This window comes from Stenotrophomonas sp. RS-48, from assembly GCF_030053245.1.
In the GTDB taxonomy this organism is placed as follows: domain Bacteria; phylum Pseudomonadota; class Gammaproteobacteria; order Xanthomonadales; family Xanthomonadaceae; genus Stenotrophomonas; species Stenotrophomonas maltophilia_P.
Genome location: NZ_JASGBV010000023.1, coordinates 1 through 40,702, shown reverse-complemented (window position 1 = coordinate 40,702; position 40,702 = coordinate 1). Strand labels below are relative to the sequence as shown.

Below are 40,702 nucleotides of genomic sequence, written 5' to 3'. Positions count from 1 at the left end.
CGATCGGCTGGTGCCGTTGGCCGACCTGGTCGGTCTGGTCGAGGGGCTGGGTCCGCGCGGCAGCCTGCGCGTGCTGCGCTCCCCATACGGCCACGACGCCTTCCTCAAAGAAACCGATCGCATCGACGCGATCCTCGCTACCGCCTTCCGCACTTCTGGAGAGACCGCATGAGCCTGCACGCCGCCGAGCCGTCCTGTTGTCGCACCACTGCCGCCGTCCGCGCCGGCATCGATCGTGACACCGCCCATGGCGCGGTCACTCCACCGATCGTGCTGTCGTCGAACTTCAGCTTCGAAGGCTTCGGCAACAAGCGCCAGTACGACTACACGCGCAGTGGCAACCCGACGCGCGACCTGCTGGGCGAAGCACTGGCCGAACTGGAAGGCGGAGCCGGTGGCGTGGTCACCGCTACCGGCATGGGCGCCATCAACCTGGTGCTGAATGCCCTGCTGCAGCCGGGCGACACGCTGGTGGTACCGCACGATGCCTACGGCGGCAGCTGGCGCCTGTTCAACGCGTTGGCGAAGAAGGGGCATTTCGAACTGGTCACCGCCGACCTCACCGACCCGCGCACGCTGGCGCAGGCCCTGGCCACCCAGCCACGGCTGGTGCTGGTGGAAACCCCGTCCAACCCGCTGCTGCGCATCACCGACCTGCGCTTCGTCATCGAGGCGGCGCACAAGGCCGGGGCGCTGGTGGCGGTCGACAATACGTTCCTGTCGCCGGCGCTGCAGCAGCCGCTCTCCTTCGGTGCCGACCTGGTGCTGCATTCGACCACCAAGTACATCAACGGCCACAGCGATGTCGTCGGCGGTGCGGTGATCGCACGTGATCCCGCGCTGCACGAACAGCTGGTGTGGTGGGGCAACGCACTCGGGCTGACCGGCTCTCCCTTCGATGCTTTCCTGACTCTGCGCGGCCTGCGCACGCTGGATGCACGCCTGCGTGTGCACCAGGAGAACACGGCCTCGATCGTCGCGCTGCTGGACGCGCACCCCGCCGTGGCCCGGGTGTATTACCCCGGCCTGGCCGACCATCCCGGTCATGCCATCGCCGCACGCCAGCAGAGCGGCTTCGGCGCGATGCTGTCGTTCGAGCTGGCCGACTGCGCCGGCGAGGATCCGCACGCTGCCGTGCGCGCGTTTGTCGATGGACTGCGCTGCTTCACCCTGGCCGAATCGCTGGGCGGCGTGGAAAGCCTGGTCGCGCATCCGGCGACCATGACCCACGCAGCGATGAGTGTTGAGGCGCGTGCTGCCGCCGGCATCAGCGAAGGGCTGCTGCGCCTGTCGGTCGGCATCGAGGCCGAGCGCGACCTGCTGGCCGATCTGGGTGCGGCGCTGGCCCGCGCCGAAGCGGTGATCGACGCTGCCGCACGTCGCAAACAGGTGGTGGACGCATGAGCGCGCTGGCTGCCGAGATTCCGGCGCTGGGCGGCGGTCGCCTGGCACTGCTGGGCACCGGGACGGTGGGCTCTGCATTCGTGCAGCGCTACCAGGCCCTGCAGGCGCGCGGCCTGGAACTGCCCAGCGTGCAGTGGCTGGCCAACTCGCGCACTGCGCTGGCCATCGACCGCGATCTGGCCCTGCCGCTGGAACTTGCGCGGCGCGCACCGCGTGGCGGCCAGAGCGCGCCACCGTGGGCCGGTGCCGAAGGGCTGGAGCGTGGCGATGTGGTGGTTGATGCCACCGCCAGCGAAGACGTGGCCGCCCGCCATGCGCAGTGGCTGGCGCGCGGGGTGCATGTAGTGACGGCCAACAAGCTGGGCCGGGGCGGGCAGCTGTCACGCGCGAAGGCCATCGCCGAGAGCTGCGCCGACAGCGGCGCCCGGTACGGCGACAGTGCCACCGTGGGGGCGGGACTGCCGCTGTTGAGCAGCCTGCGCGCGCTGGTGGCCGGGGGGGATCACATCCACGCGATCGAGGGGGTGTTGTCCGGTTCCCTGGCCTGGTTGTTCCATCGCTATGACCGCCGTTCGCCGTTCTCGGCTGCAGTGCGCGAGGCGCTGGCCGCGGGTTACACCGAACCGGATCCGCGCCTGGATCTGTCCGGCGAGGATGTGCGGCGCAAGCTGCTGATTCTGGCGCGCAGCAGCGGACTGGCGCTGGATGCCGCACAGGTGCACGTGGATTCACTGGTGCCTTCGGCGTTGGCTGCGCTGCCGCTGGACGACGCATTGGCCGAACTGGAGCAGCTGGACGCACCGCTGCAGGCGCGCTGGCAGCAGGCGACGGACAGCGGCCGTGTTCTGCGCTTCGTCGGCCGGGTCGACGCTGACGGCGCACAGGTGGGGCTGCGTGAACTGCCGGCCGATCATCCACTGGCGCAGGGGGCGGGCACCGACAACCGCGTCGCGATCCACAGCGACCGCTATCGCACCCAGCCGTTGCTGATCCAGGGACCGGGAGCGGGCGCGGAAGTCACTGCTGCCGCACTGCTGGATGACGTACTGCGCATCGTGGGATGAGCAGGGTCCCGCTGCGCCCGCCGGGCATGGCCCGGCGCTACCTGCAATGTCGTGTCCGTCCCGGTAGTGCCGGGCCATGCCCGGCGGATACGCAGTTTCAGCGCCCTTTCAACACCTTCAGCAGCGCGGCATTGAACTGCCTGGGGTCCTGTACCTGCGGCGAATGGCCCAGTTCGGCGAATTCGACCAGCGTCGCGCCGGCAATCGCCGCAGCGGCCGATTTGCCCAGCGCCGGATAGTTGCCCAACCGTGCCTTCACTTCTGCCGGTGCCAGGTCACGACCGATCGCGGTGCGGTCCTTCTGGCCGATGAACAGCGCGGTCGGCACCTTCAGATTCTTCAGCTCGTATACCACCGGCTGGTTGAACACCATGTCCGAGGCAAGTGCCTGGCTCCAGGCCACCGCCTGCCTGCCGTCGCCCTCGTACATGCCCGCTTGCATGCGTGCCCAGGTTTCATAGGCAGGCTTCCAGGTGCCGTCGTAGTACACGTCCATCTGGTAGCGGCGGATGCTCTCGTAACTGGTTTTCAGCTCGCCGGCATACCAGGCATCGACGCTCCGCCACGGCACGCCCAGTGCCTTCCAGTCCTCCAGGCCGATCGGATTGACCAGCGACAGGCTGCGCAGGTCCTGCGGATAGGTCAGTGCATAGCGCACCGCCAGCATGCCCCCCATCGAATGGCCGACCAGGTGCACGGGCAGGCCGCCGAGCTGCAGCTGCTGCAGCAGTGCATGGGTGTTGGCGGCGAGCTGGCCGAATGAATACTGGTAGCGCTCGGGCTTGCTGGATTTGCAGAAGCCCACCTGGTCAGGTGCGATCACGCGGTAACCGGCGGCGAGCAGGGGAGGGATGGTTTCCTTCCAGGTCGCCGCGCAGAAATTCTTGCCATGCAGGAGCACCACCACGCCGATCGGCGCGGTCGTCGGCGCGATGTCCAGATAGGCCATCTGCAGCGGTTGCTGCTGCGATTCCAGGGTGAAGGTCTGTACCGGATGGCCGTAATCGAAGCCCTCCAGCCGCGGCCCATAGGCGGGAGCGGCAGCGGCGGTGAGGGGCAGGCAGGCCAGCAGTGCGGCGGCGATCACGCGCATGGGACATTCCGTGACAGGGGACGCCCGAGCCTAACCGGAATGCGGTGACGGTGTCGTCCGGCAGATGCCCGTCATCAGCACTCGATGACATTCACCGCGAGGCCGCCGCGGCTGGTTTCCTTGTACTTGTCCTGCATGTCGCGGCCGGTGTCGCGCATGGTCTTGATGACCTTGTCCAGCGACACCTTGTGCTTGCCATCGCCGCGCATCGCCATGCGCGAGGCATTGATCGCCTTCACCGCGCCCATCGCGTTGCGCTCGATGCAGGGAATCTGCACCAGCCCACCGATCGGGTCGCAGGTCAGGCCGAGGTTGTGTTCCATGCCGATTTCCGCGGCATTCTCGATCTGGCTTGGATTGCCACCCAGCGCCGCAACCAGGCCGCCGGCCGCCATCGAGCAGGCCACGCCCACTTCGCCCTGGCAGCCTACTTCGGCACCGGAAATCGAAGCATTCTCCTTGTAGAGGATGCCGATCGCCGCCGAGGTCAGCAGGAAGTCGAACACGCGCTGCTCGTTCGCGCCCGGGCAGAACCGGTCGAAGTAATGCAGCACCGCGGGCAGCACGCCGGCCGCACCGTTGGTCGGCGCGGTCACCACGCGGCCACCGGCGGCGTTTTCCTCGTTCACGGCCAGCGCGTACAGATTGACCCAGTCCAGCGTGGTCAGCGGATCGCGCATCGCCGCTTCCGGCTTCGACGACAGCTCGCGGTACAGCGCCGGCGCGCGACGGCCGACCTTCAGGCCGCCCGGCAGCACGCCTTCCTCGCGGATGCCGCGCGTCACGCACGACTGCATCGCGCTCCAGATCTCGCGCAGCTGGGCGCGGATCTCGTCCTCGCTGCGCCAGCACTTCTCGTTCTCGAACATCAGCTGCGCGATGCTCAGGCCGCTGCGCGCGGTCTGCGCGAGCAGCTCGTCGCCGCTCTTGAACGGATAGGGCAGCGGGGTTTCGTCGGGCACGATGCGGTCATCGGCCGCGTCATCCTGGTTGACCACGAAGCCACCGCCAACGGAGTAATAGTCGCGCGTGGCGATCACTTCATCGTCGGCGTTGTACGCGGTGAAGCGCATGCCGTTGGTGTGGTACGGCAGCTTCTGCCGCTTGTTCATGCCGAGGTCGCGCTTCTCGTCGAAGGCGATCTCATGCTGGCCCATCAGCTGGATGCGCTTGCTGCTGCGGATGCGATCCAGCGTGGACGGAATGATGTCCGGATCGATCAGGTTGGGGCGCTGGCCTTCCAGGCCAAGCAGGATCGCCTTGTCGGTGCCATGGCCGCGACCGGTCAGCGCCAGCGAACCGTAGACGTCGGCGCGGATGCGTGCGACCTCGTGCAGGCGGCCGGGGTCGAGCAGCCAGCGATGGATGAACCGCTCGGCGGCCTTCATCGGTCCGACGGTGTGGGAAGAGCTCGGGCCAATGCCGATCTTGAAGACGTCGAACGTGCTGACAGCCATGGATGCCAAACTGCGGGTACCGGACAAGCGGCTATTCTAGCGGCTTGCCGGGCCCTCCGATGGCTGCGGCGCAGCATTTCCGCCAAGCGAGGCAAGCCGGTGTTGACCCTGTTCCAGCGTGACGACTGCCACCTGTGCGATATGGCCCTGGCCGAACTGGCCAAGGCACGCGCGCCCGAGTTCGAATCGGTGTTCCTGGATGACCATCCAGCGCTGGAGGCGCACTACGGCGCGCGGGTACCGGTGCTGCGCGACGAGGCGGGCGGCCGCGAACTGGACTGGCCCTTCGATGCGGCGCGGGTGCGGGCCTGGCTGGCTGCGGGGTGAAGCCGCCGGGCATGGCCCGGCGCCACCCTGTATCACCGTTCCAAGGTGGAGCCGGGCATGGCCCGTGGCTTACTTCGCGTCGAACTTCACGATCGTGCTGATCGCGGTTTCGTCGGGGATGGTCTTGGTGTCGGCCCAATCGCCGGCGCCGACGCTGAAGTCCAGGCGCTTGACGGTGGCCTTGCCGGTCAGCACCGGCTGCGTGCCCGGCTTCCAGGTGAAGGTGAGCGTCACCGGCTTGCTGACACCACGCAGCTCGAGCGTGCCATCGGCGGCGAACTGGTCATTGCCGATGGCGCGGAAGCCCTTCGCGGTGTAACGCGCGGTGGCGAACTTGCCGACATTGAAGAAGTCCGCGCTCTGCAGCGTCGAGTCACGATCGCTGTTGCCGCTCCTGGCGCCGGCCAGCGGAATCACGACGTCGAGTGAGCCGGCCGCCGGATTGGCGGGATCGAAGCTGAGCTTGGTGGCGAAGCCCGGGAAGCTGCCGGTGAACACTTCGCCGTCGTACTTGCTGGCAAATACCAGGATCGAGCCCGCGCCGGGAGCCTGTGCATAGTCCGCGGCCAACGCCGGGGCAGTGGCCAGCATGCCGGCCAGGGCAGCGGCCACGGCCGCCGGGGTGGTCAGTTTCAGATTCATCGGTCAGTCCTTCTGGGGAGAGGCAAGCCAGCCACGCGGCAGCATGCGGCTCAACGTCGCGTCGCGCTGGAACAGGTGGTGGTAAAGGGCAGCGCCGGCATGGGCCAGCACCACAGCGATCAGCAGCCAGAAGCCGTACTCATGGATCGCATGCGACACGGCGACGACCTGCGGATCCGGTCCGCTGAGCTTGGGCACATCGACCAGGCCGAACCAGCGGAAGGGCCGCAGCCCGCTGGCAGAGTCGTACAGCCAGCCCGAAAGCGGAATGGCGAACATCAGCACGTACAGCAGCACGTGGGTAGCGCTGGCGATGCGCTCCTGCCAGCTGGGCACACCCGGCACCGGCTTGGGCGCACCGGCGTAGAGTCGCCAGACCAGGCGCAGCAGCACCAGGGCCAGCACGGTGATGCCGATCGACTTGTGCGCGGTGTAGACCCAGAAGTATTTGGGCGTCCTGGGCAGTTCGCCCATGGTCAGGCCGACCACGCCAAGGGCGAGGATCAGTAGTGCGATCAACCAGTGCAGGGTCTGGCTGACACTGCCCCAGGCGGCAGGGGAGTTCTTGGCGGTCATGCGGGGTCCTTGGGGGCCGTCTTGCTGTCGGAGTGGGGAACCGGGGCAGGAGTTCCCGGCCTGTCGCTGCGGTCGAGGAAGGCCTCGGCCTCGATCCGTACCTGTACCGCGTCGCCGATCACCCCGGGCCAGGCGGTGATGCCGAACGCGCGGCGGCTCAACGTGGTGCTGGCGGAAAAACCGGCGGTGCGGCGGAACGGCGGCAACGGATAGCGTTTGATGGCATTGAGGGTCACATCCAGCGCGACCTCCTGGCTGACCCCGCGCAGGGTCAGCGTGCCGAACACACGGGCGTGGTTCGCATCGATCGGTTCGACCCGCGACGATACGAACCGGGCGCTGGGAAACCGCTCGCCATCAAGCAGGCTGCGGGCCAGCGTGGCCTGGTTCCATTTGGCATCTCCCAGATCCAGCCGGGCGACCGGCACATTGACCTGCAGGGTTGCCTCGCGCCAGTTGTCGGGATCGAACTGAAGGTGGCCCTCACTGCCCGATACCGTCCCCATGGCCTGCGAGTAGCCGGCATGATCGATCGTGAACAGCACCCGCGTGTGCACCGGATCCAGCCGGTAGGTATCGAGCTGTGCCCAGGCGGGCGCAGCGGCGAGCAGCAACGGCAGCAGGAGCAGGCGGGGTCGCATCGATGGCGGGCTCCGGGAGGGGACGCTGCGATCATACGCACAGCCCCCTGACAACGCTGCGTGCATGGCTGCAACAGTTCGTGGTGGCGATGCCACTGGAAACGGGCTGTTGCAGTCGTGAAGCCTGGGCTGTGTGACAATCGCGGCTGGATCGGGGGTTCAGGATGACGAGTGGCTGGCGTCTGTGGTGCCGAGGCATCGCAGTAACGGGTCTGCTGCTGCTGGCAAGCGCCACGGTGGCCGCGACTCTGGACATGGCTGGGGAGACACCACGACTGCGCCGCTTCGGCGCCGCCGAGGGCTTGCCGTCGCGCATGGTCGTGGCCCTGGCCGAGGACCGCCAGGGGTACATCTGGGCGGCCACCGATGGTGGGCTGGCCCGCTACGACGGCACGACGCTGCGGGTCTGGCAGCATGAACCGGAGCGGCCAGGTTCGCTGCCGGGCAACGAGATCGAGACCCTGCTGGTGGATCCGCTGGACCGGGTGTGGGTCGGCATCAACGGCAAGGGCATCGCCCGGCTGGACGCGGATCGCGAGCGTTTCTCCAGCTTCGCCGCGGTGAACAATGAATGCCAGAGCCAGTTCTGGACACTGGCCTATGCGGACGATGCGCTGTGGATCGGCACCAGCGGCCATGGCGTGTGCCGCTTCGGCGAGGATGGCAGCCTGCGCTTCTTCCAGCATGATCCGCAGCGCCCCGGCGGCTTGCCCAGCAACACCATCTTCAGCAGCCTGGTCGACGCGCAGGGCCGCCTGTGGGTCGGTACCGAGGCCGGTGTCGCCCGCTGGAACGGCAACAGCTTCGAGGCCATCGCGCCGCGCGAGCTGGGCAGGGTCAGCGTGCTGCGTCTCAGCCGCGACCCCGATGGATCGATCTGGGTCGGCAGCCAGAACGAAGGCCTGTTCCGCATCGATGCCCAGGACCGCGTCAGCCGTCCACGCTGGTCCGGCAGTGATCGCTTTCGCTCGGCACTGGTGCTGGCGGATCGGCAGGGAGGCTACTGGGCAGGTACCTCGGATGGGCTGCTGCGCGGTGATGCGCAGACACTGTGGCGCCTGGAGGGCGATCGCGGCAGCGGCTTCCTGACCGCCCACAGCGGCGTGCTCGATCTGCTGCAGGACCACGAAGGCGGGGTCTGGGTGGCCCTGCTGAGCCAGGGGTTGGCCTATCTGCCGCCGGACTGGCGCCGCTTCTCCACCTGGAACCAGCTCGACGGCAAACCGCTGGACAGCCAGTACCTGCTCAGCGCGGCCACCGATGGCCGGAATTACTACGTGAGTTCGGCACACGGCGTGTACCGGATCGATGCGCAGGGCGTGCTGAGTCTGCTTGCCAGTGATCGCGAGCTGGGCAGTGGCGCGGTCTGGTCGGTATTGCCGCGGCCGGACGGCCGCCTCTGGCTGGGCCGCGCCGGGCGCATCACCGTCTATGACCCGGCCACCCGCGCAACCCGGGAGTGGCGCATCGACGGCGGCTCCGACCTGCGCCAGCGCATCGACCTGATGCGGCCGGCGCCGGATGGCACCGCCTGGGTGTCGGTGATGAACGTCGGCGTGCAGCAGCGTCTGGACGATGGCCGGGTGCTGCGCAGCTTCCCCGTCGAGGGATTCCGCGGCCTGGGCGATGCGCCGATCGAGCAGATTCGATTCGATCCGCGCGGGCAGGCCTGGGTGATGGGGGACATGGGCCTCTGGCGCCAGCAGGGTGAGCGCTTCGAGGCGGTTCCTGGCGTCTCGCGGGGATCGATCTACGACCTGGTGTGGATCGATCCGCAGCAGCTGTGGCTCGCCCGCCAGGGCGCCTTCGAGCGCTACCAGTGGGATGGCATGAGCCTGCGCCTGGTGCAGCGCGTCGATGCTGCCGCCGGCGTGCCACCCCTGAGCATGGGTGGGCTGGCCTTGGCCGACGATGGCCGCCTGTGGGCCACCACGCCGCGCGGTCTGCTGCGCTGGGATCCGAAAACGAAGCGGCTGAGGCAGTTCACCGAGCGCGACGGACTGCCCGATGCCGAATTCACCGGCCGGCCGCCTGCGGTGAACGCCGATGGCCGCGTGCTCGCGGTGACCCAGACCGGCGCGGTCGGTTTCGACGTCAATGCCGCCGACACCCCGCTGCCATCCTCCGCGCTGGTGATCGCGCAGGTGCGCGTACGTCGCGACGATGCGCGCGGCTGGCAACCCCTGCCGACCACCGGGGTGCTGCTGCTGGGTCCGGATGACCGTGATCTGCAGATCGACGCGCGGCTGCTCTCGTACGGCAACCCGCAGGGCAACCGCTATCGGTTCCGGGTGCAGGGCTATGACCAGAACTGGGTGGAGCAGGGTGGCGACGGCCAGCGCACGCTGTCGCGCCTCGCGCCCGGTGCCTACGTGATCGAAGTACAGGCGGCCACCGACAGTGGTCCGTGGACGCCGTCGCAGCAACTGCAGGTGAAGGTATTGCCGCCCTGGTGGCGCAGCGGCATGGCGATCTTCGGCTACCTGCTGCTGGGCTCGTTGCTGCTGCTGGTGCTGGCATGGGCGATCCGCAGCCGTCTGAGAAGGCGCCAGCAGTGGCAGCTGACCGTGCACAAGCAGCAGCTCGCCGAGCAGGCCTCGCAGGCCAAGAGCCACTTCCTGGCCACGCTGGGTCATGAGGTGCGCACGCCGATGACCGGCGTACTGGGCATGAGCGAACTGCTGCTGGCCACATCACTGGATCCGGTACAGCGCAGCTATGCCGGATCGATCCAGCAGGCGGGCAGCCATCTGCTGCGTCTGGTCAACGATGCCCTGGACCTGGCCCGGATCGAAGCCGGGCGACTGGAGCTGGACCTGCGTCCGTTCGATCTTGCCGCGCTGCTGGACCAGGTGCAGATGCTGATGCGGCCGATGGCGCAGCAGCGCCAGCTCGATTTTGTACGCGAGGATGCCTTGCCCGGCCCGATCAGCGTCAGTGGCGATGAAATGCGCATCCGCCAGATCCTGCTGAACCTGCTCGGCAATGCCATCAAGTTCACCGAGCGCGGCCAGGTCGGCCTGGGCGTGCGGCTGCAGGAGGATGGCGGCGGGGTGTGCTTCGAGGTGTTCGATACCGGCCCCGGCATCAATGCCGAACAGCAGCAGCGTCTGTTTCATCGCTTCGAGCAGGCCGATGGCCCGCGGACAGCATCGCGCTATGGCGGCAGCGGGCTGGGCCTGGCGATCTGCCAGGAACTGGCCGTGGCGATGGGTGGGCGCATCGATGTCGACAGCCAGCCGGGCAGGGGCGCACGGTTCCGCGTGCAGCTGCCGCTGCCGTGGAACCGCCAGGCTGCCCACAGTGGTTCCGACAGGGCGTCGCCACCGCCGCTGCCGCCGCTGCGCATCCTGCTGGTCGAAGATGACGCCACGGTAGCGGACGTCATCGCCGGCCTGCTGCGCGGTCGTGGCCACGACGTAGTGCACGTGCTGCACGGCCTGGGGGCCTTGTCGGAGATCGCGACCGAGGGGTTCGATGTCGGTCTGCTCGACCTGGATCTGCCGGCCCTGGACGGAACGGCGATCGCCCGTCAGCTGCGCGCCATGGGCTATGAGCTGCCACTGGTGGCGGTGACCGCGCGGTCCGATGCCTATGCGGAGGCGCAGGTGCTGGCCGCCGGTTTCGACGGCTTCCTGCGCAAGCCGGTCACGGGCGACATGCTGGTGGCGGCCATCGTGCAGGCTCGCAGCAAGCGCCAGGGTGAGGGCTGATTGCGCCGGCGCCGGGCGTGAACGGCGCGGCTTTCGGTTTACCATGCCGACGCCCGCACGACGGGCACCATCTGGGAACGCGTGAGGAGGCGATCAGTGGCGTATCTGCGGGCGGCGATGCTGCTGATGCTTCTGCTGTGCTGCCTGGCGCCCGCTGCCGCACAGCCGGTACCGCCCACGCCCCGGCAGGTGACGGTGTTCGATGGCCTGCCGTCCAACACCGTCAACCGCATGGCGGAGGACCGCTACGGCTACCTGTGGATCGCCACCAATGACGGGCTGGCACGATACGACGGCCGCAACTACCGGGTCTGGCGCTCCGAGGATGGCCTGCGCGACAACCGCATCTGGACCGTGCTGGTCGATACCCGCAACCGCTTGTGGATCGGCACCGAGAATGCCGGCCTGGTAAGGATGTCGGCCGACCGCCGGCAGCTGCGGTTCTTCGACCGCAGCAGCCAGCCGCTGATGAGCACCAATACGATCTGGAGCCTGGCCGCCACCCCCGATGGCTCGATCTGGTTCGGTACCCACGAAGGCGGGCTGTACCGGGTGGATGGCAATGATCGCGTGCAGCGCTTCCTGCCCGAGGCGAACAATCCGCGCAGCCTGCCGGCCGCTGCGGTGCCCTATCTGGCCACGCTGGCCGACGGCAGCCTGTGGGTGGGCACCAAGCATGGCGTGGCGCGTTGGACCGGCAGCGATTTCGAGCGGGTCGGCGACGAGCAGGTGCCCGGCCAGCTGATCAACGGTTTGACCGCCGAGCCTGACGGCAGCCTGTGGATCAGCACGCTGGCCGGCGCATTCGTGCGCCGGCCGGATGGTCGCTTCGAGCGGCAACCCTGGTCGGTGCCGGCCGGCGACGAGGTGCTGGGCATGATGCTGCGCGATGAGCAGGGGGGCTACTGGCTGGACACCCGCAGCGGACTCGGTCGCGCGGTCGATGGCCAGTACCAGACGGTGCCGCTGTACAGCGCGATCGCGCGCGGCCAGGTGCGGCCGAACTGGACCGGCGCCTACGAGGATCGCGAGGGCGGCATCTGGCTGGCCAGCACCAATGCCGGTCTCTGGCATTTGTTGCCACGGTGGTGGCAGTTCTCGGTGTTCTCGCGTCTGGAGGACGATGCATCGTCACTGCGCAACGCCTACGTACTCGGCACCAGTGCGTCCAGCAACGGAGGTGTCTGGACGGTCGGCAGCCACGGCGCGCTGGATCGCTTCAATCCCCGTACCGGCCGGATTGAGCAGTTCCGGCGCGGCGTCAATGGCATCCACTGGCTGACCTCGGTTCGCGAGGACCGCCATGGCCGGGTCTGGATCGGTTCGTCCGGAGCGCTGCTGCGCTATGACCCGGCACGCGACGAGCTGCGCCGCTGGGGACGCGACGCGCCTGCCGATGCCGCGATGGAGGGCGATGTCGACGCACTGATGATCTGCGACAGCAACAGCCTGTGGTTGATGATGCCCGCCGGCCTGCAGCAGCGCGATCTGGAAGGTCGGCTGCTGCTCGAACTGGACAATGGCCAGAATGGACTGCAGACCGGCCAGCTGAACCAGGATCTGGTATGCGGTCCGCAGAACCAGCTGTGGCTGGCCAGCAGCCGCGGGCTGCTGCAGTGGCAGCCTGAGCAGCAGCGCTTCCAGCCGGTGCCCGGCGCGCCGGCAACGGCACTGTACGCGGCGTATACCGGCAGCGACGGCCAGGTGTGGCTGTCCGAGGACGGCCGGTTGTCGCGCTATCGATGGAGCCAGGGGCGTCTGGAGCGGCAGGGGGTCATTGGTGCCGAACAGGGATATCCGGCGGTTTCCGCCACCGGTCTGGTGGTCGATGCGCAGGGTGTGGCCTGGGCCACCAGCGCACGCGGCCTGGTGCGGGTCGGCGCGGACGGCCAGAGCGTGCGCCTGTATGGCGTGCACGATGGCCTGCCCAGCCAGGAGTTCCGCGCGCATACCTTGATCGCGACGTCTTCGGGACGGCTGGTGGCAGGAACCCCGGCCGGCGTGGTGGTGTTCGATCCGGAACAGGTGCGGCCTTCGGTGCGCCGCGCACCGCTGGTGATCGAGCGGGTGGAGGTGCGCCGCAACGAGCAGGTGCTGGACCTGACCCACGACGCACCGTTGCTGATCGCCGACGGCGACCGCGATCTGCGCATCGTGGCGCGCCTGCTGTCCTTCGCCGATTCGGCCTCCAATTCGTATCGCTACCGCCTGGCCGGCTATGACCCGGACTGGGTCGAGGTCGGGCCCGCCGGTGAACGCCTGTTCTCGCGGCTGCCGCCGGGCAGCTATCGGCTGGAAGTGCAGGCGCGCTCGGCCGACCACGTCTGGTCGCGGGTGCAGACCCTGGAGTTCCGCGTGCAGCCGCCGTGGTGGCGCAGCCTGTCGGGCCTGCTGGTGCTGACGTCGATCGCGTTGCTGCTGACCAGCTGGTTTGCATGGCTGTACCGTCGCCGCCTGCAGCGTCGCCACGCCTACCAGCTGGCGTTGCACAAGCAGGAACTGGCCGAGCAGGCTTCGGCGGCCAAGACGCGCTTCCTGGCCAATCTGGGCCATGAGATCCGCACGCCGATGACCGGTGTGATGGGCATGAGCGAGCTGCTGTTGTCCTCGCCGCTGGATCCTCAGCAGCGCGGCTACACCCAGTCCATCCGCCAGGCGGGCGAGCATCTGCTGCATCTGGTCAACGATGCGCTGGACCTGGCGCGGATCGAATCCGGGCGCCTGGAACTGCAGTCCCGGCCGTTCGCGCTCCATTGCCTGCTGCAGGACCTGGCCGCGCTGATGGGGCCGCTGGCCGCGCAGAAGGGACTGCGTTTCGTCCTGGACAATCGCTTGCCGCCCGGCCTGCAGGCCACCGGCGATGCGATCCGGGTGCGGCAGATCCTGCTGAACCTGCTGTCCAACGCGGTGAAGTTCACCAGCCGTGGCACCATCACCCTGCATGCCCGGTGCGATGAGGCGATGCGCGCACTCCAGTTCGAAGTGCGTGACACCGGGCCGGGCATCAGCCAGGAACAGCAGCTGCGCCTGTTCCGCCGGTTCGAGCAGGCTGACGGTGCACGTACCGCGGCGCAGTATGGTGGCAGTGGCCTGGGGCTGGCGATCTGCCGCGAGCTGGCGCAGGCGATGCAGGGCCGGATCCAGGTCGAAAGCCAGTTGGGGCGCGGAACCTGCTTTGGAGTGATGCTGCCCCTGCCGCTGGAAGTGGACGCCGACGCCGATGCGGACAGCGCCGCGCGGAGCGAGGATGCAGTAGCGAACATGCCCCCCCTGCGCGTGCTGCTGGTGGAAGATGACGCGACGGTGGCCGATGTCGTGCAGGGTCTTCTGAGTGCGCGCGGCCATGAGGTGGTGCATGCCGGGCATGCGTTGGCGGCGCTGCGCGAGATCAGCGGGAGTGATTTCGATGTGGCCCTGCTTGACCTGGACCTGCCGGGCCTCAGCGGCTTCGAGCTGGCCGAGCATCTGCGCAACCAGGGGTACACGCTGCCGTTGCTGGCGGTGACCGCGCGCACGGACCCGGACCTGCAGAAGCAGGTGGAAGCGGCCGGGATCGGCGGTTTCCTGCGCAAGCCGGTCACGGGCGAGCTGCTGGTGGAGGCCATCGCCAAGGTGTTGGGGCGCTGAGGCCGGGCACAGTCCGGCAGGCTACTCCGCGACGTGTTCGACCTGGCGGGGTTCGGGCTTGGTGTCCGGCAACTGCCAGAAGATCATCGTCGAAGTCAGTGTGATCGCGCCCACGCACAGGAACGTGGCGTGCAACGCCGCCGTTGCGCCGTGGCCCTCCAGGTGCGTGCCGAAGGCGGCCAGCAGGCTGCCCGCCGCCGCCGCGCCGAAGCCGGCAGCCAGCATCATCACCATCGACAGCAGACTGTTGCCCGAACTGGCGAACTCCCGATCCAGATCGCGCAGGGTCACGGTGTTCATCACGGTGAACTGCAGCGAATTGACCGCACCGAAGAAGGCCAGCTGCAGCAGGCGCCAGCCCAGGTGCTGGCCCGGCGTCATCAGGATGAAGCTGGCCATGGCCAGGCCCACCAGCACGGTGTTGGTCATCAGCACGCGCCGATAGCCGTAGCGTTCGACCAGCTTCACCGCCAGCCGCTTGGAGACCATGCCGGCCGCGGCCACCGGCACCATCATCAGTCCGGCGTTCATCGGTCCCAGGCCAAGGCCCACCTGCAGCAGCAGCGGAATCAGCATCGGCATGGCGCTGCTGCCGATGCGTGAGAACAGGTTGCCGAGGATGCCGATGCGATAGCTGGGCACACGGAACAGCGCCAGCGAGAACAACGGCGCGGTCGAGTTGGCCGCGTGCAGCCAATAGCCCACCAGTGCGGCCAGCCCCGCCACGGTCATCAGCATCACCAGCGCGTGCGGCGTACCCAGCCCGGAGATGCCGTCCAGCGCCAGCGACAGCACCACCATCGCAAAGGCCAGCATGATGTAGCCGCGCAGGTCGAAGCGGGTGCGGTGGCTGGCGTAATGGTCCGGCATGATCTTCATCGCAGCGATGAAGCCGATCACGCCGATCGGAAGGTTGATCAGGAACACCCAGTGCCAGGAGGCGATCTCGACCAGCCAGCCGCCCAGCGTCGGGCCGATCAAGGGGCCGATCAGGGCGGGGATGGCGATGAAGCTCATCGCACGCAGGAAGTCCTCGCGCGGCACCGAACGCATCACCGCCAGGCGGCCGACCGGCAGCAGCATCGCACCGCCGATGCCCTGCAGCACGCGGGCACCCACCAGCTGATGCAGGTGCTGGGCCAGCGCGCAGGCCAGCGAGCCGAGGGTGAACAGGATGATCGCCACCAGGAAGGTGCGCCGGGTGCCGTAGCGGTCAGCGATCCAGCCGGAGGCGGGAATGAACGTGGCGACCGCCAGTGCATAGCTGAACACCACCGACTGCATCTGCAGCGGACTCTCGCCCAGGCTGGCCGCCATCGCCGGCAGCGCTGTGTTGACGATGGTCGAGTCCAGCATCTGCATGAAGATCGCCAGGGACACCAGCCACAGCAGGGGGCGCTGGCGGTTGTAGGTCGATGGCGATGTGGACATGGGTTGTGGCCGGTGCAACGTGGGGGCGCCATGATCGCGCACTGCGGGTCACGGCGCGATCAACACCGCGCCGCAACCGCATGCGCACTGCTCAGCGCTGGCTGTGCGCGTGCACCGCGTCGACCAGTACCTGCACGTGGGCCGGGTCCATGTCCGGTGACATGCCATGGCCCAGGTTGAACACGTGGCCCTCGCGCGACCCGCCATTGCCGGCGGCGTAGGTATCGAGCACGCGCGCGGCAGCGGTGGCGATCGCATCGGGCGAAGCGTACAGCGTGGTGGGGTCGAGGTTGCCCTGCAGGGCAACGCGACCACCGGTGCGGCGCAGCGCTTCGTCCAGGTCCAGCGTCCAGTCCAGGCCCAGTGCATCCGCACCGGTCTGCGACAGTGCTTCCAGGTGCAGGCCGGTGCCCTTGCCGAACAGGATCAGCGGCGTACGTTCGCTGGCTTCGCCACGGTCCAGGCCCTGGGCAATCCGCTGCAGGTAGCGCAGCGAGAATTCGCGGTACATCGCCGGCGACAGCACGCCGCCCCAGGTGTCGAAAACCTGCAGGGCCTGTGCGCCCGCGGCGCGTTGCGCGCCCAGGTAGGCGATGACCGCGTCGGTGGTGACCTCCAGCAGGCGGTGCAGCGCCTGCGGGTGGTTCAGCGCCATGGCCTTGATGCGCGAGAAATCCTTGCTGCCGCCGCCTTCCACCATGTAGCAGGCCAGTGTCCATGGGCTGCCGGAGAAACCGATCAGCGGCACCTGGCCATCCAGCTCGCGGCGGATCAGGCGCACCGCATCCATCACGTAGCCCAGGTCCTGCTCCATGTCCGGCACCGCCAGCTTGGCGATGGCGGCTTCCTCACGCACCGGGTGGCGGAACTTGGGGCCTTCGCCTTCGACGAAGTACAACTCCAGCCCCATCGCGTCGGGGATGGTGAGGATGTCCGAGAACAGGATGGCGGCATCGAGCGGGAAACGCCGCAGCGGCTGCAGGGTGACTTCGCAGGCGATCTCCGGGTTCTTGGCCATCGCCAGGAAGCTGCCGGCCTTGGCCCGGGTCGCGCGGTACTCCGGCAGGTAGCGGCCGGCCTGGCGCATCAGCCAGACGGGCGTGCAATCCACCGGTTCGCGGCGCAGAGCGCGTAGCAGGCGATCGTTGCGGAGAGGGCTGGTCACGTTGAACGTTCCTTGGATCAAAGGTGGGCAGCGGCGTCAGTCGCCGTGCGAAAGGATCTGGAAGCCACGATGCAGTTCGGCATCGCGCGCCTTCTCGAAGGCGTGGCGGGCTTCGTCGGCCTGCAGGAACAGCTCGCGGCGCAGCTGCGAGCGGCCACCGACGCGGCCGCTTTCGCGCAGCAGCTCCCAGCCGCCGAAAAGATCCGGCTGCAGGCTCAGGCGCAGGAACCGCGGTGCCTGCGCACCGGCCTCGGGATGTTGCAGGTAGACATGCATGGCCCGATTGTAGCGGGGCCAGGGTGACCCCGGCCGCAACGCGGTAGCGCCGGGCCATGCCCGGCGGACGCCCAGGAAACCCGGGTAGCGCCGGGCCATGCCCGGCGAACGCGGAAGCGATCAACCCTGGCCCAGCACCTTCAATACCGCTGCTTCATCCACGTCCGGCACCACCTCGGCCCGACCCATGCCGCGCCAGAGCACCAGGCGCAGTCGACCGGCCACGTTCTTCTTGTCCAGCCGCATGCGGCCGAGCAGGGCCTGCGGATCCAGGCCGGCCGGGATCGCGACCGGCAGCCCGAGCCTTTCCAGCAGCGCCTGCAGGCGCGCGCGGTCGGCATCGTCGGCCAGGCCGAGATCGGTGGACAGCCTGGCCGCCAGCACCATGCCCACTGCCACCGCCTCGCCATGGTTCAGCGCATCGCGGCCCGGCGCCGAATAGCCCTGTTCGGTTTCGATGGCATGGCCGAAGGTGTGGCCGAGGTTCAGCAGGGCACGCTCCCCCTTCTCGAACGGATCGCGCTCGACGATGGCGGCCTTGTGCCTGCAGCTGCGGGCGATGGCTTCGGCCAGCACCGCGTCCTCGCCAGCGGACAGCGCGTCGGCGTGGTGCTGCAGCCAGTCGAAGAAATCCGCATCGCCCAGTGCGCCGTACTTCACCACCTCGGCCAGCCCCGCGCGCAGCTCGCGCGGCGGCAGGGTGGCCAGCACCGCGGTATCGGCCACCACCGCGCGCGGCGGATGGAAGGCGCCGACCAGATTCTTGCCGGCAGGAATGTCTACGGCAGTCTTGCCGCCCACCGACGAATCGACCATCGCCAGCAGCGTGGTCGGCAGCTGCACGCAGTCGATGCCCCGCATCCAGCAGGCTGCGGCGAAGCCGGCCAGGTCGCCGACGACACCCCCACCGAGCGCGAACACACAGGCATCGCGGGTGGCGCCCAGGGCTGCCAGCGCTTCGATGGCGCGGCCGAATTCGGCCAGGGTCTTGGAGGCTTCGCCGGCAGCCAGCACGTGTTCGCCGACGACCAGGTCCGGACGCGCGGCCAGCAGGGTCTGCTTCAGCCGCGCCAGGTACAGCGGGGCGACGTCACTGTCGCTGAGCAGCAGGACGTGGCGCCCCCGCACGTGGCGGGCGAGGGCAGGGCCATCGCTCTGGACGCCGGCGCCGATGGAGATGGTGTAAGGGCGGTCACCGCCAACGGCGACCTGCAGCGGAGTGGGGGAAGTCATGCGATCAGGTCCTGGCGCTGCCATTGCGCGGCGAGCTTGACGACCAGCTGGGCGGTGGCGTCGGCAGCGGTGTACGGGTCGGTATCAAGGGTGAGGTCGGCCAGTTCGCGGTACAGCGGATCGCGATGGGCGGCCAGGTCATGCAGCACCTGCTCGCGGTCGGGGCGCTGCAGCAACGGCCGGGCCTTGTCGCGGGCCAGCCGTTCCAGTTGCGCGGTCACGCTGACGCGCAGGTAGACCACGAAGCCACGGCGGGCGATCAATGCCCGGTTGTCCGGGTCCAGTACCGCTCCGCCGCCGGTCGAGACCAGTTGGCCGTGGCCCTGCAGGAGGCGGGCCAGCGCGTCGCGCTCGAGGCTGCGGAAGCCGGTTTCGCCGGAGTGCTCGAAGATCGTGGGAATGCTGGCTCCGGCGGCGTCGACGATGGACTGGTCGACATCGACGAAGTCCAGCGTGAAGCGCTCGGCGAGGCGGCGGCCGATGCAGGTTTTGCCGGCGCCCATCGGGCCGATCAGGATCAGGTTCGGAGCAGGATTCATGCGCCCTGATGCTAACACCTCCGTGCCCCGGCCTTTACGTCCTTCACGTCAGGGTGGGACTTCCTGCGGGGATTCCCGCGTTCAACGGAGTACAGGCCATGTCGGTTGCCAAGGTCATCGAAATCACCGCCTCTTCGCCCACGAGCGTGGAGGATGCCGTGCGCAGCGGCCTGAAGAAGGTCTCCGGAACCGTGAAGGGCATCCAGGGGGCCTGGATCAACGAGACCAAGGTGGTCACCAATGGCAGCGGTGAGATCACCGAGTGGCGGGTCAATCTGCGGGTGACCTTCCTGGTGGAATGAGGGGCCTCAGCGCAGTGCCTGTACCTGGCGCTGCGCATCCAGCACCACCACCCGGTCGGCGAGGGCCGGCAGTGCATGCAGTGCCTGCCGGCTGACCCTCTCGAAGTACTGCACGAAGCGCTCCAGCTGCGGCCGGCTCATGCCATGCCGGCCGGGCTGGGCCGCCTGCAGGCTCTGCTCCTGCTGCCAGCGCCAGCGCGGTACTACCGAGAAGTCCGGCGGCTGCAGGAACCACAGGCGGTCACAGCGTTGCCACAATGCCGGGTAGTCGCGGCCCAGGGCCTGGTTGCACCAGTGGCGCCAGCGGCCATCGCTGTCGGCATCACGTTCAAGGGCGTTCAACGGCTGAGCCAGTTCGGATTCCTCCTGCGCCGGTGTGCCCAGGAACCAGCCTTCGAACACCAGCAGGTCCAGCGGCTTTTCCAGCCGTGGCCACTGCGCCTGTGGCAGGCGCTCGTCGGCCAGCTTGTCGAAGCGCGGCAGCGCCAGTGGTTCGCGCGCGGCGGCGGCATCGAGCAGCGCGTGGACCAGCGGCAGGTCGTGGGTGCCCGGCGGCCCCCGGGTGATCAACAGCGGATGGACCTGGCGTGCCAGCCGCTGCCGTTGCGCGCGGGTCAGGTAGACATCATCGATGGACAGCGTCGCGGCGTTCAGGCCCCGGTTCCGGGCGCGCGCCACCACCTGCTCGGCCAGCGTCGATTTGCCGCTCCCCTGCAGCCCGCTGATCGCCAATACTGGAACCGCCGCGCCGCTGCCCAGCGCATCATCCAGTGCCTGCTCGGCCAATGTTTCGGGAAATCCTTTCACCTGGGGCATATACGCAGCAGCGACCATGCCGCCACAATAGATCAATCCGTGTGAGAAGAACGCAATCATGAGCGACCTGTACGCCGAAGCCCTGTCCACGTTTGCGGCCCTGTTCGACGAGGCCAAACAGAGCCGCGAGGTCGAGCCCAACGCGATGACCGTGGCCAGTGCCGACCTGCACGGTCGTCCATCGGCGCGCACCGTGCTGCTGAAGGCCTTCGATGAGCGTGGCTTCGTGTTCTATACCCACCTGGACAGCCACAAGGGCCAGGAGCTGCGGGCCAATCCGCAGGCGGCCCTGCTGTTCCTGTGGCGCAGCCTGCGCGAGGCCGGCATCCAGGTGCGCATCGAAGGCCGTGTCGAACAGGTGGCCGATGCGGAAGCAGACGCCTATTTCGCCAGCCGTCCGCGCATGAGCCAGATCGGCGCGTGGGCCTCGCAGCAGTCGAAGACGCTTGCAACGCGCGAAGAGTTCGATGCGCGCGTGGCCGAGGTCGAGGCACGTTTCGAGGGCAAGGACGTGCCGCGTCCGGACGGCTGGAGTGGCCTGCGCGTGGTGCCCGACCGCATCGAGTTCTGGTACGGCGCGCAGTTCCGCCTGCACGAGCGGTGGTGCTATGAAGCCGGCGCCGAGGGGCGCTGGAGCAAGCGCCTGTTGTATCCGTGAGCGGCTGCGCTGCCACGATCCGCCAGGCCACACCGGCCGATGCCGCTGCATGGTCGCAGCTGCGCGTGGGCCTGTGGCCCGACGCCGATGATCCACTGGAGGAGCTGGCGCAGTCGCTGGCCGATCCGGAAGGTGCGGTGTTCCTGGCGTGCGCGGCTGATGGTGAGGCGGTCGGTTTCGCCGAGGTGCGCCTGCGCCACAACTATGTGAACGGCACCGGTTCCTCGCCGGTCGGGTTCCTGGAAGGCTGGTATGTAACGCCGCAGTGGCAGGGCCGCGCTGTCGGCCGTGCCCTGCTGGCGGAAGTGCAGGCGTGGACGCGGGACGCGGGCTGCAGCGAGCTGGCCTCGGACAGCCGCCTGGAGGACGTAGAGGCGCACGCGGCACACCGCGCCTGTGGCTTTGAAGAGACCGAGCGGGTGGTCTATTTCCGCATGCCGCTGGACGCGGCCACGCGGGGGTAGTGCCAATCTTGGCTGGCGGCGCGCCGCGCGGTCCGCGCTGCGCCTGCCTACAGTCCTTCCGCGCGCAGCCAGCGCCACAAGGTGGTGCGTGACACGCCGAGCACCTGGGCCATGCCTTCGCGGTCATTGCGGTGTTCCTGCAGCAGCGCCTGCAGCTGGGCCCGTGCCGGGCGCCTGCCATTGCTTTCCAGCCGCAGGGACGGGGTGCTTTCGCGCGCCAGTTCCGGCGCCAGCTGCAGCAGGCGCCCAGCGTCGATCATCCCGTCTGCCGGCTGCCAGTGGATGCGCAGGCGGTCGACCAGATTGCGCAGCTCTCTCACATTGCCCGGCCAGTCGGCGGCACCCAGCACTGCCATCGCGTCCTGGTCCAGGGGGGCGTCGATACCGCGCAGCTGGCGGAAGAAGTGCCGGGTCAGCAGCGGGATGTCAGCGCGCCGGGCACGCAGCGGGGGCAGTGCGATGCGCAGTGCCGCCAGCCGGTAGTAGAGGTCGCGCCTGAAGCTGCCGGCAGCTGCGCGATGCTCCAGCGACTGCAGCGTCGCGGCCACCACCCGCAGGTCCACGGGTGTTGGTTCGGTGGCGCCGACGCGCAGCACTTCACGTTCTTCCAGCACGCGCAGCAGGCGGGTCTGCAGCGGCAAGGGCAGCTCGCCGATCTCGTCAAGGAACAGTGTGCCGCCATCGGCCGCTTCGACCAGGCCGACCCGGCCGCCACGACGTGCGCCCGTGAAGGCGCCATCGCTGTAGCCGAACAGTTCGGCTTCCAGCAGCGATTCGCTGATCGCGCCGCAGTTCAGCGCGACGAAACGACCGCGCCGGCCGCTGGCGGCGTGCAGTTGCCGTGCCACCAGTTCCTTGCCGGTACCGGTCTCGCCGGTGACCAGCACGGTGCTGTCGTGCGGTGCATAGAGCGCGATCTGTGCGCGCACCTGCGCCATCGCCTCGCTGTCGCCGAGCAGCGCGTATGCATCGCCGCGCGGGGCGGCACTGCGCCGCATGGTGGGGCGTGGACCCACCGAGCGTGCCAGGGTCTGGGTCAGTTCCAGCGCATGCTCGAAGGCCTGCCGTACCGAGTCGGCCGAATACAGCAGCACGCCCGGCAGCCCGGCCTGCTCGGCATGGTCGATGGCCATCCCGGTGCCGACGATCACTTCGATGCCGTTGGCACGCAGATCGGCGATGCAGTCGCGCGCATCTTCGCGGGTGACGAAGCGGCGGTGCTCGATATCCAGGCCGAAGCTCTGCTGGAAGCCGCTGAACACCGGCACGTCGCTGGCATGGGTGACCAGGCCGATGCGTGCGGCGATGCGGCGCGCGCGCGCCAGAGCCTCCATCAGGTCGAAGCCGTTGGCCTGGATCGGCACCAGCGGCAGGTCGAGCCGACTGCGCAGCCAGGCCGCGTTCGAGCCACCGGCAATCACCACGTCGCAGTGCTCGCGGCGCAGGCGTTGGCCGATCACCTCCACTGCCTCTTCGAAGCCGAGGTTGATCTGCTCGATGCGCGAGCGGCGGTCGAACTCGGGAATGACGTCACCCAGCAGGCCGGTCAGCCGCGAAACGCTGACCGTCCAGATCACCGGGCGACCGGGGTCGGCATCGGCATGGCGCAGGGGCGAGCGGGGCAGGTACATGGGGCGGACACCGGCACGGGAGTGTTTCATGATACATCTGTTTCAATGTTTCATATGTTTCATGGCTGTCAGCCGGTCATGCCTTTGAAATCAATCGCTTGCAGCTTGGCATGGTGCTTGCGCCTGCCCACTTGTTCCTCAACATGGATTGCCGCATGACCGCTTCCGCCCCTTCTTCCGCCGGTGCCCGCTTCCGCGAGGCTCTGGCCGCCGAATCGCCGCTGCAGGTGATCGGTGCGATCAACGCCAACCACGCCCTGCTGGCCAAGCGCGCCGGCTTCCGCGCCATCTACCTGTCCGGCGGTGGTGTTGCCGCAGGCTCGCTGGGCCTGCCGGACCTGGGCATCAACACCCTGGAAGACGTGCTGGTGGACGTGCGCCGCATCACCGACGTCTGCGACCTGCCGCTGATGGTGGACATCGATACCGGCTTCGGACCCAGCGCGTTCAACATCGCGCGCACCGTGAAGTCGCTGATCAAGGCCGGCGCGGCCGCCTGCCACATCGAGGACCAGGTGGGCGCCAAGCGCTGTGGTCACCGTCCCGGCAAGGAGATCGTTTCGCAGGGTGAGATGGTCGACCGCGTGAAGGCCGCCGCTGATGCAAAGACCGATCCGGATTTCTTCCTGATCGCACGCACCGATGCCATCCAGGTGGACGGCGTGGACAAGGCCATCGAGCGCGCCATCGCCTGTGTCGAAGCGGGCGCTGATGGCATCTTCGCCGAGGCTGCCTACGATCTGGACACCTACCGCCGCTTCGTCGATGCGGTGAAGGTGCCGGTGCTGGCCAACATCACCGAATTCGGTGCGACGCCGCTGTTCAGCCGCGACGAGCTGGCCTCGGCCGGGGTCGCCATCCAGCTGTTCCCGCTGTCGGCGTTCCGCGCGGCGAACAAGGCGGCGGAGAACGTCTACCAGGCGGTGCGCCGCGACGGTCACCAGCGCAGCGTGGTCGACGCCATGCAGACCCGCGAAGAACTGTACGACCGCATCGGCTACCACGCGTTCGAGCAGCAGCTCGACGCACTGTTCGCCGCCAAGAAATAAGCAGTACCCTGCACCATCAAGTTTTCGGAGGGAAACATGAACGATACGACCGCAACCCCGACCTTCAAGCCGAAGAAATCCGTCGCCCTGTCCGGCACTGCCGCCGGCAACACCGCGCTGTGCAGCGTCGGTCGCAGCGGCAATGACCTGCACTACCGTGGCTACGACATCCTGGATCTGGCCAACACCAGCGAATTCGAGGAAATCGCGTACCTGCTGGTGCACGGCAAGCTGCCGACCCGCGCCGAGCTGGTTTCGTACAAGGCCAAGCTGAAGTCGCTGCGTGGCATCCCGGCCGCGGTGAAAGCCGCGCTGGAAGAACTGCCGCCGTCGGCACACCCGATGGACGTGATGCGCACTGGCGTGTCGGTGCTCGGCTGCGTGGCGCCGGAAAAGGATGACCACAACCATCCGGGTGCACGCGACATCGCCGACAAGCTGATGGCCTGCCTCGGCTCGATGCTGCTGTACTGGTACCACTGGAGCCACAACGGCCGCGCCATCGACGTGGAGACCGATGACGATTCCATCGGTGGCCACTTCCTGCACCTGCTGCACGGCGAGAAGCCACAGGATTCGTGGGTGAAGGCGATGCACACCTCGCTGATCCTGTACGCAGAGCATGAGTTCAATGCGTCCACCTTCACCTGCCGTGTCATCGCCGGTACCGGCAGCGACATGTACAGTGCGATCTGTGGTGGCATCGGCGCGCTGCGCGGCCCCAAGCACGGCGGCGCCAACGAAGTGGCCTTCGAGGTGCAGAAGCGCTACGACAGCCCGGATGAGGCCGAAGAGGACATCAAGGCCCGCGTCGAGCGCAAGGAAGTGGTGATCGGCTTCGGCCACCCGGTGTACACCGTGTCCGACCCGCGCAACAAGGTGATCAAGGACGTCGCCCGTGAGCTGTCCGAAGAGCAGTCGAGCATGAAGATGTACGACATCGCCGAGCGCCTGGAGACGGTTATGTGGGACATCAAGAAAATGTTCCCGAACCTGGACTGGTTCAGCGCCGTCAGCTACCACATGATGGGCGTGCCGACCGCGATGTTCACCCCGCTGTTCGTCATCGCCCGCACCGCCGGCTGGAGCGCGCACATCGTCGAGCAGCGCATCGACGGCAAGATCATCCGTCCGAGCGCGAACTACATCGGCCCGGAAGATCGCGAGTTCGTGGCCATCGACAAGCGCGCCTGACCGCCGCGTGATCCATCCATCCGGTCGGCCCAGTGCCGGCCGGATGCCTTCATTGCCGCTCGCCGGCATCCGGCCCGCCCCAAGCATTCCGCCAGCCCATGAATACCGATTACCGCAAGACCCTCCCCGGCACCCCGCTGGACTACTTCGATGCGCGCGCTGCGGTCGATGCGATCCAGCCCGGCGCCTACGCCACGCTGCCGTATGTCTCGCGCGTGCTGGCCGAGAACCTGGTACGGCGTTGCGATCCGGCGATGCTCACCGCCTCGCTGACGCAGCTGATCGAACGTCGCCGCGACCTGGATTTTCCCTGGTTCCCGGCGCGCGTGGTGTGCCATGACATTCTCGGCCAGACCGCGCTGGTGGATCTCGCCGGCCTGCGCGATGCGATCGCCGACAAGGGCGGCGATCCGGCCAAGGTCAACCCGGTGGTGCCGGTACAGCTGATCGTTGATCACTCGCTGGCGGTGGAGTGCGGTGGTTTCGATCCGCAGGCATTCGAGAAGAACCGCGCCATCGAGGATCGCCGCAACGAGGATCGCTTCCATTTCATCGACTGGACCAAGCGGGCGTTCCAGAACGTGGATGTGATTCCGCCGGGCAACGGCATCATGCACCAGATCAACCTGGAGAAGATGTCGCCGGTGATCTACGTGCAGGACGGCGTGGCCTTCCCGGATACCTGCGTGGGCACCGACAGCCATACCCCGCACGTCGATGCGCTGGGCGTGATCGCCATCGGTGTCGGCGGCCTGGAGGCCGAGAACGTGATGCTCGGCCGCGCGTCGTGGATGCGCCTGCCCGACATCATCGGCGTGGAACTGACCGGTCGGCCACAGCCAGGGATCACCGCCACCGACGTGGTGCTGGCCCTGACCGAGTTCCTGCGCAAGGAACGCGTGGTGGGCGCCTGGCTTGAATTCTTCGGCGAGGGTGCGGCCGCGCTGACCATCGGTGACCGTGCCACCATCTCCAACATGTGCCCGGAATACGGCGCGACCGCGGCGATGTTCTACATCGACGGGCAGACCATCGATTACCTGCGCCTGACCGGCCGCGAGGAATCGCAGGTGGCGCTGGTGGAGAACTACGCACGCAGCACCGGTCTGTGGGCCGATGCGCTGGCCACGGCGCAGTACGAGCGCGTGCTGCGCTTCGACCTGTCCGGCGTGGTCCGCAACATGGCGGGCCCGAGCAATCCGCATCGCCGCCTGCCGGTGGCCGAGCTGGCCGAGCGCGGCATCGCCGACGCAGCCAAGCTCGATGCCGGCAAGGCCGAGCAGCTGCGGGGCCTGATGCCTGATGGCGCGGTGATCATCGCCGCCATTACCAGCTGCACCAACACCTCCAACCCGCGCAACGTGATCGCCGCCGGCCTGCTGGCGCGCAAGGCCAACGAGCGCGGCCTGCTGCGCAAGCCGTGGGTCAAGTCGTCGCTGGCCCCGGGTTCAAAAGCGGTGCAGCTGTATCTGGAAGAGGCCGGCCTGCTGCCGGAGCTGGAAAAGCTCGGCTTCGGCATCGTCGCGTTCGCCTGCACCACGTGCAACGGCATGAGCGGTGCGCTGGATCCGGCGATCCAGCAGGAAATCATCGACCGCGACCTGTATGCCACCGCCGTGCTGTCGGGCAACCGCAACTTCGATGGCCGCATCCATCCTTACGCAAAGCAGGCCTTCCTGGCATCGCCGCCGCTGGTGATCGCCTATGCCATTGCCGGCACCATGCGCTTCGACATCGAGAAGGACGTGCTTGGCGTGGATGCCGACGGCAACGAGGTGCGCCTGAAGGACATCTGGCCGAGCGATGCCGAGATCGATGCAGTGGTGAAGGCGGCGGTGAAGCCCGAGCAGTTCCGCAGCGTCTACAACCCGATGTTCAACGTGCGCGTGGAGCAGGGGGCGGCGGTCAGTCCGCTGTATGACTGGCGCCCGCAGAGCACCTACATCCGCCGCCCGCCGTACTGGGAGGGGGCGCTGGCCGGTGAACGCACGCTGGCGGGCATGCGCGCGCTGGCGGTGCTGCCGGACAACATCACCACCGACCACCTGTCGCCGTCCAACGCAATCCTGGCCTCCAGTGCCGCCGGCGAATACCTGGCGAAGATGGGCCTGCCGGAAGAGGACTTCAATTCCTACGCAACCCACCGCGGCGACCACCTGACCGCGCAGCGCGCCACCTTCGCCAACCCGAAACTGTTCAACGAGATGGTGCGCAACGACGACGGCAGCGTGAAGCAGGGCTCGCTGGCGCGGGTGGAGCCGGAGGGCAAGGTGATGCGCATGTGGGAGGCGATCGAGACCTACATGGAGCGCAAGCAGCCGCTGATCATCATCGCCGGTGCCGACTACGGCCAGGGCAGCTCGCGTGACTGGGCGGCGAAGGGCGTGCGCCTGGCCGGCGTGGAAGCGATCGCGGCGGAAGGCTTCGAGCGCATCCACCGCACCAACCTGATCGGCATGGGCGTGCTGCCGCTGGAATTCAAGCCGGGCACCACCCGGCTGACCCTGGGCATCGACGGTACCGAGACCTTCGACGTGGTGGGCGAGCGCACGCCGCGCGCCGACCTGACCCTGGTCATCCACCGCCGCGATGGGCAGGACATCATCGTGCCGGTCACCTGTCGCCTGGACAGCGACGAGGAAGTGGCGATCTACGAAGCGGGCGGTGTACTGCAGCGCTTCGCCCAGGATTTCCTCGAAGGTGCCCGGGTGGCATGAGACAACCGACGGCCCGGCAACGGGCCGTCTTTCATTGCAAGGAACCGTTCCATGAGCTTTCTTCCGCAACTCCGCATTGCCGCCACCTACATGCGCGGTGGCACCAGCAAGGGCGTGTTCTTCCGCCTGCAGGACCTGCCCGCAGCCGCACAGGTGCCGGGCCCGGCACGTGATGCGCTGCTGATGCGCGTGATCGGGTCGCCCGATCCCTATGGCAAGCACACCGATGGCATGGGCGGGGCCACGTCCAGCACCAGCAAGTGCGTGATCATCTCCAGTGCGTCCGTGCCCGATCACGATGTGGACTATCTGTACGGCCAGGTTTCGATCGACACCGCGTTCGTCGACTGGAGCGGCAACTGTGGCAACCTCAGCACTGCGGTGGGTCCGTTCGCCATCGCCAACGGCCTGATCGATCCGGCCCGGGTGCCGCGCGACGGCCTGTGCACCGTGCGCATCTGGCAAGCCAACATCGGCAAGACCATCATCGCCCACGTGCCGATGCGCAATGGCGAGGTGCAGGAGATCGGTGATTTCGAGCTGGATGGCGTGACCTTCCCGGCCGCCGAGATCCAGCTTGAGTTCATAGATCCCTCCGATGATGGCGACGCGGGCGCGATGTTCCCGACCGGCAACCTGGTCGATACCCTGGATGTGCCGGGCGTGGGCAGTTTCGAGGTGACGATGATCACCGCCGGCATCCCGACCATCTTCCTCAATGCGGCCGATCTGGGCTACAGCGGTACCGAGCTGCAGCCGGCGATCAACGACGACAAGGCTGCCCTGCAGAAGTTCGAGAGCATCCGTGCACACGGTGCGCTGCGCATGGGCCTGATCTCGACGCTGGAAGAGGCGGCGACCCGCCAGCACACGCCGAAAGTGGCGTTCGTGGCACCGGCACAGGACTATGTATCGTCCAGCGGCAAGGCAATCCCGGCATCGGCCATCGATCTGCATGCGCGTGCGCTGTCGATGGGCAAGCTGCATCACGCGATGATGGGCACTGCCGCCGTGGCGATCGGTACCGCTGCTGCGATTCCGGGCACGCTGGTCAACCGTGCCGCCGGCGGTGGCCAGCGCGAGGCGGTGACCTTCGGGCATCCGTCCGGCACGCTGCGCGTGGGCGCCCAGGCCGGTCTCGTTGACGGCCAGTGGACAGTGACCAAGGCCATCATGAGCCGCAGCGCCCGTGTATTGATGGAAGGCAGCGTGCGGGTACCGGCCGACACCTTGTAACGCGGGACCATGGCGGTAGCGCCGGGCCATGCCCGGCGAGCGCGGCAGGGCCCGCCCATGAACCGCCGGGCGTGGTCCGGCGTCAGCGGAGAACAGACGATGTCCGACAGCCACACCCCGTCCAACGAACGTGCCGCGTGGGATGCGCTGCTGGAGGACATCGTCGATTACGTGCGCGACGTGCGCATCGACTCGCCACTGGCATTCCAGACCGCGCATTACTGCCTGCTGGATACCCTCGGTTGCGGCCTGGAAGCGCTGTCCTTCCCGGCCTGCAGCAAGCTGCTCGGGCCCCTGGTGCCGGGCATCAGCGTGACCAACGGCGCGCGCGTGCCGGGAACGCACTACGTGCTGGATCCGGTGCAGGCGGCGTTCAATATCGGCGCGATGGTGCGCTGGCTCGACTTCAACGACACTTGGCTGGCCGCCGAGTGGGGTCATCCGTCGGATAATCTCGGCGGCATCCTGGCCGTCTGCGATTGGCTGGGGCGCAATGCCGCGGCCCTGCGTCGTCCACCGCCGACCGTGCACGATGTGCTGGTGGCGATGATCAAGGCGCACGAGATCCAGGGCGTGCTGGCTCTGGAGAATTCCTTCAACCGGGTCGGGCTGGACCACGTGGTGCTGGTGAAGGTCGCCACCACCGCCGTGGTCGCCCGCCTGCTTGGGCTGGATCGCGAGCGCATGCTCAATGCGCTGTCGCTGGCCTGGGTCGATGGCCAGGCGCTGCGGACCTACCGGCATGCGCCCAACACCGGTTCGCGCAAGAGCTGGGCCGCCGGCGATGCCACCAGTCGCGGCGTGCGCCTGGCGCTGATGGCGGCCAGCGGCGAGATGGGGTATCCCAGCGTGTTGAGCGCTCCCACCTGGGGCTTCGAAGCGGTCTCCATGCATGGTCAGGCGGTGACGCTGGGGCGGCCGCTGGGCAGCTACGTGATGGAGAACGTGCTGTTCAAGATCAGTTTTCCCGCCGAGTTCCACGGCCAGACCGCGGTGGAGGCCGCGGTCGCGCTGCACGCGCAGCTGCGGGCAGGCGGGCGCAGCGTCGATGACATCGCGCATATCGCCATCCGCACGCAGGAGGCCTGCATCCGCATCATCGACAAGCGCGGCCCGCTGCACAATCCGGCCGACCGCGACCACTGCGTGCAGTACATGGTCGCCATCGCGCTGCTGCATGGGCGGCTGGTGGCTGAGGACTACGAGGACGATGTTGCTGCTGACCCCCGCATCGATGCGCTGCGCGCGCGAATGACCTGCCACGAAGACCCGCAGCTCAGCGCGGATTACCTGGACCCGGACAAGCGCAGCATCGCCAACGGCCTGACCGTCCGCTTCAACGACGGCAGCGAACTGCCGGAGGTCCTGGTCGAGTACCCGCTCGGCCACGCCCGGCGACGCGACGAGGGCATGCCCCTGTTGATGGACAAGTTCCGGCGGCATCTGGCCCATCGGTTCCCTACCACCCAGCAGCAGCGCATCCTGGCGGCCTCGCTGGACCCGGTGGCGCTGGCGGCCATGCCGGTGACCGACTACGTGGATCTGTACCGGCCGGGGTAGGGCGCGCCTTGGTAGGTACCAACCTTGGTTGGCACGGGCCCAACGCCAACCAAGGTTGGCCGCTACCGGGACCGCCGGGCATGGCCCGGCGTTACCGTTCCGATGTGTTCCTGCCGGATCCGCGCCAACACCTTGACGCGGCGCGCCTATAATGGCCGCCTCGATCAAGGAGTGACGACATGAGCGGTCCGGCACGGCGCAAGCGGTGGGGATGGGCGGCGGCGGTACTGGCAGGAGGCCTGTTGCTGGGTCTGGCCGGTTGCCGCAACGACAGCGGGCAGCTACCCAAGGCCAGTGGCGAGGCCATTGCCACCCAGGCCGAGCAGGTGAAGGATTTCACCCTGCTGCGCGCCTACCCGGACCAGAAGAATGACGGCCTGTCGCTGGCGCTGGAGTTCTCGCGCCCGCTGGTCGGCACGCAGGATTTCGACACGCTGGTGCGCTTCGAGGAGAAGGTCGGCACCGACGACAGCAGCTGGACCCTGTCCGATGACGGACTGACCCTGCGCTATCCGTTCGTCGAAGCCGGCAAGGAGTTCAGCCTGGTGGTATCGCCGGACCTGCTGGCCGCCGATGGCAGCCGGCTGGGCAAGGAGCTGAAACAGAAGGTGTTCAGTGGCGAATTGAAGCCGGTGGCCGGCTTCGCCTCGCAGGGCAGCGTGCTGCCGGCCAAGGACAGCCGCGGCCTGCCGGTTGTCTCCGTGAATGTTCCCGAGGTCGACGTCGAATTCCTGCGCGTGCGCGAGAAGGATCTGCCGACCTTCTTCAGCCAGTACCAGCGCGGCGGCCGTCGTGGCAGCTGGGAACTGAGCAGCGACTACGAGCGCAGCCCGATCAATGCGTTGGCCGAGCCGGTCTACGTCAACCGCTTCATCCTCGGCGGCAAGCAGAACGAGCGGGTGCTGACCTACCTGCCAACCCAGGACATCAAGGAGCTGCAGGAGCCGGGCCTGTACTTCGCACTGCTCAAGCGCACGGGCGATTACGAGGGCGAGTTCGACACCGCGTTCTTCTCGGTCAGCGACATCGGCCTGCACACGCGCGCCTACAAGGACAAGCTGTTCGTCCACACCGCCGGACTGAAGGACGGAGCACCGCTGAAGAACGTCGAGCTGCGCGTGCTCGACGGCAAAGGCGAGGTGGTGCTCAAGGGCAGTACCGATGGCAACGGCAATGCGCTGCTGAACTACACGCTCGACGCCACCCACGTGCTGGTGGCCAGCAGTGGTCGCGACACCAGCTTCCTGCCCTTCAACCAGCCGGCCCTGGACCTGAGCGAGTTTGCCGTTGCCGGCCGTGACAATGCCTGGTTCGATGTCTACGCATGGTCCGGCCGCGACCTCTATCGGCCGGGCGAGACCGTGCGCCTGTCCGCGCTGCTGCGCGACAATGATGGCAAGCCGGTCAAGTCGCAGCCGGTGTTCCTGCGCCTGAAGCAGCCCGACGGCAAGACCTTCCGCGAGACCCGCCTGCAGCCGGGCGAGCAGGGCTACATCGCCTTCGAGCAGGTCATCCCGGCCGAGGCGCCGACAGGACGCTGGCAGGTGGAGTTCCGTACCGATCCGGCCAGCAAGGAAGCGATCCAGGGCATGACCCTGCGCATCGAAGAGTTCCTGCCCGAACGGATGAAGCTGGACCTGGACAGCCCGCAGAAGACGCTCAAGCCGGGCGAAGATCTTCGTCTGCAGGCCGATGGCGCGTATCTGTACGGCGCGCCGGCTGACGGCAACCGCTTCACCGCGCGCCTGGCCGTGGCAGCCGAACAGCAGCCGGTCGAGGGATTGCCGGGCTACTTCTTCGGCGACCCGACCCTGCAGCTGCCGCGCGAGGCCAAGGACGTGATCGACACGACGCTGCCGGCCAACGGCCAGCTGCGCGAGGACGTGACGCTGCCGGAAGAAGCGGCCAAGGCCAAGGCGCCGATCGCGGTGGTGCTGTCCGGCAGCCTGTACGAGACCGGTGGGCGGACCGTGACCCGCACCCTGAAGCGGGTGATGTGGCCGGCCAATGCACTGGTCGGCGTGCGTCCGCTGTTCAACCCCGACGATGGTGCCGACTCCAACAGCAACGCACGCTTCGAACTGGTGCGCGTGGACGCCGCCGGCCGGCCGCAGCCGGCCAAGGGCCTGAAGATCACCCTGGTGCGCGAGCTGCGTGACTATCACTGGACCTTCAACGACAACCGCTGGGACTACGATTTCACCCGTCGGTTCGAGAACAGGGAAACCCGCACGGTCGATGCCGGCAGCAGCGCGGTGGCGTTCGATGTCCCGGTCGAGTGGGGCGAGTACCGGGTGGACGTGTTCGATCCGGGCACCGGCCTGACCAGCCGCTATCCGTTCCGTGCCGGCTGGAGCTGGGGCGATGACAATCGCGGTCTCGATGCGCGCCCGGACAAGGTCAAGCTGGGCCTGGACAAGACCGGCTACAAGGCGGGCGACACCCTGCAGGTGACGGTGACGCCGCCGCATGCCGGCAAGGGCATCCTGATGGTCGAGACCGATCGCATGCTGTACGTGCAGGACATCGACGCCAAACCCGGTGCCACCTTCAACATCCCGGTCACCGCTGACTGGGAGCGCCACGATGTCTACATCACCGCGCTGGTGTTCCGGGGCGGCAGTGCGCCGAGCAAGATCACCCCGGCGCGCGCTGTCGGCGTGGTGCACGTACCGATGGACCGCAGGGGCCGCACCGTGGCCGTCGGCCTGGTGGCGCCGAAGCAGATGCGCCCGGAACAGGATCTGCCGGTGACGGTCAGCGCACCGCAGCTGGCCGGCAAGGCCGCGCACGTCACCGTGTCGGCGGTGGATGTGGGCATCCTCAACATCACCCGTTTCCCCGTGCCCGATGCCGGCGCGCACTTCTTCGCCCAGCGCCGCCTCGGCATCGATGCCTATGACATCTACAGCCGGGTGATCGAGAGCTTCGACGGCGGCGCCGGCAAGCTGAAGTTCGGCGGTGACATGGCGCTGCAGTCCCTGCCTCAGGCCAAGCGGCCGACCGCGCGCGTGCAGACCGTGGATCTGTTCTCCGGCCCGGTCAAGCTTGATGCCAAGGGCAATGCCCGCATCCGCCTCAAGGTGCCGGACTTCAACGGCACACTGCGCGTGTCGGCGTTGGTGTACAGCGATGACCAGTACGGCAAGCGCGACGTGGAAACGGTGGTGCGTGCACCGATCCTGGCCGAGGCCAGCATGCCGCGCGTGCTCGCCCCGGGCGACCGCAGCACCGTGACGCTGGATGTGCAGAACTTCACCGGCAAGCCGGGCCAGTTCAACGTGCGCGTGGACAGCGAGGGACCGCTGGCCCTGGGCGAGGGCAGCCGCAGCGTGCAGCTCAACGCCGATGCGAAGACCACGCTGAGCTTCCCGCTGTCGGCACGCGAAGGCCACAGCGTGGCGAAGGTGCGGGTGCGTGTGGAAGGCAATGGCTTCAAGGCCGACCGCCGCTACGACCTGCCGGTGCGTGCGGCATGGCCGCAGGTGCTGCGCTCGCAGGTACGCACGCTCGACCCGCTGGCGGCGGTCAGCCTCGACAGCGGTCTGGCCGATGGCCTGATGTCCGAGTCGGTCAATGCGCGCCTGCTGGTCAGCCCGCTGCCCCCGATTCCGTTTGCCAGTGCTCTGCAGGGCGCGCTGAATTACCCGTATGGCTGCGCCGAGCAGACCACCAGCAAGGGCTACGCTGCGCTGATCCTGGATCAGGCCACGTCGTCGATGCTCGGCGCAGACGGCCTGGATGCCAAGACCCGCCGCGAACGCATGGAGGGCGCGTTCGGCCGCCTGGCGTCGATGCAGGTGGCCAACGGCAACTTCTCGATGTGGGGCGACGATGGTTATGTGAACCCGTGGCTGACCCCGTACATCGCCGAGTTCCTGCTTGATGCCCGGGATGCCGGCTTCGCCGTACCGGACAACGTGCTGCAGAAGGCACTGAACCGTCTCAGCGAGGATCTGCTGTCCGGTGGCAACCCGTTCTACGGGCAGGACGAGCGCGAGAAGCTGAAGTTCGCCAACCAGGCGTATTCCGGCTACGTGCTGGCCCGGGTCAACCGTGCGCCGCTGGGTACGCTGCGCACGCTGTACGACAACGAGCGCAGCAAGGCGGTTGGCGGCCTGTCGCTGGTCCACCTGGGTGTGGCGCTGTCGCTGCAGGGCGACGCCAAGCGAGGCCAGGCCGCGTTGGAAGCTGCCTTCGCCAAGTCCAGCAGCGAGCGCCCGTCGTACTTCGGCGACTACGGCAGCGCGATCCGTGATGATGCGCTGATGATCGCGCTGACCCACGAGAACAAGCTGGCGAAGTCGGCATGGGATGCGCGTGCGGTTGATCTCGGCCGCGGCCTGGATGCGCGCCGCAACGCCGGCTGGATGTGGCTGAGCACGCAGGAGCAGGTCGCCATTGCCCGCCTCGGCAAGGCGCTGGCGGCCAACCAGAAGGCACTGGTGGCCGGCGAGCTGGTGATCGGTGGCAACAGTGAATCGATCAGCGAGCGCAAGCTGTTCGGCCGCACCTTCAGCGCCAGCGAACTGGCCAGCGGAGTGCGCTTCACTCCGCAGGGCCAGCCCCCGATGTTCGCCAGCATCGATGTGGCGGGCATCCCGCGCAGTGCGCCCGCGCCGGACAACAGTGTGATCGGTGTCGAGCGCAGCTACTTCGGTACCGACGGCAAGCCGTGGTCGCCGCGCCCGCTGAAGGAAGGCGAAGCGCTGATCGTGCGGGTCACCGTCAGTGCCGACACCACCATGCCGGATGCGCTGCTGACCGATCTGCTGCCGGCCGGCCTGGAGATCGAGAACTTCAACCTGGGCGATGCGAAGCAGTGGGCGGACGTGGTCGTCGATGGCATCACCATCAGCGACCGCGGTGACGCGGCCGATACCAAGCATGAGGAGTTCCGCGACGACCGCTACGTGGCAGCGCTCAAGCTCTCGCGCGGCGGAAAGGCCAATGTGTTCTACCTGGTGCGTGCGGTGACCCCGGGCACCTACTCGGTGCCGCCGCCGCTGGTGGAAGACATGTACCGGCCGCAGCTGCGTGGCGTCGGCCGCAGCAACCCGACCACGATCACGGTGGTGCAGCCGTGACCGCGCGGACGGGCCGCGACGGCGCGGCCCGTCCTGCTGGCAACCTGCAATGAAGAACGCGATGACGACCCGGCGGGCGGACCTGCGCCGCCGGCTGCGGCCGCTGTGGCCGTGGCTGCGCTGGGGAACAGCGGGTCTGCTGACGCTGCTGCTGGTACTGGACGTCGTTTTCCCGCCGCCACTGCCGAAGCAGCGCGACACCAGCACCCTGGTGGTGGCTGCCGACGGCACGCCACTGCGTGCGTTCGCCGATGCCGAGGGCGTGTGGCGCTATCCGGCCTCGATCGACAGCGTCTCGCCGTTGTACCTGCAGGCGTTGTTGACCTACGAGGACCGCTGGTTCTGGCGCCATCCGGGCATCAACCCGCTGGCGATCCTGCGTGCCAGCGGCCAGCTGCTGCGCGGCGGCCGCATCGTTTCCGGTGGCTCGACCCTGACCATGCAGGTGGCACGCATCCTCGACCCGCATTCGCGTACCCCGTGGGGCAAGCTCAAGCAGGTGCTGCGGGCCCTGCAGCTGGAAGTGCATCTTTCCAAGCGGGAGATCCTGGCCCTGTATCTGGAGCGTGCGCCCTACGGCGGCACCATCGAGGGCGTGGAGGCTGCCAGCTGGGCCTACCTGGGCAAGCCGGCCGCGCAGCTGTCACATGCCGAGGCCGCGTTGCTGGCGGTGCTGCCACAGGCACCCAGCCGCCTGCGCCCGGACCGCCATCCGGAAGCGGCGCAGAAGGCACGTGACAAGGTGCTGGCACGCATGGCCGAACGGGGGGCGTGGACACCGGATGAGGTGGAGGATGCACGCATCGAGAACGTGGTGGCGCGGTCGCTGCGACCGCCACTGCATGCGGCATTGCTGGCGCAGCGGCTGCATGCGGCACACCCCGGCCAGGCGCGCATCCGGAGCAGCATCGACATCGGCCTGCAGCGCACACTGGAAGAGCGCGTGGCCAGCTATTTCTCGAGCCTGCCGGAGCGGACGTCGGCGGCATTGCTGGTGGTCGACAACCAGACCCTGCAGGCGCGCGCCTACGTGGGAACGCTGTCCTTCGGCGACCGCCAGCGCCTGGGCCACGTCGACATGGTTCAGGCCTGGCGCTCGCCGGGTTCGACCCTCAAGCCGTTCCTGTACGCGATGGCGCTGGATGACGGCCTGATCCACTCGGAGAGCCTGCTGGTGGACGCGCCGCAGAGCTTCGGCAGCTACCGCCCGGGCAACTTCGACATGGCGTTCAATGGACCGATCGGCGCCTCCAGTGCGTTGCGTCTGTCGCTCAACGTACCCTCGGTGGACCTGCTGCAGCGGGTCGGCGCCGCGCGCTTTGCCGCGCGCCTGTCACACGCCGGCATCCAGCTGCGGTTTCCCGCGGGCAGCCCCCCCAATCTCTCGCTGATACTCGGTGGCACCGGCGCGAGGCTGGAAGATCTGGTCGGGGCATTCGCCGCACTGAACCGCAACGGTATCGCCGGCCGCGTGCGCTACACCGATGACGAGCCGATGATCGAGCGGCGGCTGGCGTCGCCGGGGGCGAGCTGGATCGTACGCGAGATGCTGGAGTCGAACCCGCGTCCGGGGTATGGCGTGGGCACCTTCGATGTGGGAGGGCGCCCCCGCGTTGCCTGGAAGACCGGGACCAGTTACGGCTACCGCGATGCCTGGGCCATCGGCAGCACGCGGCATTACACCGTGGGCGTATGGGTGGGGCGGCCCGACGGCACGCCCCTGCCGGGCCAGTACGGCGCGGTCACCGCGCTGCCGCTGATGTTCGAGGTGGTCGACAGTCTGCCGCGCCAGCGTGGCGATTCGGCGGCGGCACCGATGCCGGCCAGCGTCAGCCAGGGCGACATCTGCTGGCCGACCGGTGAACGCGCCGAAGGATTGCCGCCGGCCGTGTGCCAGCGGCGGATGCCGGCGTACCTGCTCGACGGCGCCGTACCGCTCACGTTCCCCGAGCGCGAAGCCCGGCGTTGGCAACCGGGCCGTCAGCGCTACCTGGCAGATGCACGCACCGGTCTACGCGTCTCGGCCGATTGTCGTCTGCCTCATGAGGAGGTGGCGCGCGAAATCGCCCGTTGGCCGGCGCTGCTGTCGCCGTGGCTGCCGAAGGCGACCCGGGAGCTGTCGCAGCTGCCGGCGCTGTCACCGGACTGCCGCGACGATGGCCGTGAGGCCAGCGTGGCGCTGCACGTGGACGGTCTGAATGACGGGGCCACGCTGGCGCGCGCGCCCAATGCCGAACACGGCGTGCGCCTGCAGCTGCGCGCGCTGGGCAGCGAGCAGGCAGTGGACTGGCTGCTGGATGGCCGCTGGATCGCACAGACCCGGGGATCTCAGCTGATGCAGCGCGAGTTCGCCGAACCGGGTAGCCATACGCTGACCGCGCTGGCTGCCGATGGCGCGTGGACGCAGGTGCGTTTCAACGTCCTCCGGTAGGTGCCGGCCCACGGCCGGCACGCGATATCCGATACGCGCAGCGCTATTCCCCGATCCACCCGTCCAGCAGGTCGGCGAACTCATCGGCGTGCTCTTCTTCCTGCGCCAGGATCTCCTCGAGGATGCGCTTGGTGGTCGTGTCGCGATCACCGATGAAGTCGATCATCTCGCGGTAGCTGTCGATGGCGATGCGTTCGGCGACCAGATTCTCGCGGACCATGTCACGCAGGTCGCTGCCCTCCTTGTACTCGGCATGCGAACGCGCGCTCAGCGTGTCCGGATTGAGGTCCGGCTCGCCGCCGAGCTGGACGATGCGTTCGGCCAGCTTGCCAGCATGCGCCTGTTCCTGCTGCGCATGCTCAAGGAACTCGGCCTTGACCGCATCGGCCAGCATCCCCTTGGCGGTGAAGTAATGCCGGTAGTAGCGCAGCACGCAGACATACTCGGTGGCGAGGGCGTCGTTGAGCAGCTTGATCACGGCCTTGCGGTCGGCACTGTAGCTTTCGGTGATCGCGCCATCTTCAAGATTGCGCCGCGCGCGTTCGCGCAGGACCTTGCGGTCGCTGATGCCGGGAAGCGGGTGGGCAGACGTGGTGGCGTTGGCTGGCGTATTGGACATGGCTGGCCGTTTCCTCTTGCGGTGGAAGATCAGGTGGGCAGGTGCTCCAGCACGTACTCGGCCGAGGACACTTCGAACTGCCCGGGCTGCTCGATCCAGGCCGCGCGGACGACGCCGTCGTCCACGTACAGGGCAAACCGGCGCGAGCGGATGCCCATGCCCGAAGCACTGGCATCCAGTTCCAGGCCCAGCGCGCGGGTCAGTTCGGCATTGCCGTCGGACAGCATCAGCAGGCCCTCGGGTACGTGCTGGTCAGCGGCCCAGGCCTTCATCACGAACGGATCGTTGACCGCCATGCAGTAGACCTCGATGCCGCGCTGGCGGAACGCCTCGAACTTCTCGACGAAGCCGGGCAGGTGGCGGGCCGAGCAAGTGGGGGTGAAGGCGCCGGGCACGGCGAACAGCACCACTTTGCGGGCGTCGAACAGCGAGTGCGTATCGAGCGTCTCGATGCCCTCGCGGATGCGCTTGAGGGTCACTTCCGGAATGCGGTCGCCGACATGGATGGTCATGATGGACTCCTTGCTGGGGCAGGCTAGTTGGCGGGATGGGACAGGGGCGTCAAGACATTGGAAACCCCGCGTGCAGGCCCCATCTTCAGGGGGCACGCGCCAGGGTTCCAGCCACAGCGTGGCGCAGGCCGATGGCAGGCGCATTGCGCAGGATCAGTCGGCCTCACCGGGGCCGCACGAGGGGCGGCGTAGCATCGCCGGCGCGTAGAATGAACCCGGGGCGGCGCCACCGGCGCGGCCGAAGCGAATCGAGGTAGCTGGATGGAATTCAAGGATTACTACGCCACCCTGGGGGTGGAACCGAGTGCGGGTGATGCGGAGATCAAGACCGCATACCGCCGGCTGGCACGCAAGTACCACCCGGACGTCAGCAAGGAGGCCGGGGCCGAAGACAGGTTCAAGGCGGTCAATGAAGCCTATGAGGCGCTGCGCGATCCGGAAAAGCGCGCGGCCTATGACCAGCTGCGCGCGCAGGGCTACCGGCCGGGCGAGGAATTCAATGTGCCGCCGAACTACGGTGGCGGTGGCTTCAATTTCGAGGAAGTGTTCGGCGGTGGTGGCCCCAATGGCGGCTTCAGCGACTTCTTCGAGAGCCTGTTCGCCCGCCAGCGCGGTGGCCAGGGACCGGGCCCGGGATTCAGCAGCCAGGGGCATGCACCCAACCGCGATACCCGCGCCAAGCTGTCGGTGCCGCTGGAGGCCGCCTACAACGGCGACAGCCTGCGCATCACCGTCAACGGCAGGCAGCTGGATGTGCGCGTGCCCAAGGGCATCCGTCCCGGCCAGGTGATCCGTCTGGCGGGGCAGGGCAACCACGGTGGCAACCTGCTGCTGGAGGTGGAGTACGCCGCACACCCGCAGTTCGAGGTCGATGGCCGCAACATCCTGTATTCGCTGCAGGTCACGCCCTGGCAGGCAGCGCTGGGCACCAGCATCAGCGTGCCCACGCTGGGCGGCGCGGTGGAGCTGAAGATTCCGGCCGATTCCGAAGCCGGTCGCAAGCTTCGCCTGCGCGGCCGCGGCCTGCCGGGCAATCCCGACGGCGATCAGATCGTCGAGCTGGAGATCATTGCCCCGGCCGCCACCGACGAAGCGCAGAAGAAGGCATACCGCAACCTGGCCAAGGCCTTCGGCGAATCAATCTGACGCCCTGGGCAGGGCCCTCGGTGAATCAACCCAGGGGTAGCGCCGGGCCATGCCCGGCGGCTCCTGACCCGCTGCGCTCGCCGGGCATGGCC

30 protein-coding genes and 1 pseudogene are annotated in these 40,702 nt (G+C 68.0%); 17 read left to right on the top strand and 14 right to left on the bottom strand.

Going from position 1 to position 40,702, the window contains the following annotated elements:
- The 3 genes and pseudogenes from QMZ25_RS05750 to QMZ25_RS05740 all read left to right on the top strand — a co-directional run.
- Window positions 1-172: pseudogene (locus QMZ25_RS05750) on the top strand (homoserine O-succinyltransferase); the annotation flags it as partial.
- Window positions 169-1,404, top strand: coding sequence for an O-succinylhomoserine (thiol)-lyase (locus QMZ25_RS05745; protein WP_053519885.1), 1,236 nt, complete (start codon window positions 169-171; stop codon window positions 1,402-1,404). The pseudogene QMZ25_RS05750 and the gene QMZ25_RS05745, both read left to right, overlap by 4 nt.
- Window positions 1,401-2,468: a homoserine dehydrogenase gene (locus tag QMZ25_RS05740; RefSeq protein WP_283219251.1), complete on the top strand. Its 1,068-nt coding sequence runs from the start codon at window positions 1,401-1,403 to the stop codon at window positions 2,466-2,468. Before QMZ25_RS05745 ends, QMZ25_RS05740 begins: the two co-directional genes overlap by 4 nt.
- Before the next feature lie 97 nt (window positions 2,469-2,565).
- Here the strand turns inward: QMZ25_RS05740 and QMZ25_RS05735 are convergent, their stop codons facing one another.
- Both QMZ25_RS05735 and QMZ25_RS05730 read right to left on the bottom strand, forming a co-directional pair.
- Window positions 2,566-3,561 (bottom strand): alpha/beta hydrolase, encoded by a 996-nt coding sequence (locus QMZ25_RS05735; RefSeq protein ID WP_053519883.1) that lies wholly within the window; start codon window positions 3,559-3,561, stop codon window positions 2,566-2,568.
- Between the two features lie 74 nt (window positions 3,562-3,635).
- Window positions 3,636-5,018, bottom strand: a complete 1,383-nt coding sequence (locus QMZ25_RS05730) for an L-serine ammonia-lyase (protein WP_053519882.1) — start codon at window positions 5,016-5,018, stop codon at window positions 3,636-3,638.
- Between the two features lie 141 nt (window positions 5,019-5,159).
- Between QMZ25_RS05730 and QMZ25_RS05725 the strand changes: the two genes are divergently transcribed.
- Window positions 5,160-5,345 (top strand): thioredoxin family protein, encoded by a 186-nt coding sequence (locus QMZ25_RS05725; RefSeq protein ID WP_053519891.1) that lies wholly within the window; start codon window positions 5,160-5,162, stop codon window positions 5,343-5,345.
- Window positions 5,346-5,414: 69 nt separating this feature from the next.
- Here QMZ25_RS05725 and QMZ25_RS05720 read toward each other — a convergent pair whose 3' ends face one another.
- The 3 genes from QMZ25_RS05720 to QMZ25_RS05710 are packed head-to-tail and all read right to left on the bottom strand — an operon-like array spanning window position 5,415 to window position 7,204.
- Window positions 5,415-5,987, bottom strand: a complete 573-nt coding sequence (locus QMZ25_RS05720) for a YceI family protein (RefSeq protein ID WP_053519881.1) — start codon at window positions 5,985-5,987, stop codon at window positions 5,415-5,417.
- A gap of 3 nt (window positions 5,988-5,990) precedes the next feature.
- On the bottom strand, window positions 5,991-6,563 hold the full coding sequence (locus QMZ25_RS05715; RefSeq protein ID WP_053519880.1) for a cytochrome b: 573 nt from the start codon (window positions 6,561-6,563) through the stop codon (window positions 5,991-5,993).
- Window positions 6,560-7,204 (bottom strand): YceI family protein, encoded by a 645-nt coding sequence (locus tag QMZ25_RS05710; RefSeq protein WP_283219250.1) that lies wholly within the window; start codon window positions 7,202-7,204, stop codon window positions 6,560-6,562. The genes QMZ25_RS05715 and QMZ25_RS05710 overlap by 4 nt, the downstream gene beginning before the upstream one ends.
- A gap of 164 nt (window positions 7,205-7,368) precedes the next feature.
- Between QMZ25_RS05710 and QMZ25_RS05705 the strand changes: the two genes are divergently transcribed.
- Both QMZ25_RS05705 and QMZ25_RS05700 read left to right on the top strand, forming a co-directional pair.
- A complete protein-coding gene (locus tag QMZ25_RS05705) occupies window positions 7,369-10,917 on the top strand; it encodes an ATP-binding protein (protein WP_283219249.1) in 3,549 nt (1,182 codons plus the stop codon).
- A gap of 96 nt (window positions 10,918-11,013) precedes the next feature.
- On the top strand, window positions 11,014-14,544 hold the full coding sequence (locus tag QMZ25_RS05700; RefSeq protein WP_283219248.1) for a hybrid sensor histidine kinase/response regulator: 3,531 nt from the start codon (window positions 11,014-11,016) through the stop codon (window positions 14,542-14,544).
- 21 nt (window positions 14,545-14,565) lie between these two features.
- Here the strand turns inward: QMZ25_RS05700 and mdtD are convergent, their stop codons facing one another.
- The 5 genes from mdtD to QMZ25_RS05675 all read right to left on the bottom strand — a co-directional run bounded on the left by mdtD (window position 14,566) and on the right by QMZ25_RS05675 (window position 19,188).
- Window positions 14,566-15,975, bottom strand: coding sequence for a multidrug transporter subunit MdtD (mdtD, locus tag QMZ25_RS05695; RefSeq protein WP_065182627.1), 1,410 nt, complete (start codon window positions 15,973-15,975; stop codon window positions 14,566-14,568).
- 91 nt (window positions 15,976-16,066) lie between these two features.
- On the bottom strand, window positions 16,067-17,140 hold the full coding sequence (gene hemE, locus QMZ25_RS05690; RefSeq protein WP_283219247.1) for a uroporphyrinogen decarboxylase: 1,074 nt from the start codon (window positions 17,138-17,140) through the stop codon (window positions 16,067-16,069).
- A 36-nt stretch (window positions 17,141-17,176) separates the two neighbouring features.
- On the bottom strand, window positions 17,177-17,416 hold the full coding sequence (locus QMZ25_RS05685; RefSeq protein ID WP_053518663.1) for a WGR domain-containing protein: 240 nt from the start codon (window positions 17,414-17,416) through the stop codon (window positions 17,177-17,179).
- Between the two features lie 120 nt (window positions 17,417-17,536).
- A complete protein-coding gene (gene aroB, locus QMZ25_RS05680) occupies window positions 17,537-18,649 on the bottom strand; it encodes a 3-dehydroquinate synthase (protein ID WP_053518661.1) in 1,113 nt (370 codons plus the stop codon).
- Entirely contained in the window at window positions 18,646-19,188 is a 543-nt protein-coding gene (locus tag QMZ25_RS05675; protein ID WP_065174808.1) for a shikimate kinase, read from the bottom strand. The genes aroB and QMZ25_RS05675 overlap by 4 nt, the downstream gene beginning before the upstream one ends.
- A gap of 98 nt (window positions 19,189-19,286) precedes the next feature.
- On the opposite strand from QMZ25_RS05675, the gene QMZ25_RS05670 reads away from it, so the two are divergent.
- Window positions 19,287-19,490 (top strand): dodecin family protein, encoded by a 204-nt coding sequence (locus QMZ25_RS05670; protein ID WP_053518657.1) that lies wholly within the window; start codon window positions 19,287-19,289, stop codon window positions 19,488-19,490.
- Between the two features lie 6 nt (window positions 19,491-19,496).
- Here the strand turns inward: QMZ25_RS05670 and QMZ25_RS05665 are convergent, their stop codons facing one another.
- Window positions 19,497-20,324, bottom strand: coding sequence for a kinase (locus QMZ25_RS05665; protein ID WP_111186370.1), 828 nt, complete (start codon window positions 20,322-20,324; stop codon window positions 19,497-19,499).
- Window positions 20,325-20,364: 40 nt separating this feature from the next.
- On the opposite strand from QMZ25_RS05665, the gene pdxH reads away from it, so the two are divergent.
- Together pdxH and aacA are read left to right on the top strand one after the other, a co-directional pair.
- Complete coding sequence (pdxH, locus tag QMZ25_RS05660; RefSeq protein WP_053518654.1) at window positions 20,365-20,964, top strand: pyridoxamine 5'-phosphate oxidase; 600 nt, start codon at window positions 20,365-20,367, stop codon at window positions 20,962-20,964.
- On the top strand, window positions 20,961-21,428 hold the full coding sequence (gene aacA, locus QMZ25_RS05655; protein ID WP_111186369.1) for an aminoglycoside 6'-N-acetyltransferase: 468 nt from the start codon (window positions 20,961-20,963) through the stop codon (window positions 21,426-21,428). The genes pdxH and aacA overlap by 4 nt, the downstream gene beginning before the upstream one ends.
- Before the next feature lie 47 nt (window positions 21,429-21,475).
- Here the strand turns inward: aacA and prpR are convergent, their stop codons facing one another.
- Window positions 21,476-23,059, bottom strand: coding sequence for a propionate catabolism operon regulatory protein PrpR (gene prpR / locus QMZ25_RS05650; RefSeq protein WP_283219252.1), 1,584 nt, complete (start codon window positions 23,057-23,059; stop codon window positions 21,476-21,478).
- A 155-nt stretch (window positions 23,060-23,214) separates the two neighbouring features.
- Between prpR and prpB the strand changes: the two genes are divergently transcribed.
- From prpB to pbpC, 7 genes are all read left to right on the top strand, one after another.
- Complete coding sequence (prpB, locus tag QMZ25_RS05645) at window positions 23,215-24,108, top strand: methylisocitrate lyase (protein ID WP_053518670.1); 894 nt, start codon at window positions 23,215-23,217, stop codon at window positions 24,106-24,108.
- A 36-nt stretch (window positions 24,109-24,144) separates the two neighbouring features.
- Window positions 24,145-25,302 (top strand): 2-methylcitrate synthase, encoded by a 1,158-nt coding sequence (prpC, locus tag QMZ25_RS05640; protein ID WP_053518648.1) that lies wholly within the window; start codon window positions 24,145-24,147, stop codon window positions 25,300-25,302.
- 98 nt (window positions 25,303-25,400) lie between these two features.
- The gene (gene acnD / locus QMZ25_RS05635; protein ID WP_283219246.1) at window positions 25,401-28,019 is read left to right on the top strand and encodes a Fe/S-dependent 2-methylisocitrate dehydratase AcnD; all 2,619 of its coding nucleotides are present in this window, start codon (window positions 25,401-25,403) and stop codon (window positions 28,017-28,019) included.
- A 51-nt stretch (window positions 28,020-28,070) separates the two neighbouring features.
- Window positions 28,071-29,255 carry a 2-methylaconitate cis-trans isomerase PrpF gene (gene prpF, locus QMZ25_RS05630; protein WP_053518644.1) on the top strand — a complete coding sequence of 395 codons (1,185 nt, stop codon included), beginning with the start codon at window positions 28,071-28,073 and terminating at the stop codon, window positions 29,253-29,255.
- Between the two features lie 99 nt (window positions 29,256-29,354).
- Window positions 29,355-30,815, top strand: coding sequence for a bifunctional 2-methylcitrate dehydratase/aconitate hydratase (locus tag QMZ25_RS05625; protein WP_193396762.1), 1,461 nt, complete (start codon window positions 29,355-29,357; stop codon window positions 30,813-30,815).
- 179 nt (window positions 30,816-30,994) lie between these two features.
- Entirely contained in the window at window positions 30,995-35,902 is a 4,908-nt protein-coding gene (locus QMZ25_RS05620) for an alpha-2-macroglobulin (protein ID WP_283219245.1), read from the top strand.
- Window positions 35,903-35,951: 49 nt separating this feature from the next.
- On the top strand, window positions 35,952-38,333 hold the full coding sequence (gene pbpC / locus QMZ25_RS05615) for a penicillin-binding protein 1C (RefSeq protein WP_262100861.1): 2,382 nt from the start codon (window positions 35,952-35,954) through the stop codon (window positions 38,331-38,333).
- Window positions 38,334-38,376: 43 nt separating this feature from the next.
- Here pbpC and QMZ25_RS05610 read toward each other — a convergent pair whose 3' ends face one another.
- Window positions 38,377-38,952, bottom strand: a complete 576-nt coding sequence (locus QMZ25_RS05610) for a ferritin-like domain-containing protein (protein ID WP_053518636.1) — start codon at window positions 38,950-38,952, stop codon at window positions 38,377-38,379.
- A 29-nt stretch (window positions 38,953-38,981) separates the two neighbouring features.
- Complete coding sequence (locus QMZ25_RS05605) at window positions 38,982-39,464, bottom strand: peroxiredoxin (protein WP_065182640.1); 483 nt, start codon at window positions 39,462-39,464, stop codon at window positions 38,982-38,984.
- A gap of 261 nt (window positions 39,465-39,725) precedes the next feature.
- Here QMZ25_RS05605 and QMZ25_RS05600 point away from each other — a divergent pair, with 261 nt between their 5' ends.
- The gene (locus QMZ25_RS05600; RefSeq protein ID WP_053518631.1) at window positions 39,726-40,610 is read left to right on the top strand and encodes a DnaJ C-terminal domain-containing protein; all 885 of its coding nucleotides are present in this window, start codon (window positions 39,726-39,728) and stop codon (window positions 40,608-40,610) included.
- Window positions 40,611-40,702 lie beyond the last annotated feature (92 nt).

What these genes read in the sequence shown, in the direction of transcription:
- QMZ25_RS05745 (WP_053519885.1), top strand. Translation starts at nt 169, where the DNA reads ATGAGCCTGCACGCCGCCGAGCCGTCCTGTTGTCGCACCACTGCCGCC.
- QMZ25_RS05740 (WP_283219251.1), top strand. Translation starts at nt 1,401, where the DNA reads ATGAGCGCGCTGGCTGCCGAGATTCCGGCGCTGGGCGGCGGTCGCCTG.
- QMZ25_RS05735 (WP_053519883.1), bottom strand. Translation starts at nt 3,561, where the DNA reads ATGCGCGTGATCGCCGCCGCACTGCTGGCCTGCCTGCCCCTCACCGCC.
- QMZ25_RS05730 (WP_053519882.1), bottom strand. Translation starts at nt 5,018, where the DNA reads ATGGCTGTCAGCACGTTCGACGTCTTCAAGATCGGCATTGGCCCGAGC.
- QMZ25_RS05725 (WP_053519891.1), top strand. Translation starts at nt 5,160, where the DNA reads ATGGCCCTGGCCGAACTGGCCAAGGCACGCGCGCCCGAGTTCGAATCG.
- QMZ25_RS05720 (WP_053519881.1), bottom strand. Translation starts at nt 5,987, where the DNA reads ATGAATCTGAAACTGACCACCCCGGCGGCCGTGGCCGCTGCCCTGGCC.
- QMZ25_RS05715 (WP_053519880.1), bottom strand. Translation starts at nt 6,563, where the DNA reads ATGACCGCCAAGAACTCCCCTGCCGCCTGGGGCAGTGTCAGCCAGACC.
- QMZ25_RS05710 (WP_283219250.1), bottom strand. Translation starts at nt 7,204, where the DNA reads ATGCGACCCCGCCTGCTCCTGCTGCCGTTGCTGCTCGCCGCTGCGCCC.
- QMZ25_RS05705 (WP_283219249.1), top strand. Translation starts at nt 7,369, where the DNA reads ATGACGAGTGGCTGGCGTCTGTGGTGCCGAGGCATCGCAGTAACGGGT.
- mdtD (WP_065182627.1), bottom strand. Translation starts at nt 15,975, where the DNA reads ATGTCCACATCGCCATCGACCTACAACCGCCAGCGCCCCCTGCTGTGG.
- QMZ25_RS05685 (WP_053518663.1), bottom strand. Translation starts at nt 17,416, where the DNA reads ATGCATGTCTACCTGCAACATCCCGAGGCCGGTGCGCAGGCACCGCGG.
- aroB (WP_053518661.1), bottom strand. Translation starts at nt 18,649, where the DNA reads ATGACTTCCCCCACTCCGCTGCAGGTCGCCGTTGGCGGTGACCGCCCT.
- QMZ25_RS05675 (WP_065174808.1), bottom strand. Translation starts at nt 19,188, where the DNA reads ATGAATCCTGCTCCGAACCTGATCCTGATCGGCCCGATGGGCGCCGGC.
- QMZ25_RS05670 (WP_053518657.1), top strand. Translation starts at nt 19,287, where the DNA reads ATGTCGGTTGCCAAGGTCATCGAAATCACCGCCTCTTCGCCCACGAGC.
- QMZ25_RS05665 (WP_111186370.1), bottom strand. Translation starts at nt 20,324, where the DNA reads ATGGTCGCTGCTGCGTATATGCCCCAGGTGAAAGGATTTCCCGAAACA.
- pdxH (WP_053518654.1), top strand. Translation starts at nt 20,365, where the DNA reads ATGAGCGACCTGTACGCCGAAGCCCTGTCCACGTTTGCGGCCCTGTTC.
- prpR (WP_283219252.1), bottom strand. Translation starts at nt 23,059, where the DNA reads ATGTACCTGCCCCGCTCGCCCCTGCGCCATGCCGATGCCGACCCCGGT.
- prpB (WP_053518670.1), top strand. Translation starts at nt 23,215, where the DNA reads ATGACCGCTTCCGCCCCTTCTTCCGCCGGTGCCCGCTTCCGCGAGGCT.
- prpC (WP_053518648.1), top strand. Translation starts at nt 24,145, where the DNA reads ATGAACGATACGACCGCAACCCCGACCTTCAAGCCGAAGAAATCCGTC.
- acnD (WP_283219246.1), top strand. Translation starts at nt 25,401, where the DNA reads ATGAATACCGATTACCGCAAGACCCTCCCCGGCACCCCGCTGGACTAC.
- prpF (WP_053518644.1), top strand. Translation starts at nt 28,071, where the DNA reads ATGAGCTTTCTTCCGCAACTCCGCATTGCCGCCACCTACATGCGCGGT.
- QMZ25_RS05625 (WP_193396762.1), top strand. Translation starts at nt 29,355, where the DNA reads ATGTCCGACAGCCACACCCCGTCCAACGAACGTGCCGCGTGGGATGCG.
- QMZ25_RS05620 (WP_283219245.1), top strand. Translation starts at nt 30,995, where the DNA reads ATGAGCGGTCCGGCACGGCGCAAGCGGTGGGGATGGGCGGCGGCGGTA.
- pbpC (WP_262100861.1), top strand. Translation starts at nt 35,952, where the DNA reads ATGAAGAACGCGATGACGACCCGGCGGGCGGACCTGCGCCGCCGGCTG.
- QMZ25_RS05610 (WP_053518636.1), bottom strand. Translation starts at nt 38,952, where the DNA reads ATGTCCAATACGCCAGCCAACGCCACCACGTCTGCCCACCCGCTTCCC.
- QMZ25_RS05605 (WP_065182640.1), bottom strand. Translation starts at nt 39,464, where the DNA reads ATGACCATCCATGTCGGCGACCGCATTCCGGAAGTGACCCTCAAGCGC.
- QMZ25_RS05600 (WP_053518631.1), top strand. Translation starts at nt 39,726, where the DNA reads ATGGAATTCAAGGATTACTACGCCACCCTGGGGGTGGAACCGAGTGCG.